We start from the raw sequence: 51382 nt of genomic DNA, 5'->3' as shown, positions 1-51382 counted from the left end.
CAATGAAGTCATTGTTCAGCTTTAAATATTAAATTTAATCCTTTATTAATCTGTATCGATTATTTAGGACTAGACATTATTTTTTTATAATTTTAAATAATGAGTTTTTTTCTTCGGAATTAATTTTAACCAGATACATTCCTTTAGGTAAGCTTGAAATATCTAATCGCTCAGCTTCATATAAGTTCACATATTTCTTCACTAATTTTCCTGATGTGGAATAGATTTCAACCTTATCCACACCACCTCTACTTTTTACTTTTATAAAGCCTGAAGTAGGATTAGGGTATACCGAAATATAATGCTTTTCTATTAGATCAACATTTAGTTCTTGCTCATGGATCACTCCTATGCCATCCAAATCAAAACCACTAGAATAAAAAGGTGTAGGAAAAGGATCGTTAATTATATTTCCTTGGGCATCATAGCTGGCATAATCTGGATTAATGCTTCCTACCACATCAATAATCTTCACGTGAGTTATGTTGTTTTTATCTAATAAGGAGTTATCAGCTACCTCATCCAAATCAAAAGGCGTCCCAAAAAGACCTTCATACTTACCTGCCAAATTATTAATGTAGCTTGCATCTATATCTCCAAAACCGCCAACTTGAGTTTGGGATTGAGTTTCGCTATGAGAAGGAAAACGGAAATAATTAACCCCATCTGAACTTACTTCTACAAATGCCAATTCTAAAAAAGTATTACTAAAGGAGTTTTCAAAAACTGCAAAGTCGTAACCGCCAGCATTGGCTATAGGATTCTCAAAAGTTAAAATTGCTTCTCCTGCGTCTCCCAAACTCACCGCAGAATTTGTAGCTACGCCTATAGCATTACTAGCCTCTCCATAAGATGCATAACTGCTCCCTTGGTCTTCGGCAGTTGGATCATCTATATTTATATATCCTCTTTCTATTTCAACTCCTGTCGCCCAATTTATAAAAAGCTCACTGTCTGCAGCTATTGCTGTAGATCCTGTTTCACCAGCTGGCGGAGCGTAAGATTGACTTAGTACCGTTGCAGAAGCCAGAAGAAATGCGAAAATCGATAAATTCTTTACTACCATTACTTAATAATTAATTTTAAGGTTTGTTGTGTATTTTCTTGCTGAACACGCACTAAATAAACCCCAGTGGAAAGTGTATTTACAGAAATCCCGTTATTGGTGTAGGTTGCTTTTTTAACTAACTTAGCATTTAAGTTATAAATACTAACTTCTGCTGCTTGTTGCGTAGTTAGGAATAATTTATCTGCCGTTGGGTTAGGGTAGATTGCCAATTGAAGTTCTTCTTGCGTTTGTTCTACAGATAAGTCTTCGGCTTCATATTTATAAATTCCATTAGGGATAAGTCCTACTGTATAACTTTCTTGCAAACCTCCTGTAGCATCATATGTATATACAATTCCGTCACTAACATAATCTACTACATCTGCTAAATAGAAAACACCATCTATAAATGAAAATCCATAAGCTATTTGTACATTAGCTGTAGTAATAAATGCGGTTGTTGGTAATGAAGTAGTGCTAAAGTCAAATTCAAAAATATTAGTGTCTTCAACATAATAAGCTACGCCGTCTTCCACTTCTAAAAAATCTGGATGTTGTCCTATCTCAAATTCAAATTCTTCCACTGCAGAGTAATCATTCAAATCAATTCTAAACAATTTAGCAATGCTTTCCTCACCTGTCCAGTTAGGTTTTCCTCCGCAAAGTACATATAGATAATCCTCATCTACTTCTAAAGAATTAGGGATATCTGCCAAAGTAATTTCAGAAACACTATAATCGGTTAAGTCTATGACAGAAACTGTATTTCCGTAGCCATAACCTCCTTGATGACCTACAAATAGCTTACTCCCTTTTTTTATAATTTCCTCAGGACCTTCTGCCACTGCGATATTATTTACCACTGTATAAGTTTCTAGATTTATCACAGCTATAAAATCATCGGCAGTATTCACTGGATCTCCCCAATTGGTCACATAAGCAAGTCCGTTATCAAACTCTATATAACGAGGGTTGTCCAAACCTTCTGTAACCGTAGCCACGTGCGAAAAAGAAACTCTATCTACAATGTGAACTTCACTACTTCCGTTAGAAACAATATAAGCTTCATCGCCTTCAAAACCCATTCCCTGAGCTATTTGTCCTATATTTAATCCTGAATTTTCGTTTACAAAAATACCATTAGATAAGGTATTGGTATCGTCTAAGAAAGAAACTGAAGCTGTATTGGTTCCAGCCATTCCTTCATTTAAAATAAAAACGCCGTCATCATACGTGTTTTGTGCAAAATTATATTGCGAAATTAATCCCAATATACATACAATTAAAAATGTGTAATTCTTTGTCATGATTGTCTTGTTTTAAAAATATTAATTGTTAAAATAAAATCCGTTAGGTACGAGTTGCACGGAGTAATTATTGATTAATTCTCCGTCTAGGGAATATGTGAAAATTTCTCCGTTAGAGCTGTAGTCCTCAGCATCAGCGATGTAAATCACATCGTTATGAATTGTAAAGCCGTATAGTACTGAAATATCTTGTGCTTGCGTTGAAAATAAAGCTGAAGTAGGCAAACTAAAAGTAGCCAAGTCAACTTCAAAAACATCTCTTTCAACTACATAGTGCAAAGTATTGTTGTTTTCTTCTAAAAATCCTGGATGAGTTCCTACAGGAAATTGAAGCTCCTCTTCTACCATTTGTGAGGCTAGATTAATTTTAAAAAGGCTTGCATTGGTTTCCTCTCCAGTCCAATTTGCTTTTCCAGAGCATAACACATATAAAAAATCGCCTTTTACGACTAAACCATCGGGCACATCATTTACCTCTATAGAAGTCTGCAAGGAATTTGTCGCAGTATTGATCACAGAAATGGTATTACCGTAGCCCCAACCTCCTTTATGAGCCACGTAAATCTTTCCGTTTTTCTTGACTAGCTTCTCTGGTCCTTCTGCCACCTCTATTTTTTGGACCACTTCGTAATTTTCTAAATTGATAACCGCTATATAATCATCGGTAATATCTGCAGGATCTCCCCAATTGGTGACGTAAGCAAAGTTGTCATCAAAAATAATATATCGAGGATTCAAGATTCCCTCTTCTAAGGTAGTGACAGATTCCATCGTATATCGGTTTACCACTTCAATGGTGTTAGAGTTATTAATGAGTATATAGGCAAGGTCCTCATGAAACCCCATACTTTGAGCTACGTCTCCCAAGTTCCTATTATTTTCAGCAGAAAATACAGCGTTGTAAACCGTTCCCTCTTCACTTATAAAAGAAAGTGACGCATTGCTATAAGTGAAACCTCCCTCATTGAGCACAAAAAAACCATTAGTATATTCTCCTTCTGGTAAAGTAGGGTTTTCAATTGTTTCATCATCTTTAGAACAACTGCTTAGAAAGACAGCTATAAGAAGTAAAAGCCAAACATTACTATTTTTTTTCATCTTAAAAGTTTAAATTTAGATATGCATTAAAATTTCTGCCAGGCATAGGCCTATTAAGGACACTTGCATAAGATGCGCCCCAAAGATTTAAAAGTTGTACCCCAACCTCATAATTTTTATTTTTCCCTAAAGCATATTCCATACCTAGGTTAGCCACCATATAATTATCAAGAATATGTTCTGGAGCATTATCTGTGGTGGTATAAACTTCTCCGTTATTTAAGTACTGATAATAAGCCGAGAAATTTTTAATAGCATAAGAAAGTGAAGCCGTTAATTTATGATAAGGCACGTAAATTAACTGATTTTGGGTGGCTTGATTTTCTGAAACCGTATAAGCATAAGTTCCATCTAAGGCGAACTTATGCGCTCCTATCTCTTCTTGAAAGTGAAACATCGTTTCTAGTCCGTAGATTTCTACACGCTCTGTATTTTGAGGACGCCAAACTCCGGAAACGTCCGGAACCCAACTCAGTAAATTTTCTACGGAATTATAATAGACCGTAAACTGAAACGTATTTTTCCAAAATTTAAATAGATTAGAAATTTCTCCTTGGTAAGACAATTCTGGACTAAGCTCTGTATTCCCCACTCCTTGCCAATACAAATCGTTATACGTAGGGATTCTAAAACTTTTGGAAGTGTTGATCTTTAAGTGATAAAAATCGGTAAATTGAGTGCCGATTCCTGCGGAATATAAAAAGGGATTTTCATAATCTTCGTTTAATTCCTGCCGAAGACTTACTTCATATAAAACCTTATCGCTAATTTGATGTTTAATTCCTAAAATTACCGATCCTAGGTTTCTAATTTCTTGAGAAATATCTGATCCCTCACCGTCATTCCGAGTATAATTCAATTTCCCCTGAAGCGCTATTTTTTTGGTCAATCTATAATTCAGGTTATATTTTACAAATAAACTTTCCACATTTCCGTAGGTGAAAAAATCATTATTTACATTAGGGTAATATTCGTAATCTTCTGTAATGTATGCAAGTTTGGCGCTGGAGCTAATTCGTTTATAATTTCTACCCCATTCTAATAAACTCCGCGTATTGAAATCGTAATATTTTGTAGCCAAGGCATTGGGGGTGGGCAAGGAAAAATTTCTCTTTCCGTCGTAGATATTGGAAAAAAGACGAATCTCATCAAAACGGGATAATTTAATTCCACCTGAAAGAGCGATATTCGTATTATGATAGTTTCCGTTTTTATTCTTTCTTTCGGTACCTAAATACGGATAATCGTTATCTGAGCCATTTCTTGAATAGCCTAAAGAAAAAGAAGTGTTTTTTTCTGAATAAGCAGTTTTATAATTAACTCCGTAAGTATTAAAGCTGCCGTAATTCAAGAACACTGAATTTCGAAAACCTTTATGATATTCTAATATATTTTCTAGATAAATACTTCCGCCAATCGCATTGCTACCATCTTCTACTCCGCTACCACCAGGTTTAACGACAATCTGGTCAAAGCCACGAGTATTAATGGTGTTAAAATCGGTTTGTCCCGTCGTTTGAGAATTAATGTTGATCCCATTCCAAAGCACCGCAGTTTGTGAAGCAGTCGTTCCCCTAAATGAAGGAGAAGAAACCATCCCTGCACCATTTTCTTTAAAATAAACGTTAGAATTAAAATTGAGTAGATTGGTTAACGAAGCTTGATTTCTTTTTAAAACACTATCATTAAGCACCGTATAATTTCTGGTATAAGAAGAGTCTTTTAGACGAATATCTTGTAGCAAGACTTCTCCCAAAACGTTAATCGTATCGTTTTGAGCCGCTCCTTGTAAGAAACAAAGAATACCTAAAAGAGTAAGAATAAAGTACTTCATACACGCCCGACCCTTTACCCGAAAGTCTCAGTTTTTTGATTAAAATATTGGCAGGTCTCCTGGCTTGCGTCTTTTGATTATCCTTCCCATTTTTTTACAAACAGTGGATTGAAGTGTACCAAAAGCATCTCTCTACAGAGACTAAGCGTACAGTTGCGGGAACAGCTTCCGAATTTAACGGAATTCCCTTTTAATAAACAGCTGATTGACTATGACTGTTTAACCAATTTGGGGGCAAAAGTAAACATTTTACTCACTTTGAGCATCAGAAAATGAAATAATCTTACTTTTGTTGAAAATTGCACATCGTGAAAAATATACTCTTCATTTTAAGTTTGCTTATTATCGTCTCTTGCAAAGAACAAGAGCAAGGAAAGAAGGAAACGAAAAAAATCGCTTCGCAAGGAAAAGAGGTGGCTATTGACTATGCCAACGGATTCTCTATCACCAATTATGGAGATTATAAAATTATAAAAGTGAACAGTCCCTGGCCCAAAGCCGAAGAAGAATTCACTTACGTCTTGGCAGAAAAAGGAGTTGAGCTTCCAGCAGATTTAAGTTTTAATCAACGCGTGACTATTCCCGTAGAGAAAATGGTGGTGACTTCCACCACACATATTCCTTCTTTAGAAAGTTTAGGCGTTCAAAATACCTTGGTTGGTTTTCCCAATACCAAATATGTTTCCTCCAAAAAGACAAGAGCCTTAATCGATGAGGGAAAAGTAAAAGAATTAGGAAAAAATGAAGCAATCAATACTGAAGTCTTACTAGATATTCAACCCGATGTAGTGATTGGATTTGCGATGGAAAGTGGAAATAAAACGTTTAATATCATTCAGAAAAACGAAATCCCAGTAATTTATAATGGCGATTGGGTAGAAGCTGATCCTTTAGGTAAAGCAGAATGGATTAAATTCTTTGGTGCCTTTTATAACAAAGAAGACTTAGCTTCAAGTATTTTTAAAGAAATTGAAACTTCGTACAACGAAGCAAAAAAAATAGCAGCAAACACCAAGCAACAGCCAAGTGTTCTTTGTGGCTCTATGTACAAAGATGTATGGTATTTGCCTTATGGCGATTCTTGGCAAGCAAAATTTATTAAAGATGCTCACGCGAAATATATCTATAGCGATACTAAGGGCAGCGGAAGTATCTCTATGGCTTTTGAAAGTGTCTTAGAAAATGCTCAAAATGCAGATTTTTGGATTGCGCCGGGGTCTTTTACTGCCTATGAAACGATGACAAATGCAAGCGAGCATTATGACAAGTTTAAGGCTTTCCAAAAGAAAGAAATTTATTCTTATGCAGGAGTTTTAGGAGAAACAGGAGGTGCTTTATATTATGAACTTGCTCCCAACAGACCAGATCTTGTGTTAAAAGATTTGATTAAAATATTTCATCCAGACGTGTTACCCAATTATGAAACTACTTTTTTTAAACCTCTAGATTAATTTGAAAAACCTAGCTACTTATTTTTGGATTGGGATTCTTGTTTTGATTCTTTCTATCATTCTAAATATTAGTTTAGGTTCGGTTTCTATTCCGTTAGACGAAGTTTTAAAATCAATTTTTCATTTAGATGTCACCAAAGAAAGTTGGCAAATCATCGTCGTTGATTATCGCTTGCCTAAAGCTTTTACCGCTATTTTGGTGGGTTCTGGATTAGCACTAAGCGGCTTGTTAATGCAAACGCTATTTAGAAATCCATTGGCAGGACCTTATGTGTTGGGTTTAAGTAGTGGTGCTAGTTTAGGCGTAGCATTAGTACTTATGGGAAGTAGTCTTTTTGGCGGAGTCGCAGCTGGATTATTTCTTTCTAAATGGACCTTAGTAATTGCTTCCAGCTTAGGAAGTTTCTTGGTGTTGCTGGCGATTCTTGGCGCTTCTTTTAGAATAAAAGACACTATGGCTTTATTGATTATTGGGTTGATGTTTGCTAGTTTAACCGCTGCCGTCGTGAGTGTACTCTCCTATTTTAGTTCCTCGCAACAGCTCCAACAATACGTTTTTTGGTCGTTTGGAAGCTTGGGTAATCTCTCTTGGGTAGAAGTAGGAATTTTATTCCTTTTTTGGCTTAGCGGAATTATTCTCAGCATCTTTTGTATAAAAAACCTTAACGCTCTGTTATTAGGAGAACACTATGCGAAAAGTTTAGGTACGCATCTAAGACGGAATCGCTTTTTAGTTATTTTGGCTACCAGTTTAATCGCCGGAAGCATTACAGCCTTTGCAGGTCCCATTGCATTTATAGGATTAGCCGTTCCGCATTTAGTGCGTCAAATAATTCCTAGCAGCAACCACTTAATTTTAGTGCCCGCAGTATTGATTGGCGGTGCCATTTTAATGCTCCTTTGTGACAGCATTGCACAACTGCCGGGTAGCGGACTCACCCTTCCCATCAATGCCATCACTTCTCTAATTGGCGCGCCCGTAGTAATTTGGCTCTTGGTAAGAAAAAAGAAACTCCTGTTTTAAGTATGGAAAAGCAAGCTTCTACTTCCATTTTATCTACGCGTAACTTAACTATAGGTTACGACGATAAGTTGGTAGCAAAAAATATAGAGATCAACATCCACCCAGGAGAATTGATTGCAGTGATTGGCGTGAATGGATCGGGGAAATCTACCTTGTTAAAAACCATCACCAAAGAATTGGATGCTATCTCTGGAGAAGTCTTTTTGGAAGATCTTTCTTTAGAAAAAATTTCAGCAAAAGAAATTTCAGAAATCATAAGCATCGTTCTTACCGAGACGCATTTTTCAAAAAACCTAAGCGTAAAAGAATTGGTGACCTTGGGAAGACATCCTTACACCAACTGGTTAGGAGTTTTAAGCAAGATAGATAAAGACGCTATTCAGCAAGCCATAGATTTAATAGATCTTCAAGATTTAGCAGATAGAAAATGTAGCAGTTTAAGTGACGGACAGTTGCAAAAAGTGATGCTTGGCAGAGCACTTGCCCAAGATACCCCGCTTATTATTTTAGACGAACCTACCACCCATCTAGATTTGTATCACAAAGCATTCGTTCTCAAATTGCTTCAAAAGCTGTCCAAAACCACTCAAAAAGCCATTGTTTTTGCCACTCATGAAATCGATTTAGCCTTGCAATTGTGTGATCAGATTATATTGGTAAATGGCGGAAAAGTCATTCAGCTAACGCCAGAGAATCTCATTAAAGAAAAGCACTTAGAGCATCTTTTTCCTAGCGATCTTATTCAGTTTGATGCGGTAAGCAAAAGCTTCAAAATTAAGAGTTAAGTTTTTTAACTTAGAGAAGCTTATCCGTATATTTGGAGGATTTATTACTAGAATCCCATGCAAGAATCTCATCTTCTTATCATTGCCGGACTTTTTATTTTTCTTAGCGGAATTATATTAGGGGTCTTGGTGAAGCATCTAAAAAGTAGCGGCAAGACGAAAGAGTTAGAAAGTTTCGGCAAGCAAAAAGAACTTGAAATGAATGCTTTAAAAGAGCAACAGCAAAAATCTGAAACTTATTTTTTAGCGCTTAAAGCGGAAATGCAGCAGGAAATTAAAGCAATCGGAAGAGATCGCGAGGAGATTAGAAGTGAAAAAGATTTCTTTAAAAATGAGCTAACGCGGAAGAATGTAGAGTTTGAAAACTTAAAGCAGCGAAGTGAAGAGCAAAAAAATGAAGTAGAACAACTGCAAGAAAAATTTCAAAAGGAATTTGAGAACTTGGCCAATAAAATTCTAGAGCAGAAATCAGAGAAGTTTACACTTCAGAATAAAGAGAATATTCAAAATATTTTAAATCCGCTGCAAGAAAAAATTAAGGTTTTTGAAGAAAAAGTAGACCGAAATAGCGAAAACTCGTTAAGAAGACACGCCGAATTAGGAAAACAACTCGAATTTCTTAACGAACAAAATTTGAAGATTAGTGAAGAAGCTACCAACCTCACCAAAGCTTTAAAAGGAGACACTAAAATGCAGGGGAATTGGGGCGAAATGATTTTAGAAAGAGTCATGGAGCGCAGCGGACTTCAAAAAGACAGCGAGTATTTTGTGCAGCAAAGCTTTACCACCGAAGAAGGAAAACGCGTCATGCCCGATGTGGTGATCAAATTACCAGGAGAAAAGAAAATGATTATTGATGCCAAGGTTTCTCTCAATGCTTACGAGCGCTATATGAACGAAGAGGACGAGACTCAAAAGCCTATGCACTTAAAGAATCATTTGATTTCGGTAAAAAAGCGAGTGGACGAGTTGAGTAAAAAGAACTACCATCAGCTTTACCAAATGGAAAGTCCAGATTTTGTATTGCTTTTTATTCCCATTGAAGCGGCTTTTGCCATTGCTTCTAATGAATACCCTCAATTATACAACGATGCTTTTGATAAAAACATTATTATCGTTACGCCTACCACCTTACTTGCGGTTTTAAAAACCATTGATAGTATGTGGCAAAATGAAAAGCAAAAACAAAATGCGATTGAAATTGCTACCCAGGCAGGTGCATTGTACGATTCTTTTACTAACTTAACCGAGGAGTTATTAAAGTTAGGCCGGCAAATAGGAACGGTACAAGGCAGTTACGACACCGCTATGAAAAAGCTTACGGGAAAAGGAAACTTGATTCGTCGCGTAGAAAAACTCAAAAAACTTGGTGCAAAAGCCAGTAAACAAATAGATCAAAAATTAGTCAACCTTACAGAAGGAGACGACTCCTAATACAAAAAGATGAAAAAAACACTTATTTATATATTGCTAGGTATAGCCTTAGTCGCTATCGCTTTTTATTCCTTTATCTATTTTGTGCCCTATAGTGAAGGGACACGAGCAGGAGAACTTATCAAATTTAGTAATCGTGGCGTAGTGGTAAAAACTTGGGAAGGTGAGATTAGTCAAGGAATTAGTGGCGCTCAAATTTTTAGTTTTTCGGTCTTAGACCAAGAAGGAGAGGTGATCGAGAAGCTTAATACGTATCAAGGAGAATATATAGAAGTCACTTATGTAGAAAGGTATGGAACTTTCATTTTTTGGGGTGACACCAAACATTTTATCACCGGAGTAGAACTTTCTCATTCTCCACATTTTAGAAGATAGAACTAAGCGATAATCCAATCGAATTAATTAACAAAAAATAATGCGCAAGGGATTGCAGCGGTATCCTTTTTTATAATTCTGCGATAGCAGAACTATAGAAAAGATATAGCGTAAAGCCCGACCCGTTAGGGATGCGCCCAAATGAAACAATTATGAGTATAGAATTTAGAAATGTGGAAGAATCTCAAATCGTGATGTGCGAATTAATGCTTCCCTCCCACTCTAATTTTAATGGGAAAATTCATGGAGGTCATATTTTGTCACTGCTAGATCAAATCGCTTTTGCTTGCGCTTCTAAACATAGCCGAGCGTATTGCGTGACCGCCAGTGTAGATACGGTAGATTTTTTAAATCCCATAGAAATTGGCGAATTAGTGACAATGAGAGCATCTGTGAATTATGTAGGAAATTCGTCGATGGTAGTTGGGATTAGAGTGGAAGCCGAAGACATACAAACAGGTGAGGTGAAGCATTGTAATTCTTCTTACATTACCATGGTGGCCAAAGATGACCATGGTAATACAGTGAAGGTTCCTGGACTTATTCTGGATAATGAAAACGAAATACGACGCTTCTTAAAATGTTTAAAACGTATTAAGATGAAAGGACACAGGCATCAAGAATTTAATGAAACTGATTTTTCGTCCAAAAATTATTTAGATGAACTACAAAAATACCGAGTAATACTCCCTTAAAAGTTAAACCTCTATAAAAATATGGGTTTGCAATCGTACTTTTGTTATATTAAAAAAAATAACAATTATATATGAAAAGAAATTTATTACTATTGGCTGTGAGCATCAGTCTTTTTAGCTGCTCCCCAAATATTGTGAATACCTGGAATATTGATAAGTACGAAGTGGTGAATAACAAAGGACAAAATACTTCGGCACAAAACATTGGAAGCATCGAGTTTAAGAAAAATGGAAAAGGAACCAAGAATATAAGCTATAACGTGTTTCAGAATGATTTTATTGACGAAAGTAGCTTCAAATATGAATTGAATGAGGGCTATATCATCATTAAAAATGAAGATGAAGATGCAAAAGATAAGTCCGCACTTAACAAAACTTGGATTATCGTAAGCGATAAAAAGAAAAATCAAGTTTGGAAGTCTACCGATGGTGGCAAAAGCGTTCAGATTATAGTCCTAAGCCGATAAAAATTATCAAGCAAAATAGTAAGAACCACCTTTCATCAAGGTGGTTTTTTTATTATAAGAGTTTTCCATAAGAAAGAAAATAGATAAGCATGCAGCCCCAACCCGCTACCAAGAGTAATCCTCCTAATGGTGTTATAGGCCCTAAGGCTTTGATTTTATTTCCCTTCGCGGAAGTAATACAGAGGCCATAAATACTAAAACTAAAGAGAAAGGTTCCCAGAATAAATAACCAAACCATGAATACTTCTAGCGTATTCACCAAAGGAAACTGAACTCCTATAATTAACAATACAATGGCGTGGTACATTTGGTATTTAACGCCGGTTTCAAAACTGGTTAATTGTTCTTGATTGAATATTTTCTTAAGCGCATGCGCTCCAAATGCGCCAAATATTATGGCCAAACCACCATATAAAGCGGCAAAAACTAGGGTGAATTCTTTTATCATGAAATTGATTCTAAACTATTATACCGATTAAACCTCAAAATGAGCTATATAATTGGTATAAGAAAAGTACTTCTCCAAAAATAAACATTTCAATTTCTTTACCTAGTTAATACTAAAGCTTTTCCTGAACCACTAGCGATTATCGTCTTAAAAAACGATAACTACATTTATCGTTTAATTAAGCGATAATTGCATATATCGTTTTAAATAACGATATTTGAATATGACAAGTATAATTACAGGAGATATTGTAGCTTCCAGAAGCAAGCACAATCCAGAAGAATACCTAAGTGAGTTGCGTTATGCACTGGGCGTGCTTCAGCCGCAAAAATCGCTTTGGGAGATTTTTAGAGGAGATAGTTTTCAAGTAGAAATTGAAGATCCCTCGCAAGCTTTTTGGAGTGCCGTTTATTTAAAAGCGGTGATCAAGACGATTAAAAATTTGGATGTTAGAATGGCGATTGGAATAGGAGAAAAGACTTTTGAGACTCCTAAAATAAGTGAATCTAACGGTTCTGCCTTTATTCGCTCTGGGGAAATTTTTGAAAATTTAAAGAAAGAGAAAACCAATCTCGCCATAAAAACAGGACAAGAATTTTTAGATAAAGAATTAAATACTTATTTTCAATTGACCTTAATGGCGATGGATTATTGGACGATCAATTCGGCGGAAGTAATTCAACTAACCATGGAAAATCCTAGACATAACCAGGAGGAACTCGGTGCTCTTATTGGTATTAAACAAAATACGGTAAGCGAGCGTCAAAAAAGAGCCTTTTGGGAAGAGCTCAAAGCTTTTAATGAGGTATTTTCTCATAAAATAAAATCTATTCTATAATATGCTATTGGCACTGCAACTCTTATTCGCGCATTTTTTGGGAGATTTTCTTTTTCAGCCCTACAGTTGGGTAAAAGATAAAGAACGCCGGAAGTTAGCTTCGCCAAAACTGTATTTCCATATCCTGGTTCATATAGGTTTAAGCTATTTGTTTATGTGGGATTTTAGCCTGTGGTACATTCCGCTGATTGTTGGTGGAACTCACCTTATGATAGATGCCGCAAAATTAACTTTACAGAACGAACGAAATAAGCGATACTTATTTTTTATAGATCAAGCCTTACACCTTATTGTCATCTTCGTGATTGCGTTCGTATGCAAAGGAAACATAGAGTTCATAGACATCCCCAATGAACTCTGGCTTTACCTCTTGGGAGCATTTTTGGTGACTAATCCTGCTTCTATTAGCATTAAAACCCTAATTTCTGTATACACTCCAAAAACGGAAATAGAAGAAGACGAATCCCTCAACAACGCTGGGAAATATATAGGTATTTTAGAACGCTTATTGGTTTATGTCTTTATCATTACACAACATTGGGAAGGCGTTGGTTTTTTAATTGCCGCTAAATCTATCTTTCGCTTTAGCGACCTCACTCAATCTAAAGACCGCAAACTCACCGAATATATTCTTATTGGCACTTTACTGAGTTTTGGAATCGCGATTGGGGTAGCGCTGATGGTAAATGTTTTGCGATACGCATTATAGATTTCTACCCGGGTTCTCATACATCTCATACTAAATCCTCTCCGTACTATTCAGGCAAGGCTTCCCAAAGAGAAGAACTTTAAAATCTTCCCTCTAAGTGATTAAAAACACAAGTTTTATAAGTTTGCTTTTAACATAGCTTTTTTGATGCTGAGCATCTATTAAAATACAAGTCGAGATTCTTTAAAAACAAAAAAGGACACCCCAAGGCGTCCTTTTTAAATTTATAAAACTGTATTTTTCTTAACTGGTCAAGTACATTTTTCTACGGGCGTATAAGTCGTAAAAATCATCGTCCCTTAGGCTATCGATAAAGAGGATACTTTCTCCTGTACTTTTCATTTCTGGACCTAATTGTTTATTTACATTATGAAATTTATCAAAAGAGAATACCGGTTGTTTAATGGCATAGCCTTTTAATTGCGGGTTAAAAGTAAAATCGGTTACTTTATTTTCGCCTAACATCACTTTAGTCGCATAGTTTACGTAAGGTTCTCCATAAGCTTTAGCGATAAAAGGTACCGTTCTAGAAGCTCTAGGATTGGCTTCTATGATAAATACTTCTTCGTCCTTAATTGCAAATTGAATATTAATCAATCCTACCGTTTTTAAGGCTAAAGCAATTTTATGCGTGTGATCTTTTATTTGCTGAAGTACTAAATCTCCCAAATTAAAAGGAGGTAGTAAAGCATTTGAATCTCCCGAGTGAATTCCGCAAGGCTCAATATGTTCCATAATTCCTATGATATACACATTTTCTCCGTCGCAAATCGCATCTGCTTCCGCTTCTATAGCTCCGTCTAAATAATGATCTAGCAAAAGTTTATTATTAGGAATGCTGCGTAATAAATCTACTACGTGCGTTTCTAACTGTTGCTTATTGATGACAATTTTCATTCCCTGTCCTCCCAACACATAAGACGGACGTACTAAAATAGGGAAATCTAATTCATCGGCAAGCGCTAGGGCTTGGTCTGCATTTTCGGCAGTTCCAAACTCTGGGTAAGGAATGTTATTTTCTTGCAATAAGGTAGAGAAACTTCCGCGATCTTCCGCTAAATCTAGGGCTTCATAGCTGGTTCCCATAATTTTTATTCCGTAGCGGTCTAATTTTTCAGCTAACTTTAAAGCGGTTTGCCCACCTAGCTGAACAATCACCCCTTCTGGTTTTTCATGACGGATGATATCGTAGATATGTTCCCAAAATACGGGTTCAAAATAAAGCTTATCAGCGATATCAAAATCGGTTGAAACCGTTTCAGGATTACAGTTAATCATGATGGTTTCGTAGCCACATTCCGCGGCAGCGAGAACTCCGTGCACACAGCAATAATCAAACTCAATTCCTTGCCCAATACGGTTAGGACCAGAACCTAAAACGATAATCTTCTTCTTGTCACTTACTTCGCTTTCGTTATCGGTGTATTTCGTTCCATCTGGACGTTCTACCTCATTTTCGAACGTAGAATAGTAATAAGGAGTCTGCGCTTTAAACTCGGCCGCACAGGTATCTACCAATTTATAGACGCGGTTAATGTTGAGTTCATCGCGTTTGTTATAAACTTCACTTTCTAAACATCCTAGCATATAAGCCACTTGGCGATCGGCAAAACCTTTTTGCTTTGCTTCCAACAACAAGTCTTTGTCTAGATTGTCTATGGTGTAATTAGAAATTTCTTTTTCTAGAGATAATAACTCTTCGTATTGCTTTAAGAACCACATATCAATCTTGGTGATTTCGTGGATTCTACTTAGCGGAATTCCCAATTGTATCGCATCATAAATCACGAATACGCGATCCCAACTGGCATAAGTTAATTTCTGAATAATTTGATCGTAATCCTTGTAACCTTTTCCGTCGGCTCCCAAACCATTACGTTTAATCTCTAAAGATTGAGTTGCTTTTTGTAACGCTTCTTGGAACGAACGTCCAATCCCCATCACTTCTCCAACAGATTTCATTTGGAGTCCTAGCGTTCTATCAGAACCTTCGAATTTATCGAAGTTCCAACGTGGTATTTTTACGATCACATAATCTAAAGTCGGTTCAAATAAAGCCGAAGTTGATTTAGTAATTTGATTATCTAATTCGTCTAAGTTGTAGCCAATGGCAAGTTTTGCAGCAATTTTAGCAATAGGATATCCTGTTGCCTTAGACGCTAAAGCGGAAGAACGAGAAACACGCGGATTAATCTCAATCGCGATAATGTCTTCTTTATCATCTGGGCTAACCGCAAATTGTACGTTACAACCTCCAGCAAAATCACCAATACTGCGCATCATCTTGATCGCCATATCTCGCATTTTTTGGAAGGTATCATCACTTAAGGTCATCGCTGGCGCCACGGTAATAGAATCTCCCGTATGGATTCCCATGGGATCCATATTCTCGATGGTACAAATAATAACCACGTTATCATTTTTATCTCGAAGTAATTCTAACTCATATTCTTTCCAGCCAATTAAGGCTTTATCAATCATGACTTCGTGAATAGGAGAAATTTCTAATCCTCTACTTAATAAGTCATCAAAGTCTTCTTCTTTATATACAATACTTGCTCCTGCTCCACCTAAGGTATAAGAGGCTCTAATTACCAAAGGAAAACCAAATTCTTGAGCGATTTCTTTTCCTTTTAGAAATGAAGTAGCTGTCGCTTGAGGAGCCATTCCTACCCCAATTTTCAACATCAACTCTCTAAACTGCTCTCGATCTTCAGTAATATTAATGGCATTAATATCTACACCAATAAGATTCACTCCAAAATCTTTCCAAATTCCTTTTTCATCGGCTTCAATACAAAGGTTCAATGCAGTTTGCCCTCCCATGGTAGGTAGAACGGCATCAATTTGTGGATGTTCTTTTAAGATTTCTATAAGCGACTTTGTCGTTAAAGGCTTTAGGTATACATGATCGGCCATGGTTGGGTCGGTCATAATAGTTGCAGGATTAGAGTTGATGAGAATAGTTTCTATTCCATCTTCTCTTAAAGAACGTAAAGCTTGAGTTCCTGCATAATCAAATTCGCAGGCTTGTCCAATAACAATTGGCCCAGAACCAATAATTAAAATACTCTTGAGGTTATTATTTTTAGGCATTACAATGGCTTAATTTTATGATACTTATAAAAACACGGTACTATTGGGTATAAAAAAAGGCGTTACGCAATGGCAACACCTTTAATATTTAACAACTAATAAAATGCATTAGTGTTTATGTCTGTTTTCTGAAGACACAGAAAGTTTCTTTCTACCTTTAGCTCTTCTTCTAGCAAGCACTTTACGACCATTTACACTTGCCATACGCTCTCTAAAACCGTGCTTGTTTTTTCTTTTTCTCTTCGAGGGTTGAAACGTTCTTTTCATCTTAAAATATCTTTAATCTTCGTTGAATATCTTATTTATAATTACCAAAGCAGTTATGCTTTTTAAACTGCGGGCAAATATACAACAAGTTTTCAGTCTCACAAATCTAACTTAAAAATAATTTCTATTTTTTTTTTAGTGTTAAAAAAACATCCATAAGCGTCTATATTCTACCCTAAAGTCTAAAACTATGTTAAGCTTTTTTAAAAATTATGGTCATCAAAAAATAACCCCTTAAATTAGATCTCTAAATAAACACATTAACCATGAAAAAAACAAGTTTAATTTTATCGGCTATCGCTTTAATTTTTGCAACTTCTTGTAAAAACGATACCAAAAAAGAAGAAAAAAAGACAGAAACTGAGATGACTTCAACCCCAGAAGAAGCTCAGAAGCAACAAAAAATCACATTGACCAAACTGGAAGGTTCACCTGAGTTTGCAGATGCGAGTTTAAAGTTGAAGTCTCCCACAGAAACTAAGCAATCTAAGAAAGACATCGAATTTAATTTTGAAGTTGAAAATTATGAGCTAGGTGCACAAACAGAGCCAGAGCAGCCTAATATGTTAGCTTCTTCAGCTAAAGGACAACATATTCACTTTATTTTAGATAATGAGCCTTACTCTGCTCACTATGAATCTAAGTTTTCTAAAACTTTAGATCAAGGAGATCACGTAATGATTGCTTTTTTATCTAGATCATACCATGAAGCGGTGAAAAACGAAAACTCTTTTGTAGTTAAAAAATTCTCTGTAGGAGAACCTAGTGAAGATCAAATGATGGAAGTAGATTTTGAAGCTCCACATATGTTCTATAGTAGACCAAAAGGAACCTATAAAGGAGAAGACACTCAAAAAGTAATGTTAGATTTCTTTTTAGTTAATACAGACCTTGCTACAGATGCTAATCAAGTAAGAGCTACTATTAACGGACAAGAATTTATGTTAGACGATTGGGTACCTTACGTAATGGGAGGTTTACCAATGGGAGAAAACACCGTAGAACTTGAGTTATTAGATGCAGACGGGAACCTTATTGACGGTCCTTATAACAAAACTACCAGAACTTTTATGTTAGAGAAGTAGGACCTACCTTCCCTATAAATTACCAATTAATTAAGGCTACAATATAAATGTAGCCTTTTTTTTATGAAAAAATCACTACATTTATACCTTATCAATCTTAATACCCGCGTATGCAACCAGATGGACTCATTGCCGAGTTACAAAACAAAAACCCCAAAGCTTTCGAACGTATTTATGAACGCTACTCAGAAAGTTTATTTGGTGTTATCTACAATATAATAAGAGATCAACATATTGCAGAAGAGATTTTGCAAGATGTTTTCATTAAAATTTGGAACAACGCAGAGGCTTATAATCCATCAAAAGGCAGATTTTTTACTTGGGCGCTTAATATTGCAAGAAATTCTGCGATAGATAAAACAAGATCTAAGGCTTTTAAGAACAGTAAAAAAAACTTAACCGCCGACTTTTTCGTAGATATATTAGAAGACAAGAGCAGTTTCTCCAATCGGGTAGATGCCATTGGAATCAAAAAATACATTAAAGCGTTAAAACCTTATTGTGAACAAATTATTGAGCTTCTCTATTTTAAAGGTTATACGCAGGCAGAAACAGCAGAAGAGCTAGACACGCCTTTGGGAACCATTAAAACAAGAAGTAGAAACTGCATTCAATCACTTAGAGATATTTTAGTAAAGTAATGAATATACAAGAATACATATCGTCAGGCGTTTTGGAACTCTATATATGTGGTGCTTTAACCGAGGAAGAGTCCAAAGAGGTAAGTACGGAGTTAAAGAAACATCCCGAAATTGAGAAAGAAGTAGAGGAAATAGAAAATTCTCTAGATCAACTCTCCTCTTCTGTGGCGCCTTATAATCCTACCAAATTGTTTGCGATTATAAAAAATAAGCTGCATTTAGAAGATAATCCTAAAACAATTCCGATTCATCGAGAGAAAAAGAAAACAAATATTGTACTCTACCTTGGTTGGGCAGCAAGTATTGCCCTGCTTATAGGACTGTTTTCGGTATTAAACGACCGCAATCAATTGCGTGAGAATCTAAATGTAGTCAATGCTCAGAAATCGCAAATGGAGCAGCAAATTAATGATACTAAAGCTTCCGCGGAAAAGAAAGAGGAATTACTCGCCATATTTAGAGACAAGAATATAGTAACTGTTCCGCTTGACGGACAAGAAGTTGCACCTGAAGCATACGCAACCGTACATTGGGATCAAGAAACCAAAAAGGTTTATATAGATGCTAAGAATTTACCAACGCCACCAGAAGGTAAAGAATATCAAGTTTGGTCGTTGACTTTAGAGCCGCTTACCCCTACCAGTATTGGGATGTTATCTAGCTTTACGGAAGATGAAAACAAAATTTTTATGTTAGAAAACAATAATTTGTCTCAAGCATTTGGAATTACACTAGAACCTAAAGGAGGTAGTAAAACACCTACGATGGAACAATTATATACCTTAGGAATGGTTAAAAATAGCTAGTTCCTAAACATAATTATATCAAAAAGCTCTTCAATTTCTTGAAGGGCTTTTTTCAACTAACTAAAAAACTCAAAAACCTAACTTAATTTTCATAGCAATTTTTAAAAACCCTAATCTTCTAGTTTTTAAAGCTCGCTCACCAATACTTACGAAAAACAAAACGATTTGGTTTTTAAAGTTGATAAAATTTTATCTTTGCACTAAAATAACTACATGAACCCTTCTGCTTCTGGCTGGATTAAAAAATACCTTCGCTACCTAGATAAAGAACAAGCGCATTTTAGCTTTTCTGAAACTACCTTTTACCAACAACTTAGAGCTAGTGGCTTTATTTACGCCAATAGCATTAAAACGGTATCTCCCCTACAAAAAACCAACCTAAAGTACACCACAGAGGAGTTGACGAAAATCAATATGTTCGACTCATTGTTATATATCTTCACTTCGCAACATCCAGAATTACCTCTAGAAAAAGCAGTAGAAGAGATTGTGTTGTTTTATACGCAAATAGAGAAAAAAAGCGCCTCTCCGTTTACGTTCTTAAAGCTAAAGATCTCTCCAGAAGAGAAGCTAGAGAAAATATTACAAGAAAGAATTCAGATCAACAATTCCATTATCAAAAAGAATTTTAGCCATTTGATTACCAATGCGCTACTTTTTATAGATGTTTTGGCATTTCAGGAGTTTCTTAGAAAAAAAGAGGACATTCATATCTACTTGCAAGAGTTTGAAAATATGGTTGCTGGAGTAGTGTACCAGTCTTTTACCGCCAAAAAAGAAAAGACCAAATATGACAACTTGATTTTGCAAGTGCTTAAAAGTTCTTTTAGGTTTCATAAATTAGATCTTGATAAAGAATATCATTACGACGCTCAGCTCACCAATGATCTTTTAGAAAAATATTACCTCATCGACTTGGCTTGCGTCACTGTTTATAGCGACGAAAAAATAGAAAAGGAAGAAGTTGACTTTATTAAAAAACTAGGAAATCAATTAGGTCTAGAAAACAGTATTATCGATACGTCCTTAGTAGAAATGAGAGCTTTCTTTACGGAATTCAAAAATCAGATTACTTACTTTCAACATTCAAATGCACTTAACAACCTATATAAAAACTCTAACCGTATGGTGAAGTTGTTGGTGCTTAGAAATAAAAACCGACTTATTAGAGAGTTGCTCGAAAGCAAAGAATTGGTGGTCCTGCTTTCTAAGTCCACCCACAAGAACTTAACCGACGAAGAGCGTATGAAAGTAAAAAATCAATTGCTAGATATATGTAAATCTATACCTTCTTTGGCCATTTTTATTATGCCAGGAGGAAGTGTTCTCTTGCCTATTCTTATCAAATTCATTCCGCAATTACTGCCATCTACTTTTAATGAGAATCGATTAGAGGATTAAGCTCATTATTGAGCTAACCATTCTTTAAAGTCTTTGACGCGCTCCCGGCTCACTATCACTTTATGATTCTCAAAATTCTTCAGCTTTAGCTCCACCCGACTATTGGTATAACTCAGCATATCTTTAATGGCGTGAATATTCACTATATATTTTCTACTTATTTTAAAAAAGTAATCGGGGTCTAAACCTTCTTCCAAACTTTCTATGGTGTAATCTACGAGGTAATTTCTACCTTCCATCGTTTGTAAATATGTACCTTTATTTTCACTATAAAAGCAAGAAATAGCTTCTACCGGGAACATTTTTAAATGCTGACCTACTTTGGTAATAAATCTTCTTTTATAGGTTTTTTCTTGCTGCTGACTCAAGATGTTTTTTAATTCCGCTAAGGGTAAATGAGTAGTCCCATGTTGTTCGTGTTTTTGTTTAAACTTCTCAAAAGCTTGCTCCAACTCTTCTTGATCTATGGGCTTTAATAAATAATCTACGCTATTTAATTTAAAAGCTTTTAAGGCATATTCATCGTAAGCGGTGGTAAAAATAATAGCACTATCTACTTTAACTTCTTCAAAGATTTCAAAAGAAAGGCCGTCATTTAGCTGAATGTCTAAAAAGATAAGATCGGGATGCGGGTTTTTTAACAACCAAGATATCGATTCATTTACCGCATGCAAAACCGTGTTTACCTCTAGCCCCATTTTACTAAGCATTCGCTGTAATTTTCTCGCAGATGCCTTTTCATCTTCAATAATAATTATTTTCATGAGTTTCTTTATTTATTCCCAGCGTTGTTGAGGCGCTTCTTCCTCTTCTTGCATGTATTGTGCGATTTTCTTCTTTTCCCAGTTTTTATTAAAAAAAGGATTAATTCTAAACGCACTTGCAGCATTAAAAGCTAATCCTACACCCCAGCCCGCTGCAGGCCATAAAAACCAAGGGTATTCCTGAAAACCATCTTTAAAGTTTAAAAAGGCTAAAAAACCTATTACTGCCATGTAAGTGGCTAAATGTACGTAAAAGTCCTTTATCTCTTTTACGCGTTTCTTTGCTTCGTAGTAACGCATTTCTTTGTTGGTTTCCATCTTTTATAAATTATAAGTTATAAGTTATTAAAATCATCCTCTTCCATAAACTGTTTAATCTTTCGCTGCTCCCAATTTTTTCCAAATAATGGATTGTGATCAAAAGCTTCCACATAATGAAAGAACAAGCCTATTCCCCAACCGGTTGCCGCAAATAAAAACCACGGTACTTCCAATCCATTACTCATCCAGTTAACGAAAAACAAAAAAGGAATCACAATAGCGTAAGCCGTTAAGTTTCCGAAGAAAGCTTTTTCCTTTTTCACTCGTTCTTGTGCACGTTCTAATTTTTCTCTATTACTCATCTGTCCTTCGGTATAAATAGGTTCTTTAATAATTTTGACTTGCTTGGTTAACATAGGTAACTTCACTATAAAAGAAGCTTTGTCTTGCTCTATGAACATCTTTCGGGAAGTTAATAAAGCATAGCGTTGCTGAATGTTTTGCAACCCAAAACCAGAGCTCTTCCCTAGTATATTCTTCTTTCGTAGGTTATTTTTAACTACCAAAAACCCTCTTTCTTCCGTTATGGAAATTTCTAAAGGTTGGTCTTGAGAAACCACATTGTGTTTTACGGCGTTTTCCAATAGTAGCTGCAGCGATAAGGGAACAATCTTAGCCTCCGGTTTTAAAAATCTCTCTGGAATTTGAAATTGTATACTATCTTCAAAACGCATTTCCAGCAATCCTATATAGCGTTTTGCAAACTGCAGCTCTTCCTCTACACTTACGAGTTCCTTGTTTTTTTGCTCCAACACATAACGGTAAACCTTAGAAAGCGAAGTGGTAAAATCTTGCGCCGCTATAGGATTTTCTTCGATAAGCGAAGTAAGCACATTAAGGCTATTGAATAAAAAATGCGGATCTAATTGATTCTTTAACGCATCAAATTTCGCCGATGCCGTTCCTGCAATTAATTTTTGTTCGGTTACTTTACTCTCCTGAATCGCTTTATAAAAATAAGCCGCATGCAAGAACAAACTAACGATTACCGCCAGTAGGAATGGGAGCAAATACCTGTTCGGCGTTTCACTTTGAAAAAATTCAGCAAAAGAAATACTTTGTTCAATCAAAACTACATGAATCATCCTACAAACTCCAAAAGCAAACAAACTCACAAAAGTAGAGCCCACTACTCCTATAACAAAGCGTTTTCTGCTTTCGGTATGCCAATCATATTTTTTTTCTAACCACACAAAATAGACAAAATTGAAAAGCGTAATCACAAAGCAATACAAAAACTGAACGAAAATCTTTTCTGCATCAAGCCATACTTCATAATCAAGGCCTGTAAAGAAAAATTCCAACAAAAGAATCATTAAGGTAACTCCTATAGAGATTCTAAATAATATTCTAAGATGTCGTAGGCTCATGAATTCATCAATTACAAGGCAAATATCTTTTAAAAGTAGAAACTTTAAAAAAAGAAAAAACTCAATTGTAGAATTTAAGGTACGAATTGTAATTCTTTTTTTTTGGTTTTTGTATAGGAAAACACTCATCTTTGCAGCACCTAAAAAAGCAAACATCATCAAATACTTCCGTAAAGAACATATTTATATTTTACCGCTGTTGTCCATTTTTGTGATTCATTTGCTCTTTCTTTATCACATCATCACCGAAGAGAAAAATCTAGTCTACGCTAGCCTATTTACCATGCTTATTATGTTTTTGGTATCTATTGGCTATTTGTATCTCTTCCAAAAAGATAAGAAACTAAAATTAGGAGCTTGGTATCTCGTATTCGCGGTCATGCTGGGAGCTTTAGCTACTACTTACCTTTATATTGGTTTAGGCTTAAGCGCTGTAATCAGTTCGGCTTTGGTAGGTGTTATTGGCGCACTTGTCCCTAAAAATTTTCCTTCTCCGCATAAAGGGCAGTCTATTCGTACGGCCATTTATTGCGGTTCTTTTATAGGCATGGGCCAGGCTTTTTTAGAACATCATTATCTTTTTATAGCTTTCGCCGGATTGGTTAGCGGGATCTATTTTTGCATTTCAACCAACCGATTAAAAGGTTTTGGAGGAAAACTGGGAACTTTAGCTTTTGTGGGAGTAGCCATCTCTTATTTTTTAACTTATCTCTTTTTTAAGTAATGGAAATCGTCTTGTATCTTCTTTTCGGAATTTTAGGTGCGGTAATTCCTTATGGTCTCACCAGAGAATTAGGGATAGAACCTGTGAAAGCTTCCGCTTTCCCTAGCTTAATTTTAGCTTTGGGATTTTATTTCTTTCCTCAGATTCTATCTGAAGACCTCAACTTTCATCTTCCCGTCGTATTTTTTGGAGCCTCTTTTGTAGGGATGGTCAGCAAGAAAATTCTTCCGTATTACCTAGAGGTCGCTTTAGCTGGAATTATTTTTAGCATGCTCTACCTCAATGCCAGTAGCTTTTTTAACGGTTACGGTGGCGGTTTGGGAACGCCTGCTTGTATTTCGGTATTGAGTATCTACGGACTCAAAAAAGTAAAAACCTTGGTTAGGTTTATTTCCGTAAAAAAAAAATCTGAATCCAATAGCTGAGAGAAAATTGTTTCTTAGATATTAAACCTCTCTAAACTTCACCAACCTTACGTTAAACTATTCCTCCTCTTCCTCTTCTGGGGGATTTACCAAGTCTTCATTTTTTACTCCTCCTCTAAACGGTCTAATGATTAATCTTGCTGCCCTATCAAAATTAATATAATTGTAGGTCCAGTTAAAGAAGGTCACAATTCTATTTCTAAAGCCTACTAAAAACCAGAGGTGGACAAACATCCAGATAAACCAGGCGAAAAATCCACCAAAAGTAGATCGTTTTAAATCTACGACTGCTTTATTTCTTCCTATGGTCGCCATAGTTCCTTTATCGAAATAGCTGAAAGGTTTTAATTTTTCTCCTTTTTGAATCTTGATTAGATTTTTAGCTAGATTTTCTCCTTGTTGAATCGCGGGTTGCGCCACCATAGGGTGTCCTTTAGGATATTTTTCGCTTTTCATAAGGGCAATATCACCAATAGCGAAAACGTTTTCATAGCCTTCTACTTGATTAAATACATTTACATTATACCTATTGGCTCTTTCTACCAAAGCATTAGCATTTAATCCTTTTACGGGAGCTCCAGTGACTCCAGCACTCCAAATAAAAGTTTTAGTTTTAAAGCGATCTCCCTTATTCGTATTTACAACTTCCCCATCATAGTCTTCTACCATCGTATTGAGATGAATCTCTACGCCTAACTCTTCCAAGAATTTTTTTGCTTTTGCGGAAGCCTTTTCACTCATAGGCGGCAACACCCTCTCAAGTCCTTCTAAAAGATGAATTTTTATTTCTGAAGGTTGTATATCTATATAATCTTTGGGGACAATATTATTTCTCACTTCAGCAATAGCACCACTTAACTCTACGCCGGTAGGTCCGGCTCCTGCAATCACAAAATTTAGCAAAGCTTCTCGCTCTTCTTTATGAGTTGTGATCGTCGCTTTCTCTAAGTTTTGTAAAATTAAACTCCTAATATTTAGTGCCTGGGGAATGGTTTTCATGGCCATTCCATTTTTCTCTATGCTTTTATTGCCAAAAAAGTTAGTTTTAGAACCCGTGGCAATCACTAAATAATCATAGGTTAATTCCCCTATGGTAGAATGTAAGGTGCTATTTTTAGCATCTATTGAGGTTACTTCGGTTAACCGAAAATAAGCATTTTCTACAGAGGTAATTATTTTCCGTAAAGGATAAGCAATAGAATCTGGTTCTAGTCCAGAGGTAGAAACCTGATATAGCAAAGGCTGAAAAGAATGGTAATTATGCTTATCTATTAAGACTAACTGAAACTTTTTGGTCTTAATTAGTTTTCTTAATAGGTGAATTCCGGCAAAACCTCCGCCAACAATAACAATTCTTGGCTGTTTAGTATTAGGTATATTCATAAATTGCATTTGCTACAAAATTAGTCTACCAGAAATAAAAGATGCGACTTTTTAGAAATATTTATCTCCTAATTTGTAACATTTCAAAAATAAAACTACTAATAATTTGTAATTAAGATTAGTGAAAAAGGAAACCGAACATAAGTTTGTTAAGTTACTAGAGGAGCACCAAAATATTGTGCATAAAATTTGTCGTATGTATACCTACGATCAAAACTCACACCTTGACCTTTTTCAAGAAATTACAATTCAGCTTTGGAAGGCATATCCCAAGTTTAGGGGAGACTCTAAGTTTAGCACATGGATGTATCGGGTGGCCTTAAATACTGCTATTACTCTTTATAGAAAGTCAAAGCGAAAACCTTATACGCATGACATAGATCAATTTAGTTTTAAGATTAAAGCAGAGGAATACGACGACACTACAGAGCAACAACTAAAAATTATGTATGCTGCCATTAAAGAATTAAACGACATAGATAAAGCTTTAGTCTTTCTCTATTTAGAAGGAAAAAATTACAGTATAATTTCAGAAACATTAGGTATTACAGAGGTTAATGCAAGAGTGAAAATGAACAGGGTTAAGAAAAAACTAAAAGATATCTTAAGTGCTTAGGTTATGGACGGATTAGAATTATTAAAAAAAGATTGGAAAAACCAGGAAGAGAACCTTCCGCATTTTGAGGCAGAACAGCTTTATAAAATGCTACTTAAAAAGTCTTCTTCTGTAGTGAAATGGATTTTTATCATTAGCCTTATCGAGTTGAGCTTTGGTATTCTCTTAAATGTCTTTTTTATGGACAAGCAGTTCTGGCAAGAAGTAGACAACATCCACTTAAAGACAGCTACAATCGTTATTTATATCATCAGTTATTTAATTACGGCTGGTTTTGTCGTATTTTTCTATAAAAGATATCGAACTATCTCTGTGGCAGATTCTTCCTATCTACTTATGAGAAATATTTTAAAAACCAGGAAAGTAGTAAAGTGTTATATCATTTACGTGTTGGTATCTTCGGGCATTACGATGATGTTATTTTATATTTATAGCCTCCTTTATACGCCCGGTATTTCAGAAAATCTGGAAGAAATAAATTGGCTGGTTATCATAGGAATTGGAGTTATCTCTATTTTATTATTTCTATTATTTTTATGGGGCGTTTACGCTTTACTTTACGGAATTCTACTTAAGAAATTATTGCGTAACTATAAAGAACTAAAAAACTTAGACTTCTAAATTTGTGATGCCTCAAACATTTCTTTGGGACTATTTTAACAAAACTTATAGTTAGCTTTGATGAATCCATTTTAGCTAATCCTAACCATATAATATGTTTAAACATCTACTTGTTTGCACACTTACCTTTATAGCCTTTACTCATACGACCATTTCTATCGCTCAAAAAGTTTCTAATGACGAAATTAAAAGCAGAATAGAGAATTATAAAGAACTCATTCGCGGTCCTTACAAAAAAATAGAATGGTTTTGTGACGATGGCACTACTAGAGATTCTAAAGACCCTTGCCCCGATAAAATTGGCGGAATACAACATGCTAGCTATAAAGCCGAAATAGAAGAACTTCATAAAAAGAATCATCTCTTTTTTGCAGATATTTTAGCATATACCAACAAGAATGACTTTTGGGATGCTTCCCAAGATCATTCTAGGTTAAAACAATATATGCTTAATAAATACCTCAACCGAGTAGATGACGGTTGGATTATGCGTAGAGCTCAATTTTATAGAGGTTCGGTACAGTCTGAAGATGAACAAGAGTGGGGAAAAGACTTTTACAATTGGCTCTTAGCGAGCGATTCTAGGCTTCAAGAGAATTTTTTACTTATTAAGCAATCTACGTTAGAGATTCCGCATAATGATGATACTCCTCATGCGCAAATTATGAGAACGCTGAGTAAAACCATCGCCGAAGAAAATCCTAAGTTTATGGATATTCGTACTAAAATACACGGGCAGCCGACAGAATCTGATATTCAATTGGTGGAAGATTTTTCTAAAAAGCACGAAAAAGACCTGCAAGAAGATATTAAGAAAGACTTAGACTCATTAACGCTAGCGATGAAGACATTCTACGCTCCCGTTAATCTTTCGAGTTTTAACCAAGATGCCAAGGTATTACCAGCCGAGCATTACCTAAGAACAAAATTAGAAAAGTTTGCCGCGACTTCTATCGATTCTTTATCCAACATCGAATTATTAGAAGACAGCTCGAGTTTAATGTGTGACATTAGAACACAAATCTATACGGTAAAAAGTTCGTCAGATCGTTTACAAATGTTAGATGTTTTAAATGATTTAGAGGCGATTGTTTTTAAAAACGCTTCTAAATGGGAACCAAAAACCCTTCAGGAGCAAATTTATAAAGTTTATGTATTAGCACAAGCTACGGCAAGTGCCGGTTATATTGAGTGGTGGGAATGGAACAAGATAGAAAGTAAACTTTTGCAAAGCAATTCTAAAAACACAAGTCTTGAGGAGCTAGGCTTAATTGAAAGTGCCGCAAGAAGTCAGGTAGAATGGAGCGCCTCTTTAATTAGTGCTATCTATGAAGACGACATCAATATTTACGCGGGATTTGAGCCTAAGATTATTGGATTTACAGACAATGTCGTACGTTCTTCTATCGCCTTAAAGTTAGGAGAAACGGTAAGTGAATTGAGCAATTTCATTAAGAACGAAGCAAAACTTTCTAATACACTGCTTAACCTAAAGCAGCCCAACGATGCCAGAGGTCTTAATCCTGGTTATGCTAAAGGAAAGTTGATCATCGTAGAAGATGAAGATATAGAGATGAACCCCAATAACATTTATGTTTTTCAAAAACCTCCAGCAGATTTAAAACCCGTGGCCGGAATTGCTACAGTAGCCGAAGGGAATTTAGTTTCTCACGTGCAGCTTTTAGCGCGTAACCTAGGTATTCCTAACAGTGTGATTTCTGCTGAAAATTTTAAAGAACTAAAAGCATACGAAGGAGAAGAAGTCTTTTACGCCGTTTCTCCCAAAGGAACTATCATCCTAAAAGAAGTCGATGATATGAACGACGAGGAAGAAGGTCTTTTTGACAAAAAATCTTCCGACAAGAAAGAATCGAAAATTGCGGTTCCTATCGACAAGATAAACATTGAAAAAAATGATCTGCTGAATTTAACTGAGATTGACGCCAAAAGTTCTGGAATCTATTGCGGACCTAAAGCAGCCAATTTAGGGCAATTAAAAGCGATGTTCCCTAACAATGTAGTGAATGGCTCTGTAATTCCGTTTGGAATCTTCAAGGCACATATGAACCAGCCTATGCCTTTGCAAAGTGGTTCATATTGGGATTATTTGAAAGCTACTTTCGCTGAAGCGGAAGAAATGCGGAAAGATCATATAGATGAATCTGAAATTGAACAATGCCAGTTAGACCGTCTTTTTCAACTTCATGATGCCATTAAAGTAATGGAACTTCAGCCTCAATTTGTAAAAAAATTAGAGCAAAGTTTTCAGCTTAACTTTAATAAATCTATTGGCGAAATTCCTGTATTCTTACGTAGTGACACCAATATGGAAGATTTAGGGAACTTTACGGGGGCAGGTTTGAACCTTACCGTATTTAATGTGCGCAATAAAGAAAAAGTGCTTCAAGGAATTCGTGATGTTTGGGCTTCTCCTTACAACGAACGAAGTTTTAAATGGAGACAGAGATATTTAACCAATCCAGAGAATGTATTTCCGTCAATTCTGATTATTCCATCAGTAGATGTAGATTATAGCGGGGTTTTAATCACCAAAGGGATTAGTAATAATAAAGAAGATGACCTTACCGTTGCATTTAGCAAAGGAGCTGGTGGCGCAGTAGACGGCCAGTCGGCAGAATCTTGGCTTATTGGTATGCCTCATGGTATTTCTTTAATCTCCCCTTCTCGAGAAAATAACTACAATAGGCTTCCAGAAAACGGAGGTTTAGAGAAAAAGACCACTGCATTTCATCAATCGATCTTATCTCAAAGAAATATTGATCAAATAAGAGAATTTTCAAAAGAAATTCGCGTGACAATTCCGCAGAAAACAGAAGCGTCTAACACCGGGCCATATGATGTGGAGCTAGGCTTTGAAGGTGATAAACTTTGGTTATTCCAAATACGGCCGTTTGTTGAAAATGACAACGCATTAAGCTCGTCTTACCTTCAGTCTATAAGTCCGAAAGTAGATGCCACCAAGAAAATTCCTTTAAACACTAAGCTATAGTCTATGAATATTTTCAGCAAAATTACCCTTACTTTTCTAGTTATCACCACAAGTGTCATCGCTGGTTTATACGCGTATTACCCTATAGATGGGTATTCCTCTACTAAAATTGCTAGGCTTGCCCGTTTAGAAAAAATAGAAAAAGATTCTACACAGACATTAAAACTACCTAAAGGAGCCTTACTGCCCCTTAATTGTATAGAATTACAGTTAACCGAGCGAAAAGAGGATTCGGTGAATGCCATCTTAATAGAAGATAAAGCTTTCGCTGAAAAATTAAAAAAAGTAATTCCTTCTGGAAACTATTCGCTTACCATATTGGATATGACCAATCCTAAGGAATTAAAATACGCCGAACACAAAGAATCTATAGGCTATCAACCCGGAAGCGTTGGAAAGTTAGCCGTAGTAACCGCGTTGTTTAAACAAATGCAAAACATTTGTCCCGAATCTTGGGATGCTAGAACCGCCTTGTTAAAAAATAAGATTGTAAAAGCTGGCGAATGGGCCATTTATGACCATCATACGATTCCTGTTTATGATATAGAAGAAGACAAATTCGTAAAAAGAAAAGTGAGAACCGATGATGAATTTAGCTTGTATGAATGGTTAGACCATACCGTATCTGTAAGTAATAATGGTGCTACCAATGTGGTGTGGAGAGAAGCCTTATTAATGGCCGCATTTAAAGACCAATATGAATATTTAACGCCAGACCAGGAAGACGCATACTTTAAAGAAACGCCTAAAAAAGAACTTACCTTATTGGCCAATAAAATTGTGAATGAACCTTTACGAGACATAGGAATTAGTAAAGATGAATGGCGATTAGGTAGCTTCTTCACCTCTGGTGCCAATAAGTTTGTGGATGATATTGGAGGTAGTATTGGTACTCCTCTAGGCTTAATGAAATATTTGGTAACCTTAGAGCAAGGAAATTTAATTGATGAGAATTCCAGTCTTGAAATTAAGCGTTTACTGTACTTAACCGATAGAAGAATTAGATATGCTTATTCTCCAAAAATTAGAGATGCTGCGGTTTATTTTAAATCGGGGAGTTTATATTCTTGTGATCGATCTAATGGAAAAACTTGTGGAGAATATGCGGGGAATGTCTACAATTACATGAACTCTGTAGCCATTGTAGAACACCCTAACGGAAAGAAATATATGGTTTGCTTAATGACTAATGTACTTAGAAAAAACTCTGCTTACGACCATATGACTTTAGCTTCAAAGATTGATGAAGTTATTAATAGTGAAGAAATCTAGTCGACTTTCTTTAGATTTTCTACAGCTAAACTGGCAAAATTTCTAATGCGAATGTCTTTATCGGTTACCATACGGTGCACTAGTTTTAGGTAGTTTTTATCTTCTATGTGTCTCAATAAATATAGAACCGCCAGTTTTATTCGTACATCCTGACCTTTTAACAACATCTGAAAACACTTGTATTCACTAGGCACGTTAATCAAGCTAGAGTCAATCTCTTGATTGCTGGCACTAAGAATGCTGTTCTCTACTAATGGTAATAAGGTGTGTCTTAAATTAGGTTGCAAGAGGGTATCTAAAAATTCAATTGCATTAGCACGTACTTCTTGCTTTTCGCTTTTAATGCCATGGTATGCGATACTAACATCTTTAGAATTGTATTCTAGCTCTAATAAAGTAAAAATTTGTTGTAAGCCATGATCTAGACGTTTTTCAAGGATTTCAATCAGGCTATTTCTAGCGGAATACTCTTCCATTTCGCTATCGTTTACCAATTCTAATTTATAATTCTTGGTAATTTTCTTTTGCAGCTCCATTGCAATTAAAGTGTTGTGATACAATTTACATTCAGATAAGATTAAACGAACCACATCTTTCTTGTTAAATTTTAAACCTTTACTCTTTTCCTTCATCTCTTGTAAAGACCTGGCAGCCTCCATGCGAATGATAATATCTTTATTCCGCAGCAGCATAAACAACGTATTTACACTTTCTTGACTGTTAAACCTAGACAAGATATTAGGAATAAAACGTTTGGCATTTTCTGAAATCAAATCATTCTTAAGGCGTTTCAGTAACATTTTTATCACTCCAGAACCGTAATGATGCAGCGCTTCTTCTGCATCTTCCCTAAACTCTTTCGTTTCTAAAAAACCTAACAAATCATCTACAAAAACAATATGAGCACTATAACCCGCAGCTTCAATCGCGGCTTTAATAACTTCCTCATTTCTATTATTGAAATGTGCTTTAATAAAAGAATAATACTTAGGGATTCCTGAGTAGCCTATCGCTCTTATGAGCTCTACCGTCTCATGAATTCTGTGATGATCACTGGGTAAATTTACCGCTTCAATTCCTTTTTCTAATCTTAAATCTAAACTATAGCGCTGCGCTAATTTTTGATTATCACGAGATTCTTTAGCTAAGCAGAATAAAGCTGCGGAAGCAATGTATTGATTGTCGTGATTAAGGTAGGAATCAAATATTTTTAAATCATTGATATCTGTATGGGTAAGCAAATACTGCATGGCTGCCAACACTACCTCATCATCTTTTTGATGAACTAATTTTTCTACTTTCTCTACCGCTGTTCCTTTGTCTACCAAGTACAAATTTCTTATGGCTGCAGCTTTAATAGTATCTGAAGGATGATCTAATAGAGAAACTACAGCTAATTTTAGACGTTTGTCTTTAATTTCATTGATCTTGCCTAGCATATACAAAATCTCTGACTCCTCCCCTTCTTCTAAGACTTTTAGAATGGTAGCATTAGTAGAAACATGATTTCCTTTTTTCTTTTTACTCAAGTGATGCTTATCGCTAAAGTTGATGAGATTTTGTCTAAAGGACTGAAAGTAGGTTTTTCTAACCTTATAAATAAAGTAAAACCAAACCAATACCAAGATTAAGATTAAGAGAGAAACTTGTACAGGATCAAAGTCCAAGCCTTTAATTACAAAGATAAGAATACATCCTGCGATTCCTGTAGCAATACTATCTACCACCACATCTATAAATGATTTGGTCTTATTTTTTATATCAGTAGGCACAGGAAGAACCAACATTTCTGAAGCTGCCTTATTAATAGATTGTTTTAAACTCCCATCAACGGATTTCATTAAGATCACCACCCAAAGCTCTGGAAATACAATAAAGATACCTACAGCAACCAATATTCCCACAGGAAGAAGTATTAAAGTGGAAGCCACTCCCCAAACTCCAACAATTTTACGTGTTAGAAAGAGTTGAATCATTAAAGAAGCAAGATTGAATGTGGAGAACCAGAACCCAAAGAAGGACGCCAAATCCTCAGAATCTGTGATTGCTTTGGAAGCCAGATTACTAAATTGGAAATCAACTAACTTCGCCGTAATCACACTTACTCCTACAATTCCTGCGATATAAGTTAAATGCTTTGACTTTAATATGAGCTTAAAAGAAGATTCATTTGTAGCGTAAGAACGTTGTTTCTGCCTAAAATATCCCAGGGTTTTAATTTTCTTTCTCCATATATAATGCAGTAATGGGATACACCCCAATAAAATGAGGGATGCAATAACCATTAAGTTATCATTCCCTATAGACGGGGCTAAAAGATTGGTAAGATAACCTCCAAAAATACCGCCTGTAATCGCTCCGGCGCCAATAAATCCGAAAAGTCGTTTGGCTTCTCTAATATTAAACACCAAATTCGCCAATACCCAAAACTGCGAAGTGGTGAGCAAAGCAAAAATGGCTACCCAAACATAATAGAAATATAGTAGCTCTGTAGAGAAGTAATCATAGTTAAGAAGAAATTTTAAAGAAAGAAAAATTGATGCGGAAAGAATTAAAGTTGCCGTAACGATTTTTAATAGAGAAAACCTCTTAAGGGCTTGATTGTAAAAAAAAGAACTCCCTATGGCCACCAAAGCTACCAGAAGGTAGGCATTTGGTAAAGCATCTGAAGTTAGTTTAGATAAAAACAACGCATTAATAGTAGGTTTTACTATTAATAGCGTTGTGATTATTAAAAATATATAGAGTTGCATTAGAAGCGAAATCCTTACTTCGCCACTCCGAATTCCAAAACTCTTTTGTAAAAAAATCTTAATCATTTAAGGAAACTATGTAGTCTCCAAAGAACGTGATTTTTTAATTACTTTTTCAATTGGTTCCACTAAATCTCTTATAATTTGTTCTCCTCCAGCATCTTCTATAAGGGCTACAAGAATATATTTTCTTCCATCCTTTCCCCATACTAAAACAGAGTCGGCATGGTAGTTTTTCCAAGAACCAGATTTTCTAAATACACGAGCATCAGGAGCTATTCTATCTAGAGTATTTACAAATTTATGATGTAAGCTAGAGTCCTCCATAATATCTAACATTTGTCTAGACTTATCTTGAGAAACCAAGTTCCCTGTTACCATTCTATAATAAAATCTACATACTTGCTTTACGGTAGCTGCATGGCTTAAGCCCTTTAAAGGATCTGGGTTTCTAGCTCCAGAAGCTGCATAACGCTTTCCTACCCAAAGACCTCCACCTTGAGTTTTATCGTATAATTTGTAAGCCGGACTTTGAAGTACATCTGCTATTTTCTTATATCCTAATCTGTCAATCATTCTAGTAGAAGCCTGATTATCTGATCGGTTAATCATCGCATTAAGATCTTTCTTTACTGCTTCTGTTTCTTCTAATTCGCATTTTTCAATAGCATCCATGGAAGCTAACAAAATGGCAATTTTAGGTAAACTAGCAGCATACATCATTTCTGTGCTGTTGATTCCAGCGTAATTAGCTTCATAGACATTATTTAAATCTACCACTCCTATAGACATTTTCTTATTATCTATTAAACTTTTCCATTGAGGATTGCTCATGATTTCATCTTCTAACAACACTTGTAAAGGTGCTGCAGCTGTCTCTTTTAAAGGAACAATCTTTTTGAAATCTGTAAAAGGAAGAATACTTTGTTGCGCTAAGGCAGAGAAAGCAGAGAAGAATACGGTTAAACTAAGTAAGATTTGGGCAAAATTTCTTTTTAACATATAGTAGTTTTTGCTTAATTAATAAGTTCAAATTTAATCAAATGTTAATCATAACCAATTGAAAATTAGTTTTTAACATACACTACAATAACTACAAGCATCCTGCCTTAGTATAAAAAGAATGTTAAAATTTGAAATGAATCTTACTCCTTATAACTATATCTTCTTTGTTCATTTAATTTTTCTTGCTCTAAAAGAACTTCTCTAGGAATTACTTTTACAAAAGAAGAATGTTGTTCGATGGCCATTTCGAGTCTTTCAATTATACTTTCTACAGATTCATTCTCAGCAAACTCCATGGGCTCTTTGATCACCATAGACTGTAAGATTCCCTTTTTCTTTACCCTAATTCCTTTTTTATCGAAAGACCTTCTAAACCCATCAATAACAATAGGTACTACTACAGGGTTGTATTTTCTAATGATGTGAGCCGTTCCTTTTCGTATGGGCTTCCAAGGTTTGGTTGTTCCTTGAGGGAAAGTAATCACCCAACCGTCTTTTAAGGCAGTACCAATACTGGTTATATCGCTCATTTTTACTTGGCGGTTCACATCTTTCCCTTTATCTCGCCAGGTTCTTTCTACAGTAATTGCCCCCGCGTAAGAAAAAATTCTTGCTAATAATCCCGCTCGCATGGTTTCTCTGGCAGCAATATAATAGAGGTTTAATTTAGGGTTCCATAAATACATCACATTTTTTATGGAGTTCGTTCTTCCGCTAAGACTTGCATTAAACACATGAAACATTGCCACCACATCTGCAAAGTAGGTTTGGTGGTTGGAGATAAAAAGCACGTTTCTATCTGGAAGGTCTTTTATAATTTCAGAACCTTCAATTTGTAGTGCATTAAATCCGCGATAACGGCGATGCGTAATCACACCTAAAACTCTTATGATCCATTTCTTTATAAATAAAATGTGACCAAAAGGATTTTTTTTGAATAATCCCATAGTTATTTTTTCAATTTTATAAGGCGACTAATATACAAAAACCGTTCTTTATATTATGTTTTTCAAGACCATCTTTACTTCGCTAAGCATCATAGCGGTTGCTCCCCAAACCACATGGCCATTCAGAAGAAATGCTGGCACATCTACATCTTTAGCGTAAGAAGTGCTTAATCTTTTTTCGACTAAGCTAGACTCATTTAGAAAATCTTCCAGTTTAACCTCTACGATTTTCTCTACTTCGGTTTCCTGTCTTACAAAGTTTGGTGTGTGATTGGCAGTTCCTATAAAAGGATATACCCAAAAATTAGAAGGCGGGATATAAATTTTGGTGAGTTTCTTTAAAATATTAATGTTTTCTGGATGCACTCCAACCTCTTCATAGGTTTCCCGAATAGCGGTTTCTTCCAAGTCCTTGTCTGTTAACTCTACTTTACCACCAGGAAAACCAATTTGAGCAGAATGTACTCCTTTATACGTTTTTCTTAGAATGAGTACAATATAGGTGTTGTCATTTTTGTCAGGGTAAAATAAGGCTAAAACTGCCGCTTTACGCGGGTTTTTCTTAACCACATCCAACTCCCTTAATTCTTTAGTTCTAAAATTAGGTGACATTTCCATATGCGCTTTCTCTCCAAACAATTCAATTTTTTCTATTTTTGAAACAGATTTTTTAAATTCAGAAAATGTCATTTCGATACCCCTTTATAATTGCTTTATTATTCTTAGTAATTCTTAGTTGTGAAGATAGTAAAAGTAAGTCAACAAAAACAGAGAAGCAAAAAATAGAGCTTCAAAAAGAAAAAGAGAGAAAAAGAGACAGTCTCCTAAAGGCGGTCAAAATCCCTAAAGGCGGAAATAATTTTAGCGTAGATTTAACTAAAATTGAAAACCTTCAACAAGAACAGCTTATTCCTTTCTTAACTCAATACGGAAAAGAGAACCCAGAAACCTTAGTCGAGATTTCTACTTCTTTTGGGAATATTAAAGTGAAGCTATACAAAAACACACCGCTGCATCGCGCTAACTTTATCAGGTTGGTGAAAATGGGTTATTTTGATACTTCTTTTTTTCATCGTGTCGCTAAAGATTTTGTAATTCAAGGCGGAAATAGTGATTTACAGGAGACACATGAGGTGAGACACCAAGTAGGCTCCTATTTAATTCCCAACGAATTTAAAGCCGAAAACACACATCAACGTGGCGCCTTTTCTGCAGCAAAATACAGTGAACAAAATATAAGTAAAGCTTCTTCCCCATTTGAGTTTTTCATTGTTCAAGGTAAAAATGGCGCGCATCATTTAGACAATGACCATACGGTTTTTGGTAAAGTTATTAGAGGAATGGACGTGGTAGATAAAATAGCGCAAGTAGAAGTAGACCAAAGTGAATGGCCTAAGAAAAACATTACTATGAAAATTAAGGTGCTTCGTTAGGCTCTTTTTCTTTTCCGTAAACGGAAGGTAATTGTAGTTTAAATACAACCGCAAGCAATCTCGTTAAAATCACCACAGCTCCAGAGATGATAAAAGTTATATTCTGTGGCAATCCCACTTTAACCAATAAAAAGTAACTAACACCTCCCAAAATACAAGCGGTGGCATAAATTTCTTTTCTAAAAATTACCGGAATCTCATTACATAAAATATCTCGAATTACCCCTCCAAAACAAGCACTCATGGTCCCAATGGCAACGCAAATAACAGGCGGTAAGTCAATAGAAATTGCTTTTTGAATTCCCACAACGGTATAAAGCCCTATTCCAATCGTATCAAACAAAAAAAGTGATTTTCTTAAATACACCAACTTACTTCTAAAAAGCGCAGCCACAATGGTCGTAATAAGGATCACATGTACATAGGTCATATTACGCATCCATGTGATAGGGAAACCAATTAAAATATCTCTTAACGTCCCTCCACCTACTGCGGTTACAAAAGCGATGATTAGAATACCAAAAGCATCCATTCGCTTTTTCATAGCAGTTAACACTCCCGAAATAGAGAACGCAACGGTTCCCAAAATGTCCATAAATAATAAGTAATCCATTTACTGCTGGGTATAATAATTATAATCTAAAATAATGGTATCTATAAAAGAGAAAGCTTTCTCATCTAAGGTGATTTGCATCATTTTGGATGATTTTTCAGCTAAAGCTAAAATAACTGCATGTTTTCCTTCCCTTTTCGCTTTTTGAAATATGTTTTTGATTTGTTGCATCTCTTTATCAGAAAATACGGTTACCTGTGGATATTTGGGTTGATATCCGTCTGGAAGTGATGCCATCAAGGTTTGATGAATCGTAATTTTTTGCTTTTCAGAAATAACCGTTGTTGTTGCCGCAATATCACCTAATCGCTGACCTTTGGCACTGAATAGAAAACTGAAAATTGCTACGGCGCCACTGGTAAAAGTGATGTCTACCATTCGCAGCAACCAGCGTATGGCATAATTAGAAAACGCAGGTTGAGAGCCATCTAATTTCACCACTCGAATGCGCATAGCTGCCTTTCCTAAAGATTGTCCGTTATTGAAGGTTTCCATTAATAAATGATATAAAAATATAGGTAAACCTATTACCACCATATAAATCCATTCGTTCTCACGTCCCAAACCCAAACTCGAAGCGGCTATCCCCGTTAAAAGACCATAGGCGATGATAATTAACATATCTATTAAAAAAGCCAAGATGCGATCTCCTAAGTTGGCGATATTTTGATATATCTCCACATTTTGAGCAGTTTCAATTTGATAGTTATCCATTTAATATGTTTCTTTGGTAATCTTAATTTTCAATTATGCGTGAAGCAGCTTTTGTAAAGCAAAATAAGGACAAATGGGTAACATTTGAAAATGTTATTGATAATAATGCAAAAATATCACCCGATGAGCTTTCTTCCTTATATATTGAAATCACCGATCATCTAAGCTACGCACAAACGTTTTACCCCAAAAGCAAAACCTTATTTTATCTTAATTCTTTATCCGCGAAAGCACATCAAAAGATTTATAAGACCAAAAAAGAGTCTAAAGGAAGAATATTTTCGTTCTTCTTGAAGGAATTTCCTTCACAATTTTACCAACATCAAAGACAGTTATTAATTAGCTTCTTGGTTTTTGCGTTATTTTGTATCATCGGAGCTTATTCTGCTGCCAATGAACAAGCTTTTGTTCGCTCCATTTTGGGAGATGCCTACGTCAATATGACGTTGGATAATATAGACAAAGGTGACCCCATGCGAGTCTATAAAGAAATGCAAAAGATGAATATGTTTTTGGGAATAACCATTAATAATATTCGGGTGGGCTTAATGGCGTATGTTCTGGGGATTTTCCTAGGCCTTGGTACTTTATATGTCTTGATGCAAAATGCGATTATGCTGGGCTCTTTTCAATTTTTTTTTTACGACAAAGGTTTGTTGTGGGAATCAGTAAGAACGATTTGGATTCACGGAACCATAGAAATTTCTGTAATTATTGTCGCCGGTTGCGCGGGTCTCGTTGTAGGAAAAAGCATTCTTTTTCCTGGAACATACACGCGACTCCAATCTTTTATTAACGGAATTAAAGACGGACTAAAAATTATCATCAGCACGATCCCGTTTTTTATTATTGCCGGTTTCTTAGAAGGTTTTGTAACCAGACAAACCCAAATGCCAGATTGGTTAGCTATTTTTATTATTGCTACTTCCCTATTTTTAATTGTTTACTATTATATTATTTATCCTATTCAACTTCATAAAAAAGAAATAAAACATGTTTGATCAATACATACAATTTAAGAGAGAAAGAGAAATTGGAGAAATCTTAAGCGACACCTTCAAATTTATAAGAGAAAACATCAAGCCGCTATTTAAGGTACTTTTAAATACCGTGGCGGTTCCTTTTATCATCTTGATTTTTGCAATTACCTATTACACCTACTCTACGAGCAAACAAAGTTTTGATTTTCTTTCTTTAATCAATAGTTCCAATGGCCTTTCTACTGGACTAGCCGATTTTTACTCTTCCATATTTTTAGGCTCGCTCATTCTACTAATCGCCTCTGCCATATTCTATGCATTTTTGGTAAGTTCTATCCATTATGCGGTAAAATCGTATATGAAAAATGAAGGCGTCATCGTTATTGAAGAAGTAAATATAGACGTAAAAGAGAATTGGCTTAGTTATTTAGGAATGAGTTTCCTTATAGGTCTAATGAGTTTTATTGGGTTTATATTATGTTTTTTACCTGGTATTTATATTGGAGTAGTACTCACCTTTATGTACTCTATTTATGCCTTTACTAATTTAAGCGTAGGAGACTCATTCTCTTACTGTTTTCAATTGATAAAAAACAACTGGTGGATGTCGTTTTTCGCGATGTTAATCACCTACATCATGGTGTATATTCTTAGCTTTATTTTTCAATTGCCCGCCATCATTTATATGTTTATAAAAGGTTTTAGCATGTCTCAAGAAGGAAGCCTTAGCGATCCCGCTTCTATGTTTGACTGGAGCTATGTTATACTAACAACCATCTCTAGCATTGGACAATATTTGTTTTACATCATCTTTATTGTAGCCTGTATTTTTATCTATTTTAACCTGAATGAAAAGAAAAATCAAACAGGAACTTATGAGGAAATCGATAGCTTAGGAAACCAATAAACTCATGCGGCATCTACTCCTTGTCTTTCTTCTTTATGTGCTATCGAGTGCTTCGATACATGCGGAAACGCAGGTAAAAAACGACTCTATTAAAGAAGTAAAATATGACCAGAGAGAAGATGTAACGCCTGTAACTTTTGAGGAAGAAAGCTTAGAGGAATATAAAGAACAAGACGCGTTTAACTACTTAGAAGAAGAGCAAGTAAAAAGCTGGTGGAGCAAATTTAAACGCTGGCTTTTTAATATTTTTGATACTATTTGGAATTTCCTTTTTGGAGATATAGAAGCCAGAGGTTTTGTAGGATTTTTACTGAAATCTATTCCCTACTTAGTTATTGGCGGAATTGTCGCTTTAATCGTTTGGCTTTTTATCAAACTAAATCCTGGGAAAGGCTTGGGCACTAAAAATAAGGAGCAAGAAATTTTCTTATCGGAAGAGCAAGAAATCATAGAGAATAAAGATATTGAAGCCCTCATTAAGGAAGCCATTGCAAAAGGTGATTTACGATTGGCCGTGAGGTATTACTACCTTCTTATCTTAAGGGAACTCAAAGACAATCAATTCATTGCGTACGAACAAGAGAAAACAAATGAAGATTACCTGAAGGAGATCAAATCAAGCCAACTTAGCAGCCCTTTTGAAAAGCTAACCCACTTGTACGATTTTGTATGGTATGGGAATTTCTCTATCAATTCGCAGCAATACAAAACTGCCGAAGAAGATTTTTTAACGCTAAAGCAACAAATTAATTCTCCTTCGTATGACTAAGCGTTATAAAATATTATTAGGAGTCTTAATTCTTATATTGAGCACTTTGGTGTTTTTTGAAGCCAATCAAAAAGAGCCAGTCAACTGGTTTCCCTCCTACTCCAACAAAGATAAAATCCCGTTTGGAACCTATGTTTTCTTTCAAGAGTTAGAAAAGAAGGCGTCCAACTTAGAAGAGATCAACGTACCGCCCTTTGAGTTTTTGAAATACGGCGGAATTGAGCCAGGAACCTACTTCTTTATAGGAAATTCTTTAATGTTTGATAAAGCTGAAGCGGAACAATTACTGAGTTGGGTAGACAAAGGAAATACACTTTTCTTAGCTAGTAATAACATTAGCAGCTCTCTATTAGACACCTTAAAACTGAGTCAGAAAAGCAGAGTTAGAAAAAACGGATTGGAAAACTTTCCGCAGTATAATTTAGTAAATCCACGTCTAAAATCTGATTCGTTGTATGCCTTTCAAAAAGATAAAGAAATCATCCATTTTAATGAAATTGACACGCTCAATCAAGAGGTTTTAGGCTTAGTACAAATCAAAGACGAAAATTTAAAAAAACCTGAAGATTTTATCAATTTTATAGAAGCTCCGTTTGGGGAAGGCAAAATATTAATCCATTCGTCTCCAGAAGTGTTTAGTAATTTTTTCTTACTTTCTAAGAAACAGCAATACATGTATACTCAAAAAGTACTTTCATATTTAGATATGAATGTGGCTCATTTTTATTGGGATAATCATTATTCAGGAGGAAAAACCTTCAATACTTCGCCGCTTTATATTTTGCTCAACAATAGGTATTTAAAATGGGCCTACTATTTTGTGTTGATTGGAGCTTTATTATTTGTGCTTTTTGAAGGAAAAAGAAAGCAAAAAAGCATTCCGATAAGAAATCCGTTAAAGAATAAAACCTACGAATACACCCAAACTATTGCAGGCATGTATTTAGAAAGAAGTGATCATACGGGTATTGCGCATAAAATGATCGATCAGTTTTACTTAGATTTAAGACAAAAATACCATATCAATACCCAAGCGAACAATACCAATTTAATTAGCGATATTGCTCATAAAACAGATCATCCCTATGAAGATGTAAAAGAGCTTATGGACTATTTACAACTTCAGCAACAAAATACTGCGATTTCTAAAGAAGAACTCAAAGATATCAATCATAAAATCACCAACTTCAACCCCTAATTTTTGAATGGAAAACGAGGAAACAACATCAGGAAACAATCAAGAGCAAGAGCAATCTATCCAATTTGACAACAGACTTAACTTGGAAGAGTTAAAGCAGGCAGTAGAAAGCTTAAAAGCGCAATTGGCTAAAGTTATTATTGGTCAAGAAGACTTTATAGAATTACTTATCGTAGGTCTTTTGGCAGAAGGACACGTCTTGATTGAAGGCGTCCCAGGGATTGCAAAAACCATTACAGCGAAGCTTTTTGCAAAATCGATTAAAACAAATTTCAGCAGAATACAGTTTACACCAGATTTAATGCCGAGTGATGTGCTGGGTACTTCCATTTTAAATTCGGCGAGTTCTAATTTTGAGTTTAAACCCGGACCTATTTTCTCGAATATCGTTTTGATTGATGAGATTAACCGGGCGCCAGCAAAAACCCAAGCGGCTCTTTTTGAAGTGATGGAAGAACGCCAAGTAACTATGGATGGGAAAGAATATAAAATGGATCCTCCCTTTATGGTGCTTGCCACGCAAAACCCCATAGAACAAGAAGGAACATATGCTTTACCAGAAGCGCAACTAGATCGTTTTATCTTTAAAATAAAGGTAGAATACCCAAGTTTAGAGCAAGAAATTGAAATTTTAAAGTCACATCACCAACGAAAAGAAAAAAAGCCTTTAGATTTAATTGAAGCCGTACTTACGCCAGATTTGTTGAATAAATTCAGAAGTCAAGTTCATGAAATTGTGATTGAAGAAAAGATCATGAACTACATTGCAGAAATCGTAAGTAGAACGAGAAATCATTCGCATTTATTTTTAGGAGCATCGCCAAGAGCTTCTATTGCGATTATGAATGCTTCCAAAGCTTATGCTGCGGTCTACGGAAGAGATTTTGTAATCCCTGAAGATGTCAAGAAAGTCTTGAACCCTGTGTTAAGACACCGAATTATTCTTTCTCCAGAAAGAGAAATGGAAGGCATGACCACTGAAAATGTAGTGGAAATGATTACCAAATCTATTGAAATCCCTAGATAAGCGTGATTCAGTTTTTTAAATCTTTATACTTTAACCCCCGCTTCTTTATAAGTATAGGCGTCTTTGCTGTGCTATTTTTAGTCAGTTATTGGCTTACGCCTATTTATGCCTACGTCTGGCTATTAGCTTTAGCTTTTTTACTGCTAACCTTGGCAGATGTAGTGCTGCTTTTTAAACAAAACAGCTTAAACGCCGAGCGTATTTTACCCGATAAATTCTCGAATAGCGATCTTAATTCCGTCAAAATTGAGCTTCAGAATCAAGCTTCCGTAAAGATAAACGTAGAACTTATTGAAGAGATTCCGGTGCAGTTTCAGAAAAGGGATTTCATAAAAAGAGTTTCTATTCCGCCAAAGAAAAAAATAAGCACTTCCTACGGTTTAAGACCAGTAGAACGCGGCGAATATATCTTCGGAAATTTAAATGCATACGTTTCTTCTCCCATAAACTTGATTAAAAGAAGATATACTTTCAATAAGGATCAAATGGTAAAAGTGTTTCCTTCTTTTATACAAATGAAGAAATACGATTTCTTAGCAATTGACAACCGCATTTCTCAAATAGGCCTTAAAAAAATAAGACGTATTGGGCATACGATGGAGTTTGAGCAAATTAAGGAATATATACAAGGGGATGATATAAGAACCATTAACTGGAAGGCAACTGCCAAGCATCAAGGCATAATGGTCAATCAATACCAGGATGAAAAATCCCAACCTATTTATTCTATTATCGATACGAGTAGGGTGATGAAAATGCCTTTTGATGAGCTTAAATTGGTAGATTATGCGATTAATAGCACTTTAGCTTTTTCTAATATTGCACTTAAGAAAAAAGACAAGGTAGGCATGCTTAGTTTTTCTCATAAGATTGGCAATTACTTACCTGCCAGCAGTAAAATGACTCAGCTGCAACTTATTTTAAATCAGTTATACAACATAGACACTAAGTTTTTAGACAGTGACTTTGGGTTATTGTATGCGCATTTAAAAAGAAAAATTACCCAGCGCAGTTTATTGATGCTCTACACCAACTTCGAGCATATTTCTTCCTTACAGCGACAACTTCCCTATTTAAAAGCCATCTCTAAAAAGCATGTGTTGGTAGTGATCTTCTTTAAAAATACAGAGTTGGAAAAATTTAGCGAGGAACAGCCAGAAAATCTAGCCACCATTTACGAGCAAACCATAGCCATTCAGTTTAAAAACGATAAATATTTTATGGCTAAAGAATTAGAAAAACACGGTATACAAACCATATTAACGGCACCAAAAGATCTTTCCATCAACACCATTAATAAATATTTAGAAATTAAAGCTAGAGGCCTCCTATAGAACACCTTACAATTCATCCTTCTCTTTTTACAGTTGAGTTCTTAAAAATATTTTATAACTTAGAACATGCTTTACTTTGAGCTATAATCTAAAAACTCAACTTATGAAAACTTTATTTTTACTTTTTTTAATGGCAGTTTCTCAGCAAATTACTGCACAAGAGACCGCAACCGTGAACATCATTATTGAGAATATCGCTAATGATCAAGGAGAAATTCTTTTAGGCATGTCTACACAGGAAGGTTTTATGAAGACTAAACCAGATTTTTCTGCAACTTCTAAAATAAAGGATGGCAAAACGACCATCACTTTTAAAGATGTCCCATATGGCAGTTATGCTGTCTCTTCTTTTCATGATATGAATGAGAATAAAAAGATGGACTTTGAAGCTAATGGAATGCCTAAAGAGGGATACGGTGTTTCAAATAACCCTGTATTGATGGGTCCTCCTACTTGGGAAGAGGCCAAATTTGAAGTGAATAAAACCGAGAAAGAAGTGACCATTCGATTTTAAGTATCAATAAATCTTATATTTTTAGAAAACATTAATAAATTTATCTGATAGTATAAGTATCTTTGTGTTATAAAGATTTATAGCATGACCATCACCCAACTGCATTATGTTTTGGCTGTAGCCGAATATCAAAATTTTACCAAAGCTGCTCAAAAAGTATTTGTAACACAACCTACGTTGAGTATGCAAATACAAAAGCTGGAGGAAGAATTAAAGATTCAAATATTCGATAGGTCTAAGAAACCTATTGAATTAACCGATGTTGGTAGAAAAATTGTACATCAGGCTAAAAATATTGTTAATGAAAGTGATCGCATAAAAGATATCGTAGATCAGCAAAAAGGCTTTATTGGAGGAGAATTTCGCTTAGGGATCATTCCTACTGTCATGCCTACGTTGCTTCCTATGTTTTTAAGGAATTTCACGAATAAATACCCCAAGGTAAAACTTAAAATAGAAGAGCTACATACCGAAGCTATTATTGAAAAACTTAAGGACGGTCATCTAGATGCCGCGATTGCTGCAACACCATTAGAACAGGAGAATATCAAAGAGTGGGCCTTGTATTATGAACCTTTTGTGGCTTATGTCCCACCAAGTCACCCGTTGTATCCAAATAAAAAATTAAATGTAGATGATTTAAATATAGACCAAATCTTACTCTTAGAAGATGGTCATTGTTTTAAAGAAGGCATTCTTAATTTATGCAAAACGAATAAAACTTATGAGGAGAGTTCTTTTCAATTAGAAAGCGGAAGTTTTGAAACCCTTGTAAAACTTTCTAATGAAGGAATGGGAATGACTTTATTGCCTTATTTACATACTTTAGATTTACATGAGAAGGAAATGGGAAATTTAAAAATGTTTGAAGAACCTGCACCGGCAAGATCAGTGAGTATTATTTTTCACAAAAGTGAATTAAAAATTCAAATTATAGAAGCACTTCATCAAATTATAGCGGGTGTAATAAAAGGGGCAATAGCATTTCAAAATGTGAAAATTATAAGTCCGCTTCACAAAAAATAAAAAAAGTGCGATGTTTTTTTAACATCGCACTTTTTTTACGCTTTTAAATAAATTAAAGAATCTTTTAAATTCGGGTTTTGATTGACTAGAAGTAAAATGTAATCTCTCAATTCATCCAGTTCATGGGGTAATAGTCGGGAAACTGCCTTTTCAACTTCTTTGCAAAACAAAACTACATCAAAACTCACTTTTTGCAAGATCGTTTTGGTGTATTCAAACATCGCTCTAGACATAATTCAAATTAATTTAAGTTAGTTAAAGTAGAGATGTTCTATAGACGTGATGTTTGAATTAAAACTGAATGTAAGCATTTATTTACATTTCACTCTAAATATTTGTAAATATTTATAATAATTTAACAAATAAAATTAACATTGTTTTATGACTTCGCTTTTATCGTCCATTCAAAATCCATGGTAGAAACAAGTTCCCCCTTCTCATTCAGTCCTTTAGTTTGCATCCAACATGTTTGAGGCTCTTTGGTTTCAATGGCTTTTTCGATAGCCTGTTTAATTTTTATTCCGTCAAGGCATGTAAACGTAATTCTACCTGTTGCTTTTTTAGTAAACTCAGCTTTATTTCTTGCCACTAACATAGATACTGGCTGTTTTTGATTTCGTATTGACGTCATTACCAAAGCTCCCGAGCTTAATTCTGCCGCCATCATTTGAACCGCAAAGTACATCGACTTAAAAGGATTTTGATTAATCCACTTAAACTTCACAGAAGTTTCACAAGCTTCTTCGTTAATTTTTTTTAACCTTACTCCACTCCACCAAGATGCAGGCAACTTAAAAAACGTAAACCAGTTAATTTTACTAGGACTCAGCATATTTTTTTGAGGTAAGTTATTCATTTTTTAGCTACCTAAATACGGGTTCTGAAAAAATAATTTGTTAAATTTCAGTACTTTGTATTGCATAATACCTTTCTTTAACCATATATTTGCATAGTAATATAATGTCTTATGCCAACTATAGAAAATAAAACCTGGTCTGTCGTCACTCACGCAAGTACTTTTAGTAAGTATTTCTTTCCTTTTGGGAACCTTTTAATTCCGCTAAGTATTTTAGTGATTAAAAAAAAAGAAGCTTTTGTGGTGGAGCAGAGTAAAGAATCGCTCAATTTTCAATTAACGATTTATGTATACTACGCCCTTTGGATTGGCACAAGTCTCATCGCTGCTCTTATTTTAGGATTTAATTTTGGAAGTATAAATGAATTCTACTTTTCAGAAAACGGTCTTAACATTTCCAACACCAAAGACTTTATCCTCGGTCCATATCTTATTTATTTCGCTGTAGTTATCATCACTGGATTAGCCATTTTCCTTTTTGATGTATTATGCGTGATACAAGCAAGTATAAGTGCTAGTGAAGGAAAGAATTTTAAATACCCTTTAAGTCTTCACATCCTAAACAAGAAATCATTTCTTACATCATCATCAAAAAATGAACAGTTTCACAACACACAAAAAGAAAGCCTATGAAAATTGAAAACACCAAGGCGCAAATGCGAAAAGGAGTTTTGGAGTATTGCATACTCTCTATTCTTCGGGATAAAGATGCCTATGTTGCCGAGATACTAGAGACCTTAAAAGACGCCAAACTATTGGTAGTGGAAGGCACTATTTATCCGCTTTTAACCCGACTTAAAAACGCAGGTCTGCTTAGTTATCGGTGGGAAGAATCTACCAGCGGACCGCCAAGAAAATATTACGGTTTAACCGAAACCGGACAACTTTTTTTAACCGAACTCTCTACTACTTGGGACAACCTTCAAACCGCTGTCACTATTGTCACAACTCAAAAAAATAACTCTCATGAATAAAACCGTTAACATCAACCTAGCCGGAGTTTTCTTCCACATCGATGAGGATGCTTTTTTAAAGCTGAATGATTACTTAAATGCGATCAAGAAATCTTTTACAGATGCCCAAGGAAGAGAAGAGATTATTCAAGATATAGAAGCTCGTATTGCTGAATTGTTTTCAGAAAAAATTAAATCCGAAAAGCAAGTCGTAAGCATTTACGAAGTAGAAGCTGTCATAGAAATCATGGGACAACCCGAAGATTATAGGGTAGATGATGATATTTTTGAAGATGAAGAACCTAAAAGTGGCAGTAGTAATACCACTGAAAATAAAAAAACTAAGAAACTATATAGAGATCGTGAGCATAGTTATATCGCCGGAGTAAGTTCTGGCCTTGGACACTACCTACATATTGATGCCATTTGGGTAAGAATCCTTTTTGTACTGCTTACCATAATATCTTCCGGAAGTTTTGCTATCGTGTATATTATTTTCTGGATTATTGTTCCCGAAGCGCTCACCACTTCAGAAAAATTAGAAATGAAAGGGGAACCCATCAATATTAGCAATATCGAAAAAAAGGTAAAGGAGGGTTTTGATACAGTTTCCGATAAGTTTAGAGATGTAGACTATAAAAAATACACGCAAAAAGCCAATCAAGGCAGCTCTCAGTTCTTTCAATCCCTGGGAGATTTTATAGTCACCTTCCTAAAAATTATAGGAAAATTTATAGGAATTCTTATCCTTTTATTTGCAGGATTAGGTTTAATCGGCCTCCTGTTTAGCATTTTGAGTATAGGGACTTTCGGGATATTTAATGCTCCTTGGATGGATTATGTAGAAATGGTAGATATTGGAATTCCCATTTGGTTGGCAAGTGTGATCCTATTTCTTAGTGCGGCAATACCTTTATTTTTATTCTTTTTATTAGGTTTAAAAATTGTAGTGTCTAACTTAAAATCTATAGGAACATTCGCAAAATTAACCCTTTTAGCAGTATGGCTTTTATGCATCTTTACCATTGCCTTTCTAGGAATTAGACAAGCTACACAAAGAGCTTTTGAAGAAGATTTAGTCATCAAGCAAGACCTCCCTATTCGCGCCAATGATACGTTGTATCTTAAAATGAGAGATAACGATTGGATGCACGCTTCTTTAGAAAGAGATGATGATGTGCAAATAAAGTACAATCAAAATGATGAAAAGATTCTGTTCTCAAAAGACATCAGACTCATTGTTAGATCTACCACCGATAGTTTAGCAAGAGTGGAAATCATAAAATCTGCGAATGGACACGATTATGCCCAAGCGAGAGAAAGAGCTAATAAGATTCTATTTCATACAGAGTTTGAGAATAACACGCTTTACCTTGACGGATTTTTTACTACAGACTTTAAAAATAAGTACTTCAGTCAAGAAGTAAAGATCACCTTATACCTTCCAGAAGGAGCTATTCTTTTTGCTGATGAAAACACTAGAACCTACCATAGAAACTATTCTAGGTATGAAGACATGCTAGAAAGTGGGCAAGAGTCTAGCTACTTAGTAGTAGAAAAAAACAAGTTGAACTGTTCTGATTGTGATACTGAAACTTCTGAAAATCCGTTTTTTGAAGAATCTAAAGAGAATCCTTTTCTTAATAAGGAGAACATGGATGATGAAGAAGGCACCGAAGATTGGTATCAAGAAAACGAAGAACACACTAATGCACAAAAAGATAGCCTATCACTAAATAAATCAAGTGCTCCAGAGAATTAAACCCTCTGGAGGGATTAACCATTAAAACTTAAAACATCATGTTAACTACCTTAACCAAAATATTCGTAAGTATTATTATTTCATTTTTTTTACTCTCTTGTAATGCCAATTTCAATAATGATGTAACAGGAAAAGGAGAAGTGATCTCCAAAGAGATTGTTTTAAATAAAGATTTTGACAAAATTTCTATAGCCATGGGATGGGAAGTAGAATTAATTTCTTCCGATGAAAATAAAATAGTTATGAAAGCAAATAAAAATTTAATTCCTCTTTTAAAATATGAGCTAGATAGCGGCACCTTAAGAATAGAATCTGAAAAGACCATCAATAGAGCCGGAAGCAAATTACTAAAAGTGTACTATACGAAGCCCCTATCTGGCTATAAGACTTCTAGCGGAAGTAGTTTATCGAGTAATGAAAAAATTACTGTAGAGAGCTTAAACATAAAGACGAGTAGTGGCTCATTCTTAAAGTTAAACATTAAAACGAAAGACGCCGAAATAAAAACATCAAGCGGATCTTCAGTGGAGTTAGAAGGAACAGCTATCAATTTTAATTCGAAATCTAGTAGTGGTTCAGCGCTTAATGCAAAAGATTTAGTTGTAAAAAATGCTAAGATGAAAACAAGCTCAGGTTCGAGTGCAATCGTTGATGTAAAAGAGTATCTCGAAGCCAACACCTCTTCAGGTTCATCCATTGAATATTATGGAAACCCAAAAAAGACCAAACTTAAACAATCGATCTCTGGAGGAGAAATCACTAAGCGATAAGATAAGTTCATAAAATGAAAAAGCCTGCTTAGAGTGTATACACTTTAGGCAGGCTTTTTTTATGTTACTATATTCTAGCTTATTAATAGAAGTATATCTTATTCCTTTTATAATTGTCTGGAACCAGGTTTGATCTTAGCATACCTTCCAGAAACACCTTAGATATTTCGCCTGAGGCTAAGTGTAATAATATTCAGTAATAAAGAGTTTAGAAGCAAAACTGCTGCGTCCAAAAGCTTCGGAAATATCGTACTCGAGTCTAAAAATGAATAAATGAAATCAAACTGAAACTGAAACTGAAATTGAAAAGTGATTCCCGGTAGCTGATTGATTTTCGATAGCCCCGAAACTTCGGGGTGTATCGAAACCACAATCCCTTTAAAAAAAGGCATAAAAAAACCCTTCACTTAAATTAAGTGAAGGGTTTATAAAAAAGGCGACGACATACTCTCCCACAATAAGCAGTACCATCTGCGCTAACGGGCTTAACTTCTCTGTTCGGAATG

At 35.3% G+C, this 51382-nt stretch carries 51 protein-coding genes, 1 rRNA gene and 1 riboswitch; of the genes, 32 read left to right on the top strand and 20 right to left on the bottom strand.

Annotated elements, in window-relative coordinates; genetic code table 11:
- Positions 1-76: 76 nt before the first annotated feature.
- Genes RBU60_RS09370 through RBU60_RS09355 form a run of 4 tightly spaced genes read right to left on the bottom strand, consistent with a single transcriptional unit; the run spans position 77 to position 5287 of the window.
- Positions 77-1066: a T9SS type A sorting domain-containing protein gene (locus RBU60_RS09370; RefSeq protein WP_308864625.1), complete on the bottom strand. Its 990-nt coding sequence runs from the start codon at positions 1064-1066 to the stop codon at positions 77-79.
- Positions 1066-2355, bottom strand: a complete 1290-nt coding sequence (locus tag RBU60_RS09365; protein ID WP_308864624.1) for a T9SS type A sorting domain-containing protein — start codon at positions 2353-2355, stop codon at positions 1066-1068. The genes RBU60_RS09370 and RBU60_RS09365 overlap by 1 nt, the downstream gene beginning before the upstream one ends.
- Before the next feature lie 21 nt (positions 2356-2376).
- A complete protein-coding gene (locus tag RBU60_RS09360; protein ID WP_308864623.1) occupies positions 2377-3453 on the bottom strand; it encodes a YncE family protein in 1077 nt (358 codons plus the stop codon).
- 1 nt (position 3454) lies between these two features.
- Complete coding sequence (locus tag RBU60_RS09355; protein ID WP_308864622.1) at positions 3455-5287, bottom strand: TonB-dependent receptor plug domain-containing protein; 1833 nt, start codon at positions 5285-5287, stop codon at positions 3455-3457.
- 32 nt (positions 5288-5319) lie between these two features.
- Positions 5320-5530: riboswitch (cobalamin riboswitch) on the bottom strand.
- A 65-nt stretch (positions 5531-5595) separates the two neighbouring features.
- Between RBU60_RS09355 and RBU60_RS09350 the strand changes: the two genes are divergently transcribed.
- From RBU60_RS09350 to RBU60_RS09320, 7 genes are all read left to right on the top strand, one after another.
- Positions 5596-6738 carry an ABC transporter substrate-binding protein gene (locus RBU60_RS09350; protein ID WP_308864621.1) on the top strand — a complete coding sequence of 381 codons (1143 nt, stop codon included), beginning with the start codon at positions 5596-5598 and terminating at the stop codon, positions 6736-6738.
- Position 6739: 1 nt separating this feature from the next.
- Positions 6740-7762 (top strand): iron ABC transporter permease, encoded by a 1023-nt coding sequence (locus tag RBU60_RS09345; RefSeq protein WP_308864619.1) that lies wholly within the window; start codon positions 6740-6742, stop codon positions 7760-7762.
- 2 nt (positions 7763-7764) lie between these two features.
- Positions 7765-8547 carry an ABC transporter ATP-binding protein gene (locus RBU60_RS09340; protein ID WP_308864618.1) on the top strand — a complete coding sequence of 261 codons (783 nt, stop codon included), beginning with the start codon at positions 7765-7767 and terminating at the stop codon, positions 8545-8547.
- Between the two features lie 57 nt (positions 8548-8604).
- Positions 8605-9981, top strand: coding sequence for a DNA recombination protein RmuC (rmuC, locus tag RBU60_RS09335; RefSeq protein ID WP_308864617.1), 1377 nt, complete (start codon positions 8605-8607; stop codon positions 9979-9981).
- Positions 9982-9990: 9 nt separating this feature from the next.
- Positions 9991-10356, top strand: a complete 366-nt coding sequence (locus RBU60_RS09330; RefSeq protein WP_308864616.1) for a 6-phosphogluconate dehydrogenase — start codon at positions 9991-9993, stop codon at positions 10354-10356.
- A gap of 152 nt (positions 10357-10508) precedes the next feature.
- On the top strand, positions 10509-11051 hold the full coding sequence (locus RBU60_RS09325; RefSeq protein ID WP_308864615.1) for an acyl-CoA thioesterase: 543 nt from the start codon (positions 10509-10511) through the stop codon (positions 11049-11051).
- Between the two features lie 71 nt (positions 11052-11122).
- Entirely contained in the window at positions 11123-11518 is a 396-nt protein-coding gene (locus tag RBU60_RS09320) for a lipocalin-like domain-containing protein (protein ID WP_308864614.1), read from the top strand.
- Positions 11519-11570: 52 nt separating this feature from the next.
- Here the strand turns inward: RBU60_RS09320 and RBU60_RS09315 are convergent, their stop codons facing one another.
- Entirely contained in the window at positions 11571-11966 is a 396-nt protein-coding gene (locus tag RBU60_RS09315) for a DUF423 domain-containing protein (RefSeq protein ID WP_308864613.1), read from the bottom strand.
- A gap of 223 nt (positions 11967-12189) precedes the next feature.
- Between RBU60_RS09315 and RBU60_RS09310 the strand changes: the two genes are divergently transcribed.
- Complete coding sequence (locus RBU60_RS09310) at positions 12190-12804, top strand: transcriptional regulator (RefSeq protein WP_308864612.1); 615 nt, start codon at positions 12190-12192, stop codon at positions 12802-12804.
- Between the two features lies 1 nt (position 12805).
- Positions 12806-13513 carry a DUF3307 domain-containing protein gene (locus RBU60_RS09305; RefSeq protein ID WP_308864610.1) on the top strand — a complete coding sequence of 236 codons (708 nt, stop codon included), beginning with the start codon at positions 12806-12808 and terminating at the stop codon, positions 13511-13513.
- Positions 13514-13756: 243 nt separating this feature from the next.
- On the opposite strand, the gene carB is transcribed toward RBU60_RS09305, so the two are convergent.
- Together carB and rpmH are read right to left on the bottom strand one after the other, a co-directional pair.
- On the bottom strand, positions 13757-16609 hold the full coding sequence (gene carB, locus RBU60_RS09300; RefSeq protein WP_308864609.1) for a carbamoyl-phosphate synthase large subunit: 2853 nt from the start codon (positions 16607-16609) through the stop codon (positions 13757-13759).
- A gap of 108 nt (positions 16610-16717) precedes the next feature.
- Positions 16718-16876: a 50S ribosomal protein L34 gene (rpmH, locus tag RBU60_RS09295; protein WP_013071475.1), complete on the bottom strand. Its 159-nt coding sequence runs from the start codon at positions 16874-16876 to the stop codon at positions 16718-16720.
- 266 nt (positions 16877-17142) lie between these two features.
- Between rpmH and RBU60_RS09290 the strand changes: the two genes are divergently transcribed.
- The 4 genes from RBU60_RS09290 to RBU60_RS09275 all read left to right on the top strand — a co-directional run bounded on the left by RBU60_RS09290 (position 17143) and on the right by RBU60_RS09275 (position 20809).
- Positions 17143-17961 carry a hypothetical protein gene (locus RBU60_RS09290; RefSeq protein WP_308864608.1) on the top strand — a complete coding sequence of 273 codons (819 nt, stop codon included), beginning with the start codon at positions 17143-17145 and terminating at the stop codon, positions 17959-17961.
- 110 nt (positions 17962-18071) lie between these two features.
- Positions 18072-18602 carry an RNA polymerase sigma factor gene (locus RBU60_RS09285; protein ID WP_308864607.1) on the top strand — a complete coding sequence of 177 codons (531 nt, stop codon included), beginning with the start codon at positions 18072-18074 and terminating at the stop codon, positions 18600-18602.
- The gene (locus RBU60_RS09280; RefSeq protein WP_308864605.1) at positions 18602-19408 is read left to right on the top strand and encodes an anti-sigma factor; all 807 of its coding nucleotides are present in this window, start codon (positions 18602-18604) and stop codon (positions 19406-19408) included. The genes RBU60_RS09285 and RBU60_RS09280 overlap by 1 nt, the downstream gene beginning before the upstream one ends.
- A gap of 213 nt (positions 19409-19621) precedes the next feature.
- On the top strand, positions 19622-20809 hold the full coding sequence (locus tag RBU60_RS09275; RefSeq protein WP_308864603.1) for an LETM1-related biofilm-associated protein: 1188 nt from the start codon (positions 19622-19624) through the stop codon (positions 20807-20809).
- A gap of 5 nt (positions 20810-20814) precedes the next feature.
- Here the strand turns inward: RBU60_RS09275 and RBU60_RS09270 are convergent, their stop codons facing one another.
- The 3 genes from RBU60_RS09270 to RBU60_RS09260 are packed head-to-tail and all read right to left on the bottom strand — an operon-like array spanning position 20815 to position 23264.
- Positions 20815-21573, bottom strand: coding sequence for a LytR/AlgR family response regulator transcription factor (locus RBU60_RS09270; protein WP_308864602.1), 759 nt, complete (start codon positions 21571-21573; stop codon positions 20815-20817).
- Positions 21574-21585: 12 nt separating this feature from the next.
- The gene (locus RBU60_RS09265; RefSeq protein WP_308864601.1) at positions 21586-21891 is read right to left on the bottom strand and encodes a 2TM domain-containing protein; all 306 of its coding nucleotides are present in this window, start codon (positions 21889-21891) and stop codon (positions 21586-21588) included.
- Between the two features lie 17 nt (positions 21892-21908).
- Positions 21909-23264 (bottom strand): 2TM domain-containing protein, encoded by a 1356-nt coding sequence (locus RBU60_RS09260; protein WP_308864600.1) that lies wholly within the window; start codon positions 23262-23264, stop codon positions 21909-21911.
- Positions 23265-23373: 109 nt separating this feature from the next.
- Here RBU60_RS09260 and RBU60_RS09255 point away from each other — a divergent pair, with 109 nt between their 5' ends.
- Positions 23374-23988: a hypothetical protein gene (locus RBU60_RS09255; protein WP_308864599.1), complete on the top strand. Its 615-nt coding sequence runs from the start codon at positions 23374-23376 to the stop codon at positions 23986-23988.
- Positions 23988-24413, top strand: coding sequence for a hypothetical protein (locus RBU60_RS09250; RefSeq protein WP_308864598.1), 426 nt, complete (start codon positions 23988-23990; stop codon positions 24411-24413). Before RBU60_RS09255 ends, RBU60_RS09250 begins: the two co-directional genes overlap by 1 nt.
- A gap of 57 nt (positions 24414-24470) precedes the next feature.
- Here the strand turns inward: RBU60_RS09250 and RBU60_RS09245 are convergent, their stop codons facing one another.
- Entirely contained in the window at positions 24471-25796 is a 1326-nt protein-coding gene (locus tag RBU60_RS09245) for an NAD(P)/FAD-dependent oxidoreductase (RefSeq protein WP_308864597.1), read from the bottom strand.
- 121 nt (positions 25797-25917) lie between these two features.
- On the opposite strand from RBU60_RS09245, the gene RBU60_RS09240 reads away from it, so the two are divergent.
- The 4 genes from RBU60_RS09240 to RBU60_RS09225 all read left to right on the top strand — a co-directional run bounded on the left by RBU60_RS09240 (position 25918) and on the right by RBU60_RS09225 (position 31315).
- Positions 25918-26412, top strand: coding sequence for an RNA polymerase sigma factor (locus RBU60_RS09240; RefSeq protein ID WP_308864596.1), 495 nt, complete (start codon positions 25918-25920; stop codon positions 26410-26412).
- Positions 26413-26415: 3 nt separating this feature from the next.
- Positions 26416-27033 (top strand): hypothetical protein, encoded by a 618-nt coding sequence (locus RBU60_RS09235; protein WP_308864594.1) that lies wholly within the window; start codon positions 26416-26418, stop codon positions 27031-27033.
- A gap of 94 nt (positions 27034-27127) precedes the next feature.
- Positions 27128-30043: a PEP/pyruvate-binding domain-containing protein gene (locus RBU60_RS09230; RefSeq protein ID WP_308864592.1), complete on the top strand. Its 2916-nt coding sequence runs from the start codon at positions 27128-27130 to the stop codon at positions 30041-30043.
- 3 nt (positions 30044-30046) lie between these two features.
- Positions 30047-31315 carry a serine hydrolase gene (locus RBU60_RS09225; RefSeq protein ID WP_308864591.1) on the top strand — a complete coding sequence of 423 codons (1269 nt, stop codon included), beginning with the start codon at positions 30047-30049 and terminating at the stop codon, positions 31313-31315.
- Here RBU60_RS09225 and RBU60_RS09220 read toward each other — a convergent pair.
- The 4 genes from RBU60_RS09220 to RBU60_RS09205 form a co-directional block, all read right to left on the bottom strand.
- Positions 31312-34005 carry an Npt1/Npt2 family nucleotide transporter gene (locus RBU60_RS09220; protein ID WP_308864590.1) on the bottom strand — a complete coding sequence of 898 codons (2694 nt, stop codon included), beginning with the start codon at positions 34003-34005 and terminating at the stop codon, positions 31312-31314. The two genes, RBU60_RS09225 and RBU60_RS09220, sit on opposite strands and share 4 nt — an antisense overlap.
- A 138-nt stretch (positions 34006-34143) precedes the next feature.
- Positions 34144-35070 (bottom strand): serine hydrolase, encoded by a 927-nt coding sequence (locus RBU60_RS09215; protein WP_308864589.1) that lies wholly within the window; start codon positions 35068-35070, stop codon positions 34144-34146.
- Between the two features lie 143 nt (positions 35071-35213).
- A complete protein-coding gene (locus RBU60_RS09210; protein ID WP_308864588.1) occupies positions 35214-36020 on the bottom strand; it encodes a lysophospholipid acyltransferase family protein in 807 nt (268 codons plus the stop codon).
- A gap of 48 nt (positions 36021-36068) precedes the next feature.
- A complete protein-coding gene (locus tag RBU60_RS09205; protein ID WP_308864586.1) occupies positions 36069-36710 on the bottom strand; it encodes an NUDIX hydrolase in 642 nt (213 codons plus the stop codon).
- Here RBU60_RS09205 and RBU60_RS09200 point away from each other — a divergent pair.
- Entirely contained in the window at positions 36704-37453 is a 750-nt protein-coding gene (locus RBU60_RS09200) for a peptidylprolyl isomerase (protein WP_308864585.1), read from the top strand. The genes RBU60_RS09205 and RBU60_RS09200 overlap by 7 nt on opposite strands.
- On the opposite strand, the gene RBU60_RS09195 is transcribed toward RBU60_RS09200, so the two are convergent.
- Together RBU60_RS09195 and RBU60_RS09190 are read right to left on the bottom strand one after the other, a co-directional pair.
- Positions 37437-38066: a trimeric intracellular cation channel family protein gene (locus RBU60_RS09195; RefSeq protein WP_308864583.1), complete on the bottom strand. Its 630-nt coding sequence runs from the start codon at positions 38064-38066 to the stop codon at positions 37437-37439. The genes RBU60_RS09200 and RBU60_RS09195 overlap by 17 nt on opposite strands.
- A complete protein-coding gene (locus RBU60_RS09190; RefSeq protein WP_308864582.1) occupies positions 38067-38780 on the bottom strand; it encodes an RDD family protein in 714 nt (237 codons plus the stop codon).
- 35 nt (positions 38781-38815) lie between these two features.
- Here RBU60_RS09190 and RBU60_RS09185 point away from each other — a divergent pair, with 35 nt between their 5' ends.
- From RBU60_RS09185 to RBU60_RS09150, 8 genes are all read left to right on the top strand, one after another.
- On the top strand, positions 38816-39781 hold the full coding sequence (locus RBU60_RS09185; RefSeq protein WP_308864581.1) for a stage II sporulation protein M: 966 nt from the start codon (positions 38816-38818) through the stop codon (positions 39779-39781).
- The gene (locus RBU60_RS09180; RefSeq protein ID WP_308864580.1) at positions 39774-40667 is read left to right on the top strand and encodes a hypothetical protein; all 894 of its coding nucleotides are present in this window, start codon (positions 39774-39776) and stop codon (positions 40665-40667) included. Before RBU60_RS09185 ends, RBU60_RS09180 begins: the two co-directional genes overlap by 8 nt.
- Positions 40668-40671: 4 nt before the next feature.
- Positions 40672-41436, top strand: a complete 765-nt coding sequence (locus RBU60_RS09175; protein WP_308864579.1) for a DUF4129 domain-containing protein — start codon at positions 40672-40674, stop codon at positions 41434-41436.
- Positions 41429-42634, top strand: a complete 1206-nt coding sequence (locus tag RBU60_RS09170; protein ID WP_308864578.1) for a DUF4350 domain-containing protein — start codon at positions 41429-41431, stop codon at positions 42632-42634. Before RBU60_RS09175 ends, RBU60_RS09170 begins: the two co-directional genes overlap by 8 nt.
- A gap of 7 nt (positions 42635-42641) precedes the next feature.
- Positions 42642-43661 carry an AAA family ATPase gene (locus tag RBU60_RS09165; RefSeq protein ID WP_308864577.1) on the top strand — a complete coding sequence of 340 codons (1020 nt, stop codon included), beginning with the start codon at positions 42642-42644 and terminating at the stop codon, positions 43659-43661.
- A gap of 2 nt (positions 43662-43663) precedes the next feature.
- Entirely contained in the window at positions 43664-44995 is a 1332-nt protein-coding gene (locus RBU60_RS09160) for a DUF58 domain-containing protein (RefSeq protein WP_308864576.1), read from the top strand.
- 103 nt (positions 44996-45098) lie between these two features.
- Positions 45099-45509 carry a DUF2141 domain-containing protein gene (locus RBU60_RS09155; protein ID WP_308864574.1) on the top strand — a complete coding sequence of 137 codons (411 nt, stop codon included), beginning with the start codon at positions 45099-45101 and terminating at the stop codon, positions 45507-45509.
- A gap of 84 nt (positions 45510-45593) precedes the next feature.
- Positions 45594-46535 (top strand): hydrogen peroxide-inducible genes activator, encoded by a 942-nt coding sequence (locus tag RBU60_RS09150; RefSeq protein ID WP_308864573.1) that lies wholly within the window; start codon positions 45594-45596, stop codon positions 46533-46535.
- 35 nt (positions 46536-46570) lie between these two features.
- Here the strand turns inward: RBU60_RS09150 and RBU60_RS09145 are convergent, their stop codons facing one another.
- Positions 46571-46768: a hypothetical protein gene (locus RBU60_RS09145; RefSeq protein ID WP_308864572.1), complete on the bottom strand. Its 198-nt coding sequence runs from the start codon at positions 46766-46768 to the stop codon at positions 46571-46573.
- A gap of 146 nt (positions 46769-46914) precedes the next feature.
- Positions 46915-47391: a DUF4442 domain-containing protein gene (locus RBU60_RS09140; protein WP_308864571.1), complete on the bottom strand. Its 477-nt coding sequence runs from the start codon at positions 47389-47391 to the stop codon at positions 46915-46917.
- A 111-nt stretch (positions 47392-47502) separates the two neighbouring features.
- Between RBU60_RS09140 and RBU60_RS09135 the strand changes: the two genes are divergently transcribed.
- The 4 genes from RBU60_RS09135 to RBU60_RS09120 are packed head-to-tail and all read left to right on the top strand — an operon-like array spanning position 47503 to position 50876.
- On the top strand, positions 47503-48024 hold the full coding sequence (locus RBU60_RS09135) for a DUF4870 domain-containing protein (RefSeq protein WP_308864570.1): 522 nt from the start codon (positions 47503-47505) through the stop codon (positions 48022-48024).
- Positions 48021-48365 carry a PadR family transcriptional regulator gene (locus tag RBU60_RS09130; RefSeq protein WP_308864569.1) on the top strand — a complete coding sequence of 115 codons (345 nt, stop codon included), beginning with the start codon at positions 48021-48023 and terminating at the stop codon, positions 48363-48365. Before RBU60_RS09135 ends, RBU60_RS09130 begins: the two co-directional genes overlap by 4 nt.
- Entirely contained in the window at positions 48358-50106 is a 1749-nt protein-coding gene (locus RBU60_RS09125) for a PspC domain-containing protein (RefSeq protein WP_308864568.1), read from the top strand. Before RBU60_RS09130 ends, RBU60_RS09125 begins: the two co-directional genes overlap by 8 nt.
- A gap of 38 nt (positions 50107-50144) precedes the next feature.
- Positions 50145-50876 (top strand): head GIN domain-containing protein, encoded by a 732-nt coding sequence (locus RBU60_RS09120; protein ID WP_308864567.1) that lies wholly within the window; start codon positions 50145-50147, stop codon positions 50874-50876.
- 431 nt (positions 50877-51307) lie between these two features.
- Here the strand turns inward: RBU60_RS09120 and rrf are convergent.
- Positions 51308-51382, bottom strand: a 5S ribosomal RNA gene (gene rrf, locus RBU60_RS14180); the annotation flags it as partial.

Source organism: Mesonia profundi (assembly GCF_031085155.1).
Lineage (GTDB): Bacteria > Bacteroidota > Bacteroidia > Flavobacteriales > Flavobacteriaceae > Mesonia > Mesonia profundi.
Note: the sequence above shows the minus strand (reverse complement) of the source record. Positions and strands in the feature narration are given on the sequence as shown.

Excerpts from the sequence above, each read along its gene's own strand:
- RBU60_RS09370 (WP_308864625.1), bottom strand. The coding sequence starts at position 1,066 with ATGGTAGTAAAGAATTTATCGATTTTCGCATTTCTTCTGGCTTCTGCA.
- RBU60_RS09365 (WP_308864624.1), bottom strand. The coding sequence starts at position 2,355 with ATGACAAAGAATTACACATTTTTAATTGTATGTATATTGGGATTAATT.
- RBU60_RS09360 (WP_308864623.1), bottom strand. The coding sequence starts at position 3,453 with ATGAAAAAAAATAGTAATGTTTGGCTTTTACTTCTTATAGCTGTCTTT.
- RBU60_RS09355 (WP_308864622.1), bottom strand. The coding sequence starts at position 5,287 with ATGAAGTACTTTATTCTTACTCTTTTAGGTATTCTTTGTTTCTTACAA.
- RBU60_RS09340 (WP_308864618.1), top strand. The coding sequence starts at position 7,765 with ATGGAAAAGCAAGCTTCTACTTCCATTTTATCTACGCGTAACTTAACT.
- rmuC (WP_308864617.1), top strand. The coding sequence starts at position 8,605 with ATGCAAGAATCTCATCTTCTTATCATTGCCGGACTTTTTATTTTTCTT.
- RBU60_RS09330 (WP_308864616.1), top strand. The coding sequence starts at position 9,991 with ATGAAAAAAACACTTATTTATATATTGCTAGGTATAGCCTTAGTCGCT.
- RBU60_RS09325 (WP_308864615.1), top strand. The coding sequence starts at position 10,509 with ATGAGTATAGAATTTAGAAATGTGGAAGAATCTCAAATCGTGATGTGC.
- RBU60_RS09320 (WP_308864614.1), top strand. The coding sequence starts at position 11,123 with ATGAAAAGAAATTTATTACTATTGGCTGTGAGCATCAGTCTTTTTAGC.
- RBU60_RS09315 (WP_308864613.1), bottom strand. The coding sequence starts at position 11,966 with ATGATAAAAGAATTCACCCTAGTTTTTGCCGCTTTATATGGTGGTTTG.
- RBU60_RS09310 (WP_308864612.1), top strand. The coding sequence starts at position 12,190 with ATGACAAGTATAATTACAGGAGATATTGTAGCTTCCAGAAGCAAGCAC.
- RBU60_RS09305 (WP_308864610.1), top strand. The coding sequence starts at position 12,806 with ATGCTATTGGCACTGCAACTCTTATTCGCGCATTTTTTGGGAGATTTT.
- carB (WP_308864609.1), bottom strand. The coding sequence starts at position 16,609 with ATGCCTAAAAATAATAACCTCAAGAGTATTTTAATTATTGGTTCTGGG.
- rpmH (WP_013071475.1), bottom strand. The coding sequence starts at position 16,876 with ATGAAAAGAACGTTTCAACCCTCGAAGAGAAAAAGAAAAAACAAGCAC.
- RBU60_RS09290 (WP_308864608.1), top strand. The coding sequence starts at position 17,143 with ATGAAAAAAACAAGTTTAATTTTATCGGCTATCGCTTTAATTTTTGCA.
- RBU60_RS09285 (WP_308864607.1), top strand. The coding sequence starts at position 18,072 with ATGCAACCAGATGGACTCATTGCCGAGTTACAAAACAAAAACCCCAAA.
- RBU60_RS09280 (WP_308864605.1), top strand. The coding sequence starts at position 18,602 with ATGAATATACAAGAATACATATCGTCAGGCGTTTTGGAACTCTATATA.
- RBU60_RS09275 (WP_308864603.1), top strand. The coding sequence starts at position 19,622 with ATGAACCCTTCTGCTTCTGGCTGGATTAAAAAATACCTTCGCTACCTA.
- RBU60_RS09270 (WP_308864602.1), bottom strand. The coding sequence starts at position 21,573 with ATGAAAATAATTATTATTGAAGATGAAAAGGCATCTGCGAGAAAATTA.
- RBU60_RS09265 (WP_308864601.1), bottom strand. The coding sequence starts at position 21,891 with ATGGAAACCAACAAAGAAATGCGTTACTACGAAGCAAAGAAACGCGTA.
- RBU60_RS09260 (WP_308864600.1), bottom strand. The coding sequence starts at position 23,264 with ATGAGCCTACGACATCTTAGAATATTATTTAGAATCTCTATAGGAGTT.
- RBU60_RS09250 (WP_308864598.1), top strand. The coding sequence starts at position 23,988 with ATGGAAATCGTCTTGTATCTTCTTTTCGGAATTTTAGGTGCGGTAATT.
- RBU60_RS09245 (WP_308864597.1), bottom strand. The coding sequence starts at position 25,796 with ATGAATATACCTAATACTAAACAGCCAAGAATTGTTATTGTTGGCGGA.
- RBU60_RS09235 (WP_308864594.1), top strand. The coding sequence starts at position 26,416 with ATGGACGGATTAGAATTATTAAAAAAAGATTGGAAAAACCAGGAAGAG.
- RBU60_RS09230 (WP_308864592.1), top strand. The coding sequence starts at position 27,128 with ATGTTTAAACATCTACTTGTTTGCACACTTACCTTTATAGCCTTTACT.
- RBU60_RS09225 (WP_308864591.1), top strand. The coding sequence starts at position 30,047 with ATGAATATTTTCAGCAAAATTACCCTTACTTTTCTAGTTATCACCACA.
- RBU60_RS09215 (WP_308864589.1), bottom strand. The coding sequence starts at position 35,070 with ATGTTAAAAAGAAATTTTGCCCAAATCTTACTTAGTTTAACCGTATTC.
- RBU60_RS09210 (WP_308864588.1), bottom strand. The coding sequence starts at position 36,020 with ATGGGATTATTCAAAAAAAATCCTTTTGGTCACATTTTATTTATAAAG.
- RBU60_RS09200 (WP_308864585.1), top strand. The coding sequence starts at position 36,704 with ATGTCATTTCGATACCCCTTTATAATTGCTTTATTATTCTTAGTAATT.
- RBU60_RS09205 (WP_308864586.1), bottom strand. The coding sequence starts at position 36,710 with ATGACATTTTCTGAATTTAAAAAATCTGTTTCAAAAATAGAAAAAATT.
- RBU60_RS09195 (WP_308864583.1), bottom strand. The coding sequence starts at position 38,066 with ATGGATTACTTATTATTTATGGACATTTTGGGAACCGTTGCGTTCTCT.
- RBU60_RS09190 (WP_308864582.1), bottom strand. The coding sequence starts at position 38,780 with ATGGATAACTATCAAATTGAAACTGCTCAAAATGTGGAGATATATCAA.
- RBU60_RS09185 (WP_308864581.1), top strand. The coding sequence starts at position 38,816 with ATGCGTGAAGCAGCTTTTGTAAAGCAAAATAAGGACAAATGGGTAACA.
- RBU60_RS09180 (WP_308864580.1), top strand. The coding sequence starts at position 39,774 with ATGTTTGATCAATACATACAATTTAAGAGAGAAAGAGAAATTGGAGAA.
- RBU60_RS09175 (WP_308864579.1), top strand. The coding sequence starts at position 40,672 with ATGCGGCATCTACTCCTTGTCTTTCTTCTTTATGTGCTATCGAGTGCT.
- RBU60_RS09170 (WP_308864578.1), top strand. The coding sequence starts at position 41,429 with ATGACTAAGCGTTATAAAATATTATTAGGAGTCTTAATTCTTATATTG.
- RBU60_RS09165 (WP_308864577.1), top strand. The coding sequence starts at position 42,642 with ATGGAAAACGAGGAAACAACATCAGGAAACAATCAAGAGCAAGAGCAA.
- RBU60_RS09155 (WP_308864574.1), top strand. The coding sequence starts at position 45,099 with ATGAAAACTTTATTTTTACTTTTTTTAATGGCAGTTTCTCAGCAAATT.
- RBU60_RS09150 (WP_308864573.1), top strand. The coding sequence starts at position 45,594 with ATGACCATCACCCAACTGCATTATGTTTTGGCTGTAGCCGAATATCAA.
- RBU60_RS09145 (WP_308864572.1), bottom strand. The coding sequence starts at position 46,768 with ATGTCTAGAGCGATGTTTGAATACACCAAAACGATCTTGCAAAAAGTG.
- RBU60_RS09140 (WP_308864571.1), bottom strand. The coding sequence starts at position 47,391 with ATGAATAACTTACCTCAAAAAAATATGCTGAGTCCTAGTAAAATTAAC.
- RBU60_RS09135 (WP_308864570.1), top strand. The coding sequence starts at position 47,503 with ATGCCAACTATAGAAAATAAAACCTGGTCTGTCGTCACTCACGCAAGT.
- RBU60_RS09130 (WP_308864569.1), top strand. The coding sequence starts at position 48,021 with ATGAAAATTGAAAACACCAAGGCGCAAATGCGAAAAGGAGTTTTGGAG.
- RBU60_RS09125 (WP_308864568.1), top strand. The coding sequence starts at position 48,358 with ATGAATAAAACCGTTAACATCAACCTAGCCGGAGTTTTCTTCCACATC.
- RBU60_RS09120 (WP_308864567.1), top strand. The coding sequence starts at position 50,145 with ATGTTAACTACCTTAACCAAAATATTCGTAAGTATTATTATTTCATTT.